General features: G+C 71.5%; 51 protein-coding genes (2 of these 51 cut by a window edge). 23 read left to right on the top strand and 28 right to left on the bottom strand.

Going from position 1 to position 54,773, the window contains the following annotated elements; all coding sequences use genetic code 11:
- A protein-coding gene (locus tag WFI16_RS19135) for an amidase (RefSeq protein ID WP_419899452.1) crosses the window boundary here: on the bottom strand, nt 1-439 show its beginning. It extends 1,037 nt beyond the left edge of the window; only the first 439 of its 1,476 coding nucleotides appear in the window; its start codon is at nt 437-439; the stop codon falls past the left edge of the window.
- Nucleotides 440-571: 132 nt separating this feature from the next.
- Between WFI16_RS19135 and WFI16_RS19130 the strand changes: the two genes are divergently transcribed.
- Entirely contained in the window at nt 572-1,297 is a 726-nt protein-coding gene (locus tag WFI16_RS19130; RefSeq protein ID WP_419899451.1) for a hypothetical protein, read from the top strand.
- 32 nt (nt 1,298-1,329) lie between these two features.
- On the opposite strand, the gene WFI16_RS19125 is transcribed toward WFI16_RS19130, so the two are convergent.
- Genes WFI16_RS19125 through WFI16_RS19095 form a run of 7 tightly spaced genes read right to left on the bottom strand, consistent with a single transcriptional unit; the run spans nt 1,330 to nt 7,275 of the window.
- Nucleotides 1,330-2,061, bottom strand: a complete 732-nt coding sequence (locus tag WFI16_RS19125; protein ID WP_419899450.1) for a maleate cis-trans isomerase family protein — start codon at nt 2,059-2,061, stop codon at nt 1,330-1,332.
- Nucleotides 2,054-2,971, bottom strand: a complete 918-nt coding sequence (locus WFI16_RS19120; protein WP_419899449.1) for an allantoinase PuuE — start codon at nt 2,969-2,971, stop codon at nt 2,054-2,056. The genes WFI16_RS19125 and WFI16_RS19120 overlap by 8 nt, the downstream gene beginning before the upstream one ends.
- Nucleotides 2,972-2,986: 15 nt before the next feature.
- Entirely contained in the window at nt 2,987-3,478 is a 492-nt protein-coding gene (locus WFI16_RS19115; protein ID WP_419899448.1) for an ureidoglycolate lyase, read from the bottom strand.
- The gene (locus tag WFI16_RS19110) at nt 3,475-4,296 is read right to left on the bottom strand and encodes an ABC transporter permease (protein ID WP_419899447.1); all 822 of its coding nucleotides are present in this window, start codon (nt 4,294-4,296) and stop codon (nt 3,475-3,477) included. The genes WFI16_RS19115 and WFI16_RS19110 overlap by 4 nt, the downstream gene beginning before the upstream one ends.
- Nucleotides 4,293-5,117, bottom strand: a complete 825-nt coding sequence (locus WFI16_RS19105; protein WP_419899446.1) for an ABC transporter permease — start codon at nt 5,115-5,117, stop codon at nt 4,293-4,295. The genes WFI16_RS19110 and WFI16_RS19105 overlap by 4 nt, the downstream gene beginning before the upstream one ends.
- Nucleotides 5,118-5,119: 2 nt before the next feature.
- The gene (locus tag WFI16_RS19100; RefSeq protein WP_419899445.1) at nt 5,120-6,148 is read right to left on the bottom strand and encodes an extracellular solute-binding protein; all 1,029 of its coding nucleotides are present in this window, start codon (nt 6,146-6,148) and stop codon (nt 5,120-5,122) included.
- A complete protein-coding gene (locus tag WFI16_RS19095) occupies nt 6,145-7,275 on the bottom strand; it encodes an ABC transporter ATP-binding protein (protein WP_419899444.1) in 1,131 nt (376 codons plus the stop codon). Before WFI16_RS19095 ends, WFI16_RS19100 begins: the two co-directional genes overlap by 4 nt.
- Before the next feature lie 178 nt (nt 7,276-7,453).
- On the opposite strand from WFI16_RS19095, the gene WFI16_RS19090 reads away from it, so the two are divergent.
- Nucleotides 7,454-8,344 (top strand): polysaccharide deacetylase family protein, encoded by an 891-nt coding sequence (locus WFI16_RS19090; RefSeq protein WP_419899443.1) that lies wholly within the window; start codon nt 7,454-7,456, stop codon nt 8,342-8,344.
- A 347-nt stretch (nt 8,345-8,691) separates the two neighbouring features.
- On the opposite strand, the gene WFI16_RS19085 is transcribed toward WFI16_RS19090, so the two are convergent.
- Nucleotides 8,692-9,438, bottom strand: coding sequence for a FadR/GntR family transcriptional regulator (locus WFI16_RS19085; RefSeq protein ID WP_419899442.1), 747 nt, complete (start codon nt 9,436-9,438; stop codon nt 8,692-8,694).
- A 482-nt stretch (nt 9,439-9,920) separates the two neighbouring features.
- On the opposite strand from WFI16_RS19085, the gene WFI16_RS19080 reads away from it, so the two are divergent.
- The 7 genes from WFI16_RS19080 (at nt 9,921) to WFI16_RS19050 (ending at nt 15,348) form a co-directional block, all read left to right on the top strand.
- A complete protein-coding gene (locus WFI16_RS19080; RefSeq protein WP_419899441.1) occupies nt 9,921-10,289 on the top strand; it encodes a hypothetical protein in 369 nt (122 codons plus the stop codon).
- 304 nt (nt 10,290-10,593) lie between these two features.
- Complete coding sequence (locus WFI16_RS19075; RefSeq protein ID WP_419899440.1) at nt 10,594-11,637, top strand: YncE family protein; 1,044 nt, start codon at nt 10,594-10,596, stop codon at nt 11,635-11,637.
- A gap of 7 nt (nt 11,638-11,644) precedes the next feature.
- Nucleotides 11,645-12,424 carry a polysaccharide deacetylase family protein gene (locus WFI16_RS19070; RefSeq protein WP_419899439.1) on the top strand — a complete coding sequence of 260 codons (780 nt, stop codon included), beginning with the start codon at nt 11,645-11,647 and terminating at the stop codon, nt 12,422-12,424.
- 17 nt (nt 12,425-12,441) lie between these two features.
- Nucleotides 12,442-13,389, top strand: coding sequence for a sterol desaturase family protein (locus WFI16_RS19065; RefSeq protein WP_419899438.1), 948 nt, complete (start codon nt 12,442-12,444; stop codon nt 13,387-13,389).
- Between the two features lie 2 nt (nt 13,390-13,391).
- A complete protein-coding gene (locus WFI16_RS19060; RefSeq protein WP_419899437.1) occupies nt 13,392-13,994 on the top strand; it encodes a DUF938 domain-containing protein in 603 nt (200 codons plus the stop codon).
- Nucleotides 13,995-14,083: 89 nt separating this feature from the next.
- Nucleotides 14,084-14,560 (top strand): hypothetical protein, encoded by a 477-nt coding sequence (locus tag WFI16_RS19055; protein ID WP_419899436.1) that lies wholly within the window; start codon nt 14,084-14,086, stop codon nt 14,558-14,560.
- Between the two features lie 119 nt (nt 14,561-14,679).
- Nucleotides 14,680-15,348, top strand: a complete 669-nt coding sequence (locus tag WFI16_RS19050; RefSeq protein ID WP_419899435.1) for a hypothetical protein — start codon at nt 14,680-14,682, stop codon at nt 15,346-15,348.
- 146 nt (nt 15,349-15,494) lie between these two features.
- Here WFI16_RS19050 and WFI16_RS19045 read toward each other — a convergent pair whose 3' ends face one another.
- The 5 genes from WFI16_RS19045 to WFI16_RS19025 form a co-directional block, all read right to left on the bottom strand.
- Entirely contained in the window at nt 15,495-15,620 is a 126-nt protein-coding gene (locus WFI16_RS19045; RefSeq protein ID WP_419899434.1) for a hypothetical protein, read from the bottom strand.
- 130 nt (nt 15,621-15,750) lie between these two features.
- Nucleotides 15,751-15,963: a hypothetical protein gene (locus WFI16_RS19040; protein WP_419899433.1), complete on the bottom strand. Its 213-nt coding sequence runs from the start codon at nt 15,961-15,963 to the stop codon at nt 15,751-15,753.
- 141 nt (nt 15,964-16,104) lie between these two features.
- Nucleotides 16,105-17,007 (bottom strand): polysaccharide deacetylase family protein, encoded by a 903-nt coding sequence (locus WFI16_RS19035; RefSeq protein WP_419899432.1) that lies wholly within the window; start codon nt 17,005-17,007, stop codon nt 16,105-16,107.
- Complete coding sequence (locus WFI16_RS19030) at nt 17,004-17,795, bottom strand: SDR family NAD(P)-dependent oxidoreductase (RefSeq protein ID WP_419899431.1); 792 nt, start codon at nt 17,793-17,795, stop codon at nt 17,004-17,006. Before WFI16_RS19030 ends, WFI16_RS19035 begins: the two co-directional genes overlap by 4 nt.
- A 126-nt stretch (nt 17,796-17,921) precedes the next feature.
- Nucleotides 17,922-21,050, bottom strand: a complete 3,129-nt coding sequence (locus tag WFI16_RS19025) for a PAS domain-containing protein (protein WP_419899430.1) — start codon at nt 21,048-21,050, stop codon at nt 17,922-17,924.
- Between the two features lie 335 nt (nt 21,051-21,385).
- Here WFI16_RS19025 and WFI16_RS19020 point away from each other — a divergent pair, with 335 nt between their 5' ends.
- On the top strand, nt 21,386-22,339 hold the full coding sequence (locus WFI16_RS19020) for an extracellular catalytic domain type 1 short-chain-length polyhydroxyalkanoate depolymerase (protein WP_419899583.1): 954 nt from the start codon (nt 21,386-21,388) through the stop codon (nt 22,337-22,339).
- 114 nt (nt 22,340-22,453) lie between these two features.
- On the opposite strand, the gene WFI16_RS19015 is transcribed toward WFI16_RS19020, so the two are convergent.
- On the bottom strand, nt 22,454-23,611 hold the full coding sequence (locus WFI16_RS19015) for a M20 aminoacylase family protein (protein WP_419899429.1): 1,158 nt from the start codon (nt 23,609-23,611) through the stop codon (nt 22,454-22,456).
- 67 nt (nt 23,612-23,678) lie between these two features.
- Nucleotides 23,679-25,262, bottom strand: a complete 1,584-nt coding sequence (locus WFI16_RS19010; RefSeq protein ID WP_419899428.1) for an ABC transporter substrate-binding protein — start codon at nt 25,260-25,262, stop codon at nt 23,679-23,681.
- Between the two features lie 185 nt (nt 25,263-25,447).
- On the opposite strand from WFI16_RS19010, the gene WFI16_RS19005 reads away from it, so the two are divergent.
- The 4 genes from WFI16_RS19005 to WFI16_RS18990 all read left to right on the top strand — a co-directional run bounded on the left by WFI16_RS19005 (nt 25,448) and on the right by WFI16_RS18990 (nt 30,103).
- Nucleotides 25,448-26,635 carry a hypothetical protein gene (locus tag WFI16_RS19005; protein WP_419899427.1) on the top strand — a complete coding sequence of 396 codons (1,188 nt, stop codon included), beginning with the start codon at nt 25,448-25,450 and terminating at the stop codon, nt 26,633-26,635.
- Between the two features lie 171 nt (nt 26,636-26,806).
- Complete coding sequence (locus tag WFI16_RS19000; RefSeq protein ID WP_419899426.1) at nt 26,807-27,466, top strand: SGNH/GDSL hydrolase family protein; 660 nt, start codon at nt 26,807-26,809, stop codon at nt 27,464-27,466.
- A gap of 38 nt (nt 27,467-27,504) precedes the next feature.
- On the top strand, nt 27,505-28,923 hold the full coding sequence (locus tag WFI16_RS18995; protein WP_419899425.1) for an MBOAT family O-acyltransferase: 1,419 nt from the start codon (nt 27,505-27,507) through the stop codon (nt 28,921-28,923).
- 7 nt (nt 28,924-28,930) lie between these two features.
- Nucleotides 28,931-30,103, top strand: coding sequence for an alginate O-acetyltransferase AlgX-related protein (locus WFI16_RS18990; protein ID WP_419899424.1), 1,173 nt, complete (start codon nt 28,931-28,933; stop codon nt 30,101-30,103).
- A gap of 99 nt (nt 30,104-30,202) precedes the next feature.
- Here the strand turns inward: WFI16_RS18990 and WFI16_RS18985 are convergent, their stop codons facing one another.
- Nucleotides 30,203-31,852, bottom strand: coding sequence for an alpha-amylase family glycosyl hydrolase (locus WFI16_RS18985; RefSeq protein ID WP_419899423.1), 1,650 nt, complete (start codon nt 31,850-31,852; stop codon nt 30,203-30,205).
- A gap of 273 nt (nt 31,853-32,125) precedes the next feature.
- Here WFI16_RS18985 and WFI16_RS18980 point away from each other — a divergent pair, with 273 nt between their 5' ends.
- Nucleotides 32,126-34,309 (top strand): amylo-alpha-1,6-glucosidase, encoded by a 2,184-nt coding sequence (locus WFI16_RS18980; RefSeq protein WP_419899422.1) that lies wholly within the window; start codon nt 32,126-32,128, stop codon nt 34,307-34,309.
- A gap of 230 nt (nt 34,310-34,539) precedes the next feature.
- On the opposite strand, the gene WFI16_RS18975 is transcribed toward WFI16_RS18980, so the two are convergent.
- Together WFI16_RS18975 and WFI16_RS18970 are read right to left on the bottom strand one after the other, a co-directional pair.
- Nucleotides 34,540-35,412 (bottom strand): isocitrate lyase/PEP mutase family protein, encoded by an 873-nt coding sequence (locus tag WFI16_RS18975; protein ID WP_419899421.1) that lies wholly within the window; start codon nt 35,410-35,412, stop codon nt 34,540-34,542.
- 22 nt (nt 35,413-35,434) lie between these two features.
- On the bottom strand, nt 35,435-36,178 hold the full coding sequence (locus WFI16_RS18970; RefSeq protein WP_419899420.1) for an SDR family NAD(P)-dependent oxidoreductase: 744 nt from the start codon (nt 36,176-36,178) through the stop codon (nt 35,435-35,437).
- A gap of 205 nt (nt 36,179-36,383) precedes the next feature.
- Between WFI16_RS18970 and WFI16_RS18965 the strand changes: the two genes are divergently transcribed.
- Both WFI16_RS18965 and WFI16_RS18960 read left to right on the top strand, forming a co-directional pair.
- On the top strand, nt 36,384-37,691 hold the full coding sequence (locus WFI16_RS18965; RefSeq protein WP_419899419.1) for an MFS transporter: 1,308 nt from the start codon (nt 36,384-36,386) through the stop codon (nt 37,689-37,691).
- Between the two features lie 35 nt (nt 37,692-37,726).
- Entirely contained in the window at nt 37,727-38,449 is a 723-nt protein-coding gene (locus WFI16_RS18960; protein ID WP_419899418.1) for a GntR family transcriptional regulator, read from the top strand.
- 35 nt (nt 38,450-38,484) lie between these two features.
- On the opposite strand, the gene WFI16_RS18955 is transcribed toward WFI16_RS18960, so the two are convergent.
- The 4 genes from WFI16_RS18955 to WFI16_RS18940 all read right to left on the bottom strand — a co-directional run bounded on the left by WFI16_RS18955 (nt 38,485) and on the right by WFI16_RS18940 (nt 43,051).
- Nucleotides 38,485-39,516: an amino acid ABC transporter substrate-binding protein gene (locus WFI16_RS18955; RefSeq protein ID WP_419899417.1), complete on the bottom strand. Its 1,032-nt coding sequence runs from the start codon at nt 39,514-39,516 to the stop codon at nt 38,485-38,487.
- Between the two features lie 132 nt (nt 39,517-39,648).
- Nucleotides 39,649-41,430, bottom strand: a complete 1,782-nt coding sequence (locus WFI16_RS18950) for a putative bifunctional diguanylate cyclase/phosphodiesterase (protein WP_419899416.1) — start codon at nt 41,428-41,430, stop codon at nt 39,649-39,651.
- A 101-nt stretch (nt 41,431-41,531) separates the two neighbouring features.
- A complete protein-coding gene (locus WFI16_RS18945) occupies nt 41,532-42,473 on the bottom strand; it encodes a 1-phosphofructokinase family hexose kinase (RefSeq protein ID WP_419899415.1) in 942 nt (313 codons plus the stop codon).
- A 74-nt stretch (nt 42,474-42,547) separates the two neighbouring features.
- Nucleotides 42,548-43,051 (bottom strand): cupin domain-containing protein, encoded by a 504-nt coding sequence (locus WFI16_RS18940; protein ID WP_419899414.1) that lies wholly within the window; start codon nt 43,049-43,051, stop codon nt 42,548-42,550.
- A 216-nt stretch (nt 43,052-43,267) separates the two neighbouring features.
- Between WFI16_RS18940 and pehA the strand changes: the two genes are divergently transcribed.
- The 6 genes from pehA to WFI16_RS18910 are packed head-to-tail and all read left to right on the top strand — an operon-like array spanning nt 43,268 to nt 50,245.
- A complete protein-coding gene (gene pehA, locus WFI16_RS18935; protein ID WP_419899413.1) occupies nt 43,268-44,797 on the top strand; it encodes a phosphoric/sulfuric ester hydrolase PehA in 1,530 nt (509 codons plus the stop codon).
- On the top strand, nt 44,797-46,443 hold the full coding sequence (locus tag WFI16_RS18930; RefSeq protein ID WP_419899412.1) for an ABC transporter substrate-binding protein: 1,647 nt from the start codon (nt 44,797-44,799) through the stop codon (nt 46,441-46,443). Before pehA ends, WFI16_RS18930 begins: the two co-directional genes overlap by 1 nt.
- 2 nt (nt 46,444-46,445) lie before the next feature.
- Nucleotides 46,446-47,438 carry an ABC transporter ATP-binding protein gene (locus tag WFI16_RS18925; RefSeq protein WP_419899411.1) on the top strand — a complete coding sequence of 331 codons (993 nt, stop codon included), beginning with the start codon at nt 46,446-46,448 and terminating at the stop codon, nt 47,436-47,438.
- The gene (locus tag WFI16_RS18920) at nt 47,435-48,430 is read left to right on the top strand and encodes an ABC transporter ATP-binding protein (RefSeq protein ID WP_419899410.1); all 996 of its coding nucleotides are present in this window, start codon (nt 47,435-47,437) and stop codon (nt 48,428-48,430) included. The genes WFI16_RS18925 and WFI16_RS18920 overlap by 4 nt, the downstream gene beginning before the upstream one ends.
- Before the next feature lies 1 nt (nt 48,431).
- Nucleotides 48,432-49,364 (top strand): ABC transporter permease, encoded by a 933-nt coding sequence (locus WFI16_RS18915; protein ID WP_419899409.1) that lies wholly within the window; start codon nt 48,432-48,434, stop codon nt 49,362-49,364.
- 2 nt (nt 49,365-49,366) lie between these two features.
- Nucleotides 49,367-50,245, top strand: a complete 879-nt coding sequence (locus WFI16_RS18910; protein ID WP_419899408.1) for an ABC transporter permease — start codon at nt 49,367-49,369, stop codon at nt 50,243-50,245.
- A 45-nt stretch (nt 50,246-50,290) separates the two neighbouring features.
- On the opposite strand, the gene WFI16_RS18905 is transcribed toward WFI16_RS18910, so the two are convergent.
- The 5 genes in view from WFI16_RS18905 to WFI16_RS18885 are tightly spaced (at most 13 nt apart) and all read right to left on the bottom strand, a layout consistent with a single transcriptional unit that may run on beyond the window.
- A complete protein-coding gene (locus WFI16_RS18905; RefSeq protein WP_419899407.1) occupies nt 50,291-51,238 on the bottom strand; it encodes an ABC transporter substrate-binding protein in 948 nt (315 codons plus the stop codon).
- On the bottom strand, nt 51,235-52,344 hold the full coding sequence (locus WFI16_RS18900) for an LLM class flavin-dependent oxidoreductase (RefSeq protein WP_419899406.1): 1,110 nt from the start codon (nt 52,342-52,344) through the stop codon (nt 51,235-51,237). The genes WFI16_RS18905 and WFI16_RS18900 overlap by 4 nt, the downstream gene beginning before the upstream one ends.
- A gap of 13 nt (nt 52,345-52,357) precedes the next feature.
- Complete coding sequence (locus WFI16_RS18895) at nt 52,358-53,500, bottom strand: acyl-CoA dehydrogenase family protein (RefSeq protein ID WP_419899405.1); 1,143 nt, start codon at nt 53,498-53,500, stop codon at nt 52,358-52,360.
- Nucleotides 53,500-54,213 carry an ABC transporter ATP-binding protein gene (locus tag WFI16_RS18890; RefSeq protein WP_419899404.1) on the bottom strand — a complete coding sequence of 238 codons (714 nt, stop codon included), beginning with the start codon at nt 54,211-54,213 and terminating at the stop codon, nt 53,500-53,502. Before WFI16_RS18890 ends, WFI16_RS18895 begins: the two co-directional genes overlap by 1 nt.
- 5 nt (nt 54,214-54,218) lie before the next feature.
- Nucleotides 54,219-54,773, bottom strand: partial view of an ABC transporter permease gene (locus WFI16_RS18885; protein ID WP_419899403.1) — the 3' portion only. The gene runs 285 nt beyond the window's last position; the window shows 555 of its 840 coding nt (coding positions 286-840); its start codon lies beyond the right edge, outside the window — the gene reads right to left on this strand; its stop codon occupies nt 54,219-54,221.

Genomic DNA, 54,773 nt, shown 5'->3' with positions numbered 1-54,773 from the left:
ACGGGTTGCGGGTGACATACATCGCCGGGTTCTCGGCCGAGCTGCAGACGCCGAATTCCGGCGTGGTGCTGCGGCCGATGATGTTCAGCCCCGCCTTGCGCAGCTGCGAGGTGAGGAAGCTGTCGGCGGCGGCGCGATTGCCGCGCATCAGGAAGGAGCCCATCTCCTGCAGCCGGCCCTTCAGGGTCGGGCCGAGATCCTTCATGAGGTAGGGCACGCCGGCGAAGACGCCGTCCGGATTCATGCCGTCCTTCAGCGGATCGGCGACGACATCGTCGAAGACCTCGACGACGGCGGAGAGGGCGGGATTGATCTTGGCGATGCCGGCGGCGGCCTGGGCCGCCAGCTCGGCCGGCGTCACCTGGCCGGCGCGCACCAGCCCGGCCAGCGCCGTCGCGTCGTGGCTCGCCCATTCTTCCCAGCTCATCGCCAACGTCATCACGGCAATCCCTTGCGTCTCGCGGAAGCCGGCGAGCCTAGTCGCGCGCCGCACCCGGTCAAGGGAGCGGCCCCTCGATCGTGAAGCGCGGCCGTCTGGCGCCCGCAGCCCGGCCGCGCTTAGGTCGCGGCGATGCCGACCGAGACCGAGCCCGCGCCGCCCGAGAACCCTGCCGGGTTCAACCCGCTCTGGCTGGTGCTCGGCCTGGCGCTGCTGGTGCTGCTGCCCTTCGGTCCCCTGCTGCTGCTGGCCGCCGGGCTGGCGGGGATGTTCCTGGCCGATCAGCTGGCGCAGATCCCCGGCCTGCTGGCGGTGCTGCTGCTGTTCCTGCTGGCCGGGCCCGAGCCGATCGGGCCGCGCCTGTGGCTGGCCTTCCGCTGGGGCGCGGGCACGGCGCTGGTGGCGATGCTGCCGCTCGGCGCCGCCATGCTGCTGGCCGATGGCTGGCTGGACGCGCAGGGCGGCGCCCTGCTGCAGGCGGCGCTGTGGATCGACGCGGCGTGGCTGCTGCCGGCGGCGCTGCTGGCCTGGGGGCGCCCCGCCGGGGAGGTCTGGCCGAAGGTCCTGCTGCTGGGCTGTGTCGCCACGTCCCGCCTGATGATGGTGCCACTCTTCCTCTCCGCCCTCGTCACCAGCGCCGGGCAGGAGGGGATGCAGATCGTCGTGCTGCCGCTCTTCGTCGCCGGGATCTGCCTGGGAATGCTGATGCTGCTGGCGCTCTGCGGCCTGGCCGCCCGGGCGCTGCAGGCGGCGGGCGGCGGCCGCGTGGCACCGCGGCGGCTGCTGGCGGCGCTGGCTCTCCTGGCCCTGGCGGCGCAGCTGGCGCGCCTGGCCAGCGGCCTGCAGGCCGGCGGCTGATGCAGGATACCGGCTGCAGCCTATAGCCTATATCAGCCGGGCCGGCCGATCCGCCCCCAGCGGCCAAGCGCGGCCGGGTCGGCCCCGGCCACTGCCAGGCTCTTCCAGACCACGGTGGCGATGGTGTCATAGACCGGCAGGCCGAGCTTCGCCTCCCAGCCGGCGACCAATGGCGCGGCGCGCAGATTGGTGCAGACCACGGCGACGGCCTCGACGCCCTCCGCCGCCACCGCTTCCACCATTCCGGTCAGTGCCGGCGCCTCGACCTCGCTGAAGGAAAAATTCTCCTGCAAGCCGAGATGGCGTTCGCGGCCGGCATCGATGCCGAGGGTGGCGTAGTTGGCGACGATCCGCGCCTGGACATCGGCGCGGTAGGGCGTGACCAGGCCGAGCCGCTTCACGCCGGTCGCCGCCAGGATCTCGTTCAGCGCCAGCATCGAAGTGGTGGCGGGAATGCCGGTCGCCGCGGTGATCCGCGCGCACAGCCGATGGTCGGCCTCGAAGCCCAGCCAGCCGGCGGAGGTGCCGTTCCAGCCGATGACATCGACGCGGGCATCGGCCAGCAGCTCGGCGGCGCGCAGGATGGCGCTGTCGTCGAACTGCGCCAGCGCGCTGTCGGACAGCGCGATCTCGGTGACGCGGAAGCGGGAGAAATGCGCCGAGGCGCCGGGGACGCTGGCCACCATCGCCTGCGTCACCGGCTCCAGCACCGTGTTGGAGGAGGGCGTCAGCATCCCCAGCCGGATGCGGCGCGCCTCACTCATTGAGGCCGCGCCCCGGATAGGGATGCGTGGCCATCCAGTGCTGCGCGATGTCGATGCGCCGGGTGATCCAGACATCGTCGAACTGCCGGATATAATCGAGCAGCTTGGCCAACCCCCGCGCCCGCGCCGGATGGCCGATGAGGCGCATATGCAGCCCGATCGACATCATCTTCGGCGTCCTGGCCTCTTCCTCGCGCAGCATGTCGAAGCCGTCGCGGACGAAGCTGAACCAGTCGTCGCCGGTGCCGACATGGCCGTTGAATTTCCCATCATTGTGGGTCAGCGAATAGGGCACGACGAGATGCGGCCTGCCCTCCACCGTCAGCCACCAGGGCAGCTCGTCCGCATAGCTGTCGCTATCGTACAGGAAGCCGCCTTCCTCGGCGACCAGGCGGCGGGTGTTGACGCTGGGCCCATAGCGGCAATACCAGCCGAGCGGGCGGTTCCCCACCGTCTTCTGCAGGGAGTCGACGGCGCGGCGGATATGCTCGCGCTCCTCCGCCTCCGACAGCTCCCAGTGCTTCACCCAGCGCCAGCCATGGCAGCAGACATCGAAGCCGCTGTCGCGGATCGCCGCCGCCGCCTCCGGATTGCGCTCGAGGGCGAGGGCGCAGCCGAAGACCGTCATCGGCAGGCCGCGTTCCTGGAACAGCCGCATCAGCCGCCAGAAGCCGACGCGGCTGCCATATTCGAACATGCCCTCGGCGGCGAGGTCGCGGCCCCTGCCCTGCTGCCCGCCGGATTCGGTCAGGCCCCACTCGCTGTGGTCCTCGCCATCCTGGATCGAGGGTTCCGAGCCTTCCTCGTAATTCATCACGAAGTTGACGGCGAGCTTCGCGCCCTTCGGCCAGCGCGGATCGGGCGGGTTGGCGCCATAGCCGCGGAAGTCGCGACGCACCTCGTAAGCCATGCGCGGATATCCCCCTCAGGGCAGGTCGAGATCGAGGTCGAAGGGCGCGACGGGGACGAATTCCTCGTCGCCGACCGTGCCGTCGCGCCACATCACCACGGCGAAGCGGGCCGGCACCTCCAGCACGGTCAGCGGATGGTGCCAGACATCGGCGGCATAGGTCACCCCCTGGCCGCGGCCGGCCAGGAAGGCCTCGGCGCGCGCCATGTCGGGCCCGCCGCCGGCGGCATGCGGCGCCACCAGCACCACCCAGCGCGAGGGGCCGAGCGGGATGAAGCTCTGCGAGGAGAACTGGTGCCGCTCCATGGTGCTGACGCGCAGCAGGCCACCGGGATGCGGGTCGCGCCAGGAGAAGGCCAGGCTGGGCCAGGCGCCGGGCCGGGCGCTGCCGAGGGCGCGCTCGAAATAGACGCGGCCGGGCTGGCCAGGGGGTTCCAGCACCTCGCCATAGGCGGCGAAGGCCTCGGCGGTCAGCCGCTTCAGGGTCAGGCTTCCGGTCACGCTCATCCGGCCATCCTCCGCACCAGGCCCACCGCCCGGTCCATCAGCATGAGAAGCAGGAAGGCCACCGCCACCAGCACCCCCGAGGCGGCGGCGACCCGCACATCCAGCGCGCTTTCCATCATCCCCCAGAGCCGGATCGGCAGCATGTCGGTCTGCGCCGAGGAGAGGAAGAGCGAGACGGGCACATTGTCGAGAGAGGAGACGAAGGCCAGGAAGCCGCCGGCCGCCACCCCGGGCAGGATCAGCGGCAGGATGACGCGCCGGAAGGTGCGCAGGGGCGAGGCGCCAAGGCTGGCGCTGCTCTCCAGCAGCGCCAGGTCGAGCCCCGCCGCGCTGGCGCCGACGGTGCGCAGCGCGAAAGGGGTGGCGATCATCGCATGGCCGGCAACCAGCAGCAGAAACGACGGTGGCAGGCGCAACCACGAAAAAAACATCAGCGTCGCCAGGCCATAGGCGATGCCGGGCAGCACCAGCGGGGCCAGGAAGGCGCCCTCGGCGAAGCGGGCCCAGCCGGCGCGCGAGCGCGACAGGGCCAGGGCGGCCGCCGTCGCCAAGGCCGTCGAGATCGCCGCCGTGCAGGCCGCGACCGCCAGCGAGTTCAGCGCCGCCCGGTGGATCTGCGCCGAGCGCAGCGGGTCGAACAGCTCGACATACCAGCGCAGCGTCAGCCCCGGCGGCGGGAAGCGCAGCGCCTGCGAAGTGGTGAAGGAGGTCAGCAGCACGATCAGCACCGGGCCCGCCAGCACCATCAGGCCGATCAGCGCCAGCGCCAGGATCAGCAGGGCGAGCGGCCGGTCGCGCGGGGCCAGGCGGCCGATCATGCCTGCGCCCCGCGCGCCAGGGCCGAGAGCGCGGCGGCGACCGCCAGCACGCTGCCCATCAGGGTCAGCGCCATGGCGGCGGCCAGCGGCCAGTTGAACACCACCATGGCCTGCTGCCAGACGAGCGCCGGCAGATAGGCCAGCCGGCCGCCGCCGATCACCGATTGCGAGATGAAGGCGGTGGCCGCCGAGGCGAAGACCAGGGTGGCGCCGGCCAGCAGCCCGGGCAGCGCCAGCGGCAGCACCACTTTTCTCAACGTCCGGAACAGCGAGGCGCCGAGCGCCGACGACGCATCGAGCAATGCCGGATCGATGCGGGCCAGGGCCGCGATCAGCGGCAGCAGCATCAGCGGCATCTCGATCTGGGTCAGCGCCAGGATCAGGCCCGGCTCGGTCTGCAGCAGCGGCACCGGGCTGCTGACCAGGCCGGTGGAGAGCAGCGCCGTGTTGATGACGCCCTCCCGCCCCAGGATGACGATCCAGGCGAAGGTGCGCACCACCACCGAGGTCAGCAGCGGCAGCACCGCCGCCAGCAGGATGACTTTTTTCAATCCCGGCCCGGCGACCAAATGCAGCAGGGCGAGCGGCACCGCCAGCAGCGCCGTCGCCAGCACCGCCAGCGCGCCCAGCCGCAGCGTGTTCAGCACCGCGCCGAGATGGAAGGCATCCCCCAGCACCTCGAACCAGGCCTGCAGGCTGAAGCGGGAAAAATTCTCATCCGTCGCGAAGGAGGTGGCCGTGAGGAGCAGCAGCGGCGCCAGGAAGAAGGCAAGCTGCGCCAGGCCGAGCGGCAGCGCGAGCTTCCAGGCGCCCTCGCCCATGGCTACTTCGCCATCTCGCGGTTGAAGCGGTCGATCCAGCGGGCGCGCAGCGGGTTGATCTTCGACCAGTCGTGGCTGACGAAGCCCTTCAGCTCGTCGAGCGACTTCACCGGGACGTCCGGGCCCGGCGTCACGCCGGTGTTGACGGGGACGAAGAAATACGGCGCCTGGCTCAGCCCCGCCTGCACCGGGGTCGAGATCATGGTGTCGATATACTGGTAGGCGGCCTCGATGTTCCGCGAGCCCTTGGCGATGTGCATGGTGGTGCCGAAGGCCGCGGCGCCGGTCTCGGGCACGGCGAAATCGATGTCGACGCCGCGCGACTTCAGCAGCGTCACCGTGTAGGTGTTGGTGTACATCACGTCGATCTGGCCCTGCTGGAACAGGCCCGGCATGGCCGCCGGCTGCGCCACCGCCGCCACCTGCGGCAGGATTTTTCTCAGCTCGGCGAACAGGGGTTCCACATCCGTCTCGGAGCCACCGAAGACCTTGGCCATCTCGATCAGCGAGATGGTGCCGAAGGTGGTGCCGAAGCCGGTCAGGCCGAGGCGCGAGGCGTATTCGGGCTTGAACAGGTCGCGCCAGCCGGCGGGCTTGGCCAGCTTCTTCGGGTTGTAGGCGATGCCCACCACCTGGGCGGCGACGCCGGCGCCATGCGCATCGGCATAGCCCGCCGGCAGCTTGTCGCGGTTGGTCAGGCGGGCCGGGTCGAAGGGCTCGAACAGGCCGAGGTCGATGCCGCTGACCCGCGGCCCGGGATCGAGCACGAAGACGTCGAAGGGCGCCGCGCCGCGCGCCGCCCGCGCCTTGGCGATCTGGTCGACGGCGAAGAGCGGCTCGAAGGCGACGTCGACGCCATGCGCCTGCTTCAGCGCCGGCGCCAGCACGGCGCGCAGCGCCTCGTCCCAGCCGCCGGGATAGACGGCGGCGGTCATGCTGCCGGCGGCGCGGGCGGCGCGGCCCGGCAGCAGGCCAGCGGCCCCCAGGCCAAGGCTGGCCCCGAACAGGCTGCGGCGGCTGAGATCGGTCATGCGGCATCTCCGGCGGCGAAAAGGGCGGGACGGGCGTCGGGCAGCAGCGCGACGCGCACCGGGCCGGGCGCGGGCGGCGCGCCCTGGCGCGGCTGGTGCAGCTTGAGCTCGGTGGCGCCAGCCTCGACATCGTGCATCAGCGCCGGGCCCAGCGGCAGCGACTGGCGCAGCCGCGCCGGGAAGGCGGCAGGGTCGGGATCGCCGGCGTCGCGCAGCGCCAGCTGCTCCGGCCGCGCGGTCAGCAGCACCCGCTCGCCGACCGCGAAGCCGCGCGGGCTCTCCGCCAGCAGGCTGGCCCCGAGGTCGAGGCGGATGCGGTAGGCGGCGCCTTCCCGCGCCTCGACGCGGCCATGCAGACGGTTGCTGGTGCCGACGAAGCCGGCGACGAAGGGGGTGGCCGGGTTGTCATAGACCTCGGCCGGGGCGGCGACCTGCTCGACCCGGCCGCCGCGCATCACCGCCATGCGGTCGGCCATGCTCATCGCTTCGTCCTGGTCATGGGTGACGAGGACGGCGGTGACGCCGAAGCGGCGCTGGATGCGCTTGATCTCCAGCTGCAGGTCGAGCCGGAGCGCCCGGTCGAGCGCGGCGAAGGGCTCGTCGAGCAGCAGGATGGCGGGCTCGATGGCCAGGGCGCGCGCCAGCGCCACGCGCTGCTGCTGGCCGCCGGACAGCGCGCGCGGCCTGCGCCCGGCGAAGCCCTCCATGCGCACCGCGGCCAGCGCCGCCTCCACCTTCGCGCGGATCTCCTGCTGCGGCCGGCCGCGCGCCTCCAGCCCATAGGCGACGTTCTGCGCCGCGGTCATGTGCGGGAAGAGGGCATAGGACTGGAAGACGATGCCGACGCCGCGGCCGCCGGGGGAGAGATGGTCGATCGCCCGGCCATCGACCAGCACGCGCCCGGCCTCGGGGCGGATGAAGCCGGCGACGGCGCGCAGCAGCGTCGTCTTGCCGCAGCCCGAGGGGCCGAGCAGCGCCAGGATCTCGCCGGGCGGCACCGAGAGGGTGACGCCATCGACCGCGACGGCCTGGCCATAGCGGATCCGGATGCCGTCCATGTCCAGGCGGTGGCCTGCCGGGGCTCCGGCGGCGGCGGCGGGGACGGCGGGGGCTGTCTGCTCGAGCATTCCGCCAGGCTTGCAGCAAGGCGCATGCCAGCCGCCGGCTTGCCGGTTTTGCAGGCGCCATGGCGCGCCGCCACTCACCGCCGCGCCCAAACCGCGCGCCATTGCCCGTTCCTCAGGCAGCCCGGCCCTGGCCCGGCCGTTGCATCGCGCCCCGCCGCATCGCGCGGAAGGGCATGGCATGACACGGGACCTGATCGGCTATGGCGGGCGCTGGCCGGATCTGCGCTGGCCGAACGGCGCGCGGCTGGCGGTCTCGCTGGCGGTGAACCTGGAGGAAGGCGCCGAGCAGCAGGTGGGCGATGGCGATCCCGTCTCGGAACGCCTGGGCGAGGTGCTCAGCGTCGTTGCCCCCGGCCGCCGCGACCGCGGCCAGGAGCAGATTTTTTCATACGGCACCCGCGCGGGCATCTGGCGGTTCCTCGACGCGCTGGAGCGCCACCGGATGCCGGCGACCTTCCTGATGTGCGGCCGCGCCGTCGAACGCGCCCCGGCCCTGGCCGCCGCGGCGGTGCAGGCGGGGCATGAGGCGGCATTGCATGGCTGGCTCTGGCGGCCGCATGCCGATTATGCCGAGGCCGGCGCCGAGGCCGCCGATATCGACCGCGCGGTGGTGGCGATCCGCGCCGCCACCGGCACCACCCCGCGCGGCTTCTTCTGCCGCGGCGCCGAGAGCGGCTGGACCCGCGCCCTCCTGGCCGAGCGCGGCTTCCTCTACACCTCCAACGCCTTCGACGACGACCTGCCCTATCGCGACCCCGGGCATCCGGGGCTGCTGGTGCTGCCCTATGCGCTGGACAGCAACGACATGAAGTTCTTCCACCCCAACGGCTTCGTCCGTGCCGCCGAGATGGTCGAGTATGTCGGCGACGCGCTGGCGGTGCTGCTGACCGAGGCCGAGCGGGGCCGGCCGCGGCTGCTCAATATCGGCTACCACCTGCGCATCGCCGGCCGGCCCGGCCGGTTCCGCGCCTTTGAGGGCGTGCTGGCCCTCCTGCAGGCCTGCGGCGACCGCGTCTGGGTGGCGCGGCGCGACGCCATCGCCGAGGCCTTCCTGGCGGCCGGGGGCTGAGGTCGGGCGCCTCCCCGGCCGCCATGCGAAGAAACGAAGGCCAGCCGGCGATGGCGTCGCTGGTCGGGATCAGGCGGCAGCCAGCGCCACGGCATGAAGGGCGCGCGGCATCACGCGCTCCCCCTGCTTCGGCCGCTTGCGGAAGGCGTCACCGGCCCTGGCGTTCTGACCCGGACCGCCGAGCAGCCCGGCGGAGAGTCGAAATCGCGCCGGTGGCAGCCCCGGGCGATCGTCCACGGCCGCGCCGCCTGGCAGGCGGCCTGCCCCGCGCATGGCAAAAGGGCCGGCCCGGAAATCCGGCCGGCCCCTCGCCTGGCGTGAAGAGAAGAAGAGAAGGAAAGGGAGAACTACTCGGCGGCGTCGGCGTCGCGCGTCACGGCCCGCAGCGGTTCGGGCCGCAGCAGGGTGGTGCCCGGCCCCCAGGCCTGGCCGGCGCGCAGCGCGTCGCGGATCAGGCTGGCCACCGATTGCAGATGGTCCCACATCGCCGCATGCGCGGCGGCCGGATCACGCGCGGCGATGGCCTCGGCCAGCCGGCGATGCTCGGCGGCCCCCCGGCGGCGGGCGGTCTCGTCGACCAGGGCCGCGCGCATCATCGACCATTCGCTGCGGATGCGGCAGCCTTCCAGCTGCTCGAACAGCGTCAGCAGCAGCGGGTTCTGCGCCGCCTGGGCGACCGCCCGGTGCAGCAGGGTGTCCCAGCGCCCCCAGCTGTCGAGATCAGCGGTGTCACTGCCCCGGCGCGCTGCCTGCTCGATGGCGGCCAGCTGCTCGGCATTGGCCTTGGCCGCGGCCAGACCCGCCAGCTGCGGCTCCAGCGCCAGGCGGGCCTCCATGATGTCGAGCGGCTGGCCGGGCGGCATGACCCGCATGGGCTCGCTGGCCGGGCGTGGACCCAGGAAGGTCCCCTGCCCGACACCGCGCCACAGCTGACCTTCCAGCTCCAGCCTCGCCAGCCCTTCGCGAAGGGCACGGCGGCTCAATCCCAGCTTTGCGGCCAGGTCGCGCTCGGGCGCAAGACGCGCCCCTTCGGGCAAACTCAGCCCCGCCAAGTGGGCCCGCAATGCTTGCAGGGCCTCGTCGCCTTTCCTCATGTGACCATGATACGAAGGTTTCGCAGGCGTGAAAGCTTCATTTTGCATGCGTTAGACAAGAATCGGCAAATATTTCCAAATGTTGAATAGCACCAATTCTTGATTGGTCTCAATCAAGGCCGGGACCAACCCACGTTTATAACGCATGTTAACTTTCGACCGCGCAACAGTGTGGCAGGGCGTGCGGCGAGAAGCTGCCCTGCCACGAGCGAGGATTGCCGCGCATCTGCCCCTGGACGCCCGGAACCCTGTGGCCAGGCGCGACACAGGGCCCTGGGACTGGATTGTAACGCTGCGTAGCGGCTGATGCGCGCCTGCGCGACGCCTGGGCTGGTCAGCTTTCCGCGAGGATGGCGACCCCCGCCGATCCTGGCGGCCCCGGCCGGGATCGCGGCGCGCCGCGCCAGGCCATGGATCAGGAAACTTTGTCTCCTGCAGCCTGCGGCGCTATTGCAGTCGGAGCAAACCCGGAGAGCGCCATCATGGCCGGATATGCCCCCCCGCGGGACTATGACGACGACGTGGAGCCGGCCCCCTCGCTGCTGTGGCGGGGGCTGCGGCTGACGGTCTGGGCGGTGGTCAGCTTCGCGCTCACCTTCGTCGAGCTGGTGGCCGAATGGGTGGCGCCGCTGGTGCTGATGGCCGGGCTCGCCTGGTGGGGCGTGCTGCAGGTCGTCGGCACCATCCGGGTGGAGCCGGAGATCCAGCAGTTCCTGACCTATGTGCCGCGCCAGCTGCTGGTCGGCGGCACCGTCTGGACACCGGGCATGCTGATCACCCAGGGACTGACCCTGCTCGCCGTGGTCGCCGCCTGCCGCACCCTGAACCGGCTGATCTCGCGCGAGGTCTGAACCGGCCGCGAAGGGGCGCGCCTCCCGCCCCGCCGTATTCCGGTGGCCTTCCTTCGGGCAGCGGCCCGGGCAGCCTCCGGCGGCCGGCCCGACTCCGGGCGCCAGCCGGGCCATTCCGCGCCTGGCCCTGCCGCGGGAAACCGGCCGCCCCTCTAAACAGCGGGTTATCCGGCGTGCCGGCAGGGCCAGCCATGCGGCGGGGGCGCAGACGGAAGCTGGCAGGCAGGGGGGGCCGGCTGCTAGGATGGCCCTCCTCTTCGCGCGGCCGACCAGGGCCCCGCGCCGCCACGAAAGCCTCGCTGCCATGCGGTTGTCCCGTGCCCAGCTCCTGCGCCTCCTGCCCGGCCTCGCGATGGCGTCGGCGGCGCCTGCCCATGCCCAGGCCCAGGGCGCCCAGGTGCCGGGCGGCAGCACCGCCAACAGCCCGAATCCCGGCGGCGGCAATGGCGACCTCGTCTATGTGCTGAACTCCGGCGAGGCCAATATCCTGGTGCTCGACGCCGCGACGCGGGAGGAGCGCAAGCGCATCCCGGTGCTGCGCGAGGTGCACCACCTGGCGCTGACCCCCGATGGCAGCACGCTGATGGTGGGCGATTCCGGCGCCAACGAGATGCTCTTCATCGACCCCGCGACCGGCGATCTGCGCAAGCGCGAGGTGCTGTCCAACCCCTACCACCTGGGCTTCAGCCCGGATGGCAAGCGGCTGGTGATCACCAGCCTGCGCCGCGACCAGGTCGACATCTATGGCTGGGACGGCACCGCGCTGACGCTGCAGAAGCGGCTCAGCCTGCCCGACATGCCGAGCCACCTGGCCTACCGCCCCGACAATGCCGTGGTCTATGTCACGCTGCAGGGCAACGGCCTGCTGGCCGCCATCAGCCTGGAGACGCTGGAGCCGCTCTGGTCGATGGAGGTCGGGCCGGAGCCCGCCGGCATCATCTGGCACAATGACCGGCTGCTGGTCGGCATCATGGGCAGCGACCATGTCGCCGTCGTCGATCCCGCCACCCAGACGATCGAGCGCACCATCGTCGTCGGCCGCGGCGCCCATGCGCTGTTCCCGGCGCCGAAGGGCGGCCCGATCTTCGTCACCAGCCGCGTCGACAGCCGCATCTCGCTGCTCGATCCGGCGACGCTGACGGTGAGCCGGACGCTGCGCGTCCCCGGCGGGCCGGACTGCATCAGCATCGACCCGCAGGGGCGGCTCTGGGTGACGCTGCGCTGGCAGGGCCGCATCGCCGTCATCGATCCGGAGACCGGCAAGATGGAGGTGCAGCGCGCCGGCCGCTCGCCGCACGGCATCCTCTATGCCGCGAATGCCGCGTCGCGCGCCGCCGTCACCAACTGACCCCGCCATGGCGCGCGCGACCTTCGACCGCCGGCGGCTGCTGGGGGGCGCGGCCGGCCTGGCCGCCGCCGTCGCGGCACCGGGCTTGGCGACCCCTGGCCTGGCGCAATGCCGGGCCGGCACCCTCTATCTGACCATCGACACCGGCTGGGGCCGCGAGGCGGAAATGATCGCCGCCGCCCTGGCGCGGCACGGCGTGAAGGCGACGCTGTTCCTGGCGAACGAGCCGGATTTCCGCGGCGGCACCACGCTCGGCCCCGGCTGGGCGGCGTTCTGGCGCGCCCGCGCCGCCGAGGGCCATGCCTTCGCCAGCCACACCTGGCGCCACTGGTATTTTGCCGGCGATCCGGCGCCGGACCGGGTGCGCTATGCCTCGCGCCGCGGCGAGGGGGCGGAGACGCTGGACCAGGCGGGGCTCTGCGCCGAGCTCGCCCGCCCGATCGAGGCGCTGCGCCAGGTCGCGCCGGAGGCCAGGGTCCTGCCGCTGTGGCGCGCCCCGGGCGGGCGGGTCACCGCCAATGCCCGCGCCATGGCCGCCGCCTGCGGCCTGCGCCACCAGGGCTGGTCGGCCAATGGCTTCCTGGGCGATGAGCTGGACAGCACCGCCTCTCCCAATGCCCGGCTGCTGGCCCAGGGCCTGTCCCGCATCCGCGACGGCGAGGTGCTGCTGATGCATTGGGGCGTGCGCAGCCGGAAGGAACCCTTCGGCCAGGTCTTCGAGGCCCTGCTGGAAGGCCTGCTGCAGAAAGGCTTCTGCTTCGCCACCCTGCCCGAACGCGGCATCTGAGAGAGGGATCGGCCCGCATGTTCGAAACGCTGCGCGACGGCTGGGACCAGATGAATGGCTGGCTGTTCGAGACGCTGGTGCAGCCCCTGCTCTATGCCGCCGGCATGATGGAATGGGCGGAAGACGCCTTCGAGTGGATGGACTTTGCCCTGTTTGGCCTGCTGCAGGTGCTGATCATCTATGCCATCTGCCGGCCGCTCGAGGCCTGGATGCCGGTCGAGCCGCGCAGCGACCGGCGCAGCATCCGCACCGATGTCATCTACACCCTGCTGACCCGGCTGGGCCTGCTGCCGCTGATCGCCTTCGTCGCCTTCGCCTCGATGGAGGCGCGGCTCTCCGGCATGGTGGCCGAGAGCGGCTGGGTGCCGCCGACGCTGGAGACGCTGTTCCCGGTGCTGCGCGACTGGCCGCTGCTGGCGCTCTGCGTCTACATCATCGTGCTGGATTTCGGCGAATACTGGCGCCACCGCTTCCAGCACATGTTCCCCTGGTGGTGGGCGCTGCACTCGATCCACCATGCGCAGCGCCAGATGACCTTCTGGACCGACGACCGCAACCACATCGTCGACGACCTGATCGGCGCCGTCTGGTTCGGCGGCCTCGCCCTGCTGATCGGCGTGCCGCCCGGCCAGTTCCCCATCGTCGTCGTCATCCTGCGGCTGGCCGAGGCGCTGAGCCACGCCAATGTCCGCCTCAATTTCGGCGCGCTGGGCGAGCGGCTCTTCGTCTCGCCGCGCTTCCACCGGCTGCATCACGGCGTGCTCGGCTCCGGCGAGAGCGGCAAGAACTTCGCCGTCCTCCTGCCGGTCTGGGACATCCTGTTCCGCACCGGCGATTTCGAGCGGCACCGCTATCCCGAGACCGGCGACCCGGAGCTGCCCGAGGCGCTGGCCACCGGCGGCTGGCTGCACCAGCAATGGGCCGGGCTGCGGCGGATGGGCGCGGCCCTGATCGGGCGCGGCTGAGCATGCCCGCCCGCTATTCGGCGCCCGCGGCGCTGCGCAACCGCGACCCGATCCTGGCGGTGCTGCGCCAGTTCCTGCCACCGGCCGGCCTGCTGCTCGAGATCGCCAGCGGCAGCGGCGAGCATGCCGTCCACTGGGCCCGCCACCTGCCGGACTGGACGATCCAGCCGAGCGATGCCGAGGCGCGGGCGCGCGACAGCATCGCCGCCCATGCCGCCGAGGCCGGGCTGCCGAACCTGCTGGCCCCGCTGGCGCTCGACGCGGCGGCGGCGCCCTGGCCGGTCGACCGCGCCGACGCGGTGCTCTGCATCAACATGATCCATATCGCGCCCTGGGCGGCGACGCTCGGCCTGCTGGCCGGGGCGGCGCGCTGCCTGGCGCCCGGCGCGCCCCTGCTGCTCTACGGCCCCTATCGCCGCGACGGCCTGCCCACCGCCCCGAGCAACGAGGCCTTCGACGCCGATCTGCGCCGCCGCAACCCGGCCTGGGGCCTGCGCCGGCTGGAGGATGTCGCCGCCGCGGCCGCCGCCGCCGGCTTCCAGCCGGTGCCGGCGGTGACCGAGATGCCGGCCAACAATCTCACCCTGGTCTTCCGCCGCGGCTGAGCCGGCCAGGATCGCCGCTGGCCTTCACCGGCCGTTCAGCCCCGCGGGTGCAGCATGCCGGCACCAGGTCAGGGATCTCGGGGGCGGGCATGCGCAGGCTTCTCCGGCTCGGCTTTCTGCACGCGGCGCTGGCGGTCGCGACCGCTGGGCTGGCCGTGGCGCAGCCCGCCACCGCACCGCAGCCCCTGCCGCTGCGCGGCGATGATGCCGAGGCACGGGCGGTGGTGCAGGCCGCCCGCTCCTGGCAGGTCGCCCGGGCGCGCGAGCTCGGCGTCGAGCCGCAGATCGCCACCGCCCGGATCGACCTCGATGGCGACGGCCAGGCCGAGATCATCGCCACCCTGCAGAGCCCCGAGAAATGCGCCGCCATGGGATTGCGCGACTGCCCGCTGATCGTGCTGAAGGCCAAGGGCGCCCGCTTCATCGAGGTCGGCAGCTTCTTCGGCGATGCGGTGCAGGTCCTGGACCGCCGCACCCAGGGCTGGCTCGATCTCGAAAGCCGTTTCGCGCGCGGCCCCTGGCGCCGGACGCTGTGGGACGGGACCATGTACCGAATGGTTCGGTAAGTGCAAAAAATTTGAACGGGCTGTCCTGAAGGGCTAGATGCGAGGCTCCCACCGCGAGGGTGCCGATGCCCGACCCGCAGCCCCGTCCTGCTCAACCGCCTCGCCCCGCCCCGGGTCAGGTGCCGATCGCGGCCGAGCAGGAACGGATCCGCCGCGCCATCGCCAGGACGGCCGCCCAGCAGAGCGCCCTGCAGCGCCAGGCTGGCGGCCCGGAGGATGCCTACCACCGCAAGGTCCGCCAGGAGCGGCAGGAGGCGGAGGACCGGCTGTTCCGTCTCTGGCGCGGGCCTGCGCCCAAGAAGGCGGCCGCCGCGCCGCCGGCCAAATCCGGCAATGCGCCGCTGCTCTACGGCCTGGCCGGCGCGGCCGGTGCGGCGCTGCTGATCATCGTCGTCCCCTGGCTGATCTCGCTGGCCCCGGGCCGCTTCTTGCCGCAGGCCGCGTCCCTGCCGGCGGCGGCCAGCCTGCTCGGCTATTCCTCCGCCGCGGCCTTCCAGTCCGACCAGCGCGCGGCGCGCGACGCGCTGAAGACGGCGATGGCGGCCGGGCCGGGGACACAGGAGAAATGGACCAACCCGGAGACCGGCAATCTCGGCCTGCTCTGGGTCGAGGGCCAGGTCGGCGGCATGGACGGCGACTGCCGCAAGGTCACGCAGCGGATGAATGTGCAGCGCAGCCTGTGGGAGACGTCCTTCACCAGTTGCCGCCAGGGCGGCAGCTGGTCATCCGATCTGGGCTGGGAGAACGCCGGCCGGCCCAGCCTGCGGCCGCCCCGCTCGCAGCGCTAGCCGGCGACGTTGCGGCGCTTCTGTCCAACAGGCTGACGCCTTCCGCACGCTGTCAGCCCGGCACTTGAGGCCGGGCCGCCACACCGCTGCCGGCTGCCCCGCCTGGTCGCGGCAGGGCGGCCGTGTCGCCGGTTACGCCGCTGGCTTTACTGGTAGCCGCCGGTCTTTTCGCGCTCCTTGGCCGCATCGGCCTGCGCCTTCTCGTCGACCGGCTTGGTCTTCCCGGCGCTGTCGTTCTGGGGCGCGGGAGTCTTCTTCTCGTCGTCGCTCATGCGCGTGGTCCTTTCTGGGGATGCCGGAACAACCCCTGCAGGCCGCACAAGTTCCGCCGCGCCGACCCGGGGCCGCAGCAGCGATCATCGCGACGAGACCCGGCCGCACGGCGGGGTCGGGCCGGGAGGATCAGTCCGCCGGGATATCGGCCTGCCGCCGGACAGCGGCCACCACCTCGGCCAGGGCGGTCTGCGGGTCGGGACAGGGCGGCGACACGGTCTCGATGGTCCTGCCGGTGGCCGTGATCGTCAGCACCGCGCTGCGGACCCAGCGATGGTCATCGGTCGCAGAAGCGGCCGTCACCCGGATCGTATGGTCGCTGCGAATGATGAGCTGCGGCATGGTTCAAGGCCTAGCCGAAGCCTTACCTTCCAACCTCTAACATGGGTTAAAGGTCAAGCGAATGGCATCGCTTGCGTCGCCGGCCGGCCGGGGCGTTGTCGCCCCGGCCTGCCTTCTGGTTCACGCCCCGCGGCACCGGCCTCAGCCGGGGCGGAACCGCCGCGGCTCGATAGCGGGCGGCAGGCTGGCGGCCACCGCATGCCGCCCGGCATTCTCCGAGCCGGCGTGGAAGGCAGCGACCTCGCCGATCGTGGCGATCCAGCAGCCCGGCTCGGCGGTGACGCGCTGCAGCAGCTTTTCCAGCACCGCCAGCCGCTGCGCCCGGCCGGAGATCCAGTCATGCACGGTCAGCACCATCAGCTGGCCCAGCCGGTGCAACAGGGAAAACTCCTCCAGCCAGCTCTCCAGCACCGGGCCCGAGGCCTGCGGCGACCAGCGATCGGTGCCGCCGCCGGAGAACTTGAAGAAGATGGCGTCGTCGACCGCCCATTGCACCGGCACCTCGACCACGTCGGCGATCTCGTAGGGGTGGTCGAAGCCCATCAGCGAGCTGTCCGACAGCCCCTGCCGCGCCAGCTCCGCCAGCATGCCCGGCGTCATCTCCCAGGCGGGCGAGCGGAACATGGCCGGCCGCGTCCCGGTCTGCTGCCGGAACAGGGCCAGGGAGGCATCGAGCGCGGCCATGAATTCCTCGTCGCTGCTCTCGGCGACGATCTCGTGGAAATAGCCGTGCAGCCCGATCTCGTGGCCGCGTGCCAGCAGCGCCGGCAGCAGCTCGGGATTGGCCTCGGCCACGGCGCCGGGGACGAAGAAGCTGCCCTTCACCCCGAAGCGGTCCAGCAGGTCGAGGATGCGCGGCAGGCCCTGGCGCAGGCCGAAATGCCGCTGCTCCAGCTGGCCGAGCGTGCGGCGGGCGTCCTCGGCGCGGTTCACCCAGAGATAGGGCGCGTCGCAGTCGACATCGACGCTGAAGCAGAAGGCGCTGTTCTTTCCGTCCGGCCAGCGATAGGCCGGGCGCGGCGCGAAGCAGGGAGCCCCGCTCACAGCGCCGACTTCTTGTCCTGGTAGACCGCCATGGTGCCGATCGAATTGCCGCCATCGACCGAGAGCGTGCTGCCGGTGACATAGGCGCCGGCGCTGCTGACCAGGTAGAACAGCGCATTGCCGATATCCTCGGCCGAGGTGCCGCGGCCGAGCGGGATGGCGGCGGTGGTGTTGGCGACATGCGCCTCGGTCAGCGGGCTCGCCGTGCTGCCGGGGGCGAAGCCGGGCTCCAACGCGTTCACCCGGATGCCGTATTCGGCGAGCTCCAGGGCGAAGCCCTTGGTCAGCCGGTCGAGCGCCGTCTTCGACACGCAATAGGGCACCACCGAGCGCCGCATCTTGCGCGAGGCGCCGGAGGAGATGTTGACGATGCTGCCCTTCACCCCTTCGGCCACCATCTGCTTGGCCACCGCCCGCGTCAGCAGGAAGGGCGCGCGCAGGTTGATGTCGAAGATCCGGTCCCATTCGGCGGCGTCGAGATCGAGCAGGAAGCCGGACGGATAGACGCCGGCATTGTTCACCAGGATCTCGGCCGCGCCCCAGCGGCGGCCGATCTCGGCGGCCAGGGCCTCGATGCCGGCCGCGTCGCGCAGGTCGGCGGCGAAGGCGAAGCCGCCCTCGCCCAGCGCGACCTCGGCGGCCAGCTTGTCCAGCGCCGCCGCATTCCCATCCGTCGCGCAGACCACCGCGCCGACGGAAAGAAAACTGTCGACGATCCAGCGGCCGATGACGCCGCAGGCGCCGGTCACCACCACGCGCTTGCCGCGCAGATCCTGGGCGAAATCCATCGGACGGGTCCTCTCTCCTCAGCCGGCCCCTGCGCTATCCGACGCGCGGCCTCCTGCCAAGGGCGGATCGGCGCGGCACCGGGGCCAGGGCGGGTCGGGAGGGCGGCCGGCCCTCCCGCCGCCGCCTCAGGAGACGTCCTCGGCCGGCGCGGGCAGGGCCTCGGGCTCGTGCCGCCCCTGGTCGAGGGCCGAGCGGACGGCGGCGGTCAGGCCGGCCGCGTCATAGGGCTTGGTCAGCACCACGCTGCCGGCCAGCTCGCCGCGCAGCAGCGGCGCGGCGTCGCCGCTGGCGAAGACCACGCCGATGCGCGGATCGGCGGCGCGCGCATACGCCACCAGCTCCGCCCCCGAGGCGCGCGGCAGGTTGATGTCGGTCACCACCACGTCGATCGGCTGCGCCTGCAACGCCGCGGCGGCCTCCTCGGCGCTGACCGCCTCGATCACGGTATAGCCCGCCTCAGCCAGCATCTCGGCCGAATTGGCGCGGATCAGCCCGTCATCCTCGACCAGCAGCACCGTGGCCAGGGTGGCCTTGCGCGGCGGCCGGGCCAGGCTGGCCCGCCCCGGCACCGGCCCGGCCGCCGCCTGCCGGCGCTGCTGCTGGTTGGCCAGCACGTGGCGCAGCTTGCGGGCCAGCGCCTCGCGCGGATAGGGCTTCGAGAGCAGCTCGACCCCGGCATCCAGCCGCCCGCCATGGACGATGGAATTCTCGGTATAGCCGGAGGTGAACAGCACGGCGATCTCGGGCAGCCGCTGCCGCGCCTTGCGCGCCAGCTCGGGGCTCTTCAGGGGCCCCGGCATCACCACGTCGGTGAACAGCAGGTCGATCGGGATGCCGCTCTCGATGACATGCAGCGCGCTGGTCGCATCCACCGCCTTGAGCACGCGGTAGCCCAGCTCCGACAGCATGGCGACGACGACATCGCGCACCTCGGCATCATCCTCGACCACCAGGACGGTCTCGGTGCCGCCGACCACCGGGCCGGTATCGACCTGCACCGCCACATCCTCCGCCTGCATGGCGCGCGGCAGATAGAGCCGGATGGTGGTGCCCTGGCCGGGCTCGGAATAGATCTTGATGTGGCCGCCGGACTGCTTGACGAAGCCATAGACCATCGAGAGGCCGAGGCCGGAGCCCTTGCCTTCCTCCTTGGTCGAGAAGAAGGGCTCGAAGACGCGGGCGATGATCTCGGGCGTCATGCCGCAGCCGGTGTCGGAGACCGCGAGCATCACGTATTGCCCCGGCGCCACCTCGTCATGGGTGCGCGCATAGGCGTCGTCCAGATGCGCATTGGCCAGCTCGATGGTCAGCTTGCCGGCGCCGCCCATCGCGTCGCGCGCATTGATCGCCAGGTTGAGCAGGGCGTTCTCGATCTGGGTCGGGTCGATGAAGGTGTTCCACAGCCCGCCGGTCAGGATGGTCTCGACCTCGATCGCCTCGCCCAGGGCGCGGCGCAGCAGCTCGTCCATGCCGTGCACGAAGCGGGAGACGTTCACCACCTTGGGCTCCAGCGCCTGGCGGCGGCCGAAGGCGAGCAGATGCGCGGCGAGCTTAGAGCCGCGGCTGACGCCCGACATGGCATTGGCCACGTGCCGCTCTGCCCGCTCGTTGCCGGCGATGTCGCGGGCCAGCAGCTGCAGGCTGCCGGAGATGACCTGCAGCAGGTTGTTGAAGTCGTGCGCCACGCCGCCGGTCAGCTTGCCGACCGTCTCCAGCTTCTGCGCCTGGGCCAGCTTGGCCTCGGCCTGCCGGCGCTCGTCGATCTCGGCGATGACGCGCGCCTCGAGGGTTTCGTTCAGCGCGCGCAGCTGCTCCTCGGCGCGCTGGCGGTGCCGCACCTGCGAGGCCAGCAGGTCGGCCTGCCGGCGCAAGGATTCCTCGGCGGCGCGCTGCTCGGTGATGTCGCTGTGCACGCCGACCCATTCGACGATCTCGCCGCGGGCGTCGAGGATCGGCAGGCTGCGGATGGCAAAGGTCCGCCAGGCGCCGCTGTGGTGGCGCACGCGATGCTCGAAGACGAACATCGACTTGCTCTCGACGGCCTGCCGCCAGGCGGTGACGCTGGCCTCGGCATCGTCCGGATGCACGGCGCTGGCCCAGCCATAGCCCTGGTACTCGTCGCGGGACTGGCCGGTGAGGGCGGCCCAGCCCGGCTGCTCGCCCAGCATCCGCCCGTCGGCGCTGTTGGTCCAGAGCACGCCGTGCACCGCGTCCATGGCGGTGCGGAAGCGGCGGTTGCTGGCGTCGGCGGCCTGCTGCTCGCGGGCCCGGCGGTCGACATCGACGCCGAGGATCTGCACGCCGTCGATCCTGCCGTCGGCGCCGCGGGTGGGCAGATAGGTGATCTCGCAGTGCCGCGCCGTGCCGTCGCGGCGCGGGATGGCGGCCTCGATGGTGATGCGCTCGCCGGCCAGGGCCCGCTCGATCACCGGGCGGCGGGCCTCGTAGAAGGCATCGCCCGTCACCGCCCGCATCGGCCGGCCGATGACCTCGGTCAGCGGGATGCCGAACCATTCCTCGTAATGGCGGTTGGCGAAGCGGTAGACGTGGTCGAGGTCCAGCTTGGAGACCAGCATCGGCAGCGCATCGGCGAGACGGCGCAGCTCGGCCTCGCGCTCGGCCAGGGCCTGTTCGGCGGCATGGCGGCCGGTATTGTCCAGCACGGTGCACATCACGCCGCCGACCCGGCCTTCCGCCTCGTGGATCGGCGTGTAGAACAGGTCGAAGACGACCTCCTCGTCCACCCCGTGGCGGCGCAGCGTCATCGGCTGCTCGCGATAGGACACCACCTCGCCGCGCAGGCCGCGCTGCAGGATGGCGCGGTTCCAGTCCCAGATCTCCGGCCAGACCTCGGACACGGTGCCGCCCAGGGCGCGCGGATGGTTGCCGCCGGCGATCGCGCGATAGCCGTCATTGTAGATCATGACGTGGTCATGACCCCACATCAGCACCTTGGGCACCGGCGAGTTGACGATGTTGGAGACCGTCGTGCGCAGCGCCGGCGACCAGCCCGAGACCGGCCCCAGCGAGGTGCCGGCCCAGTCCCGCTCTCGCACCAGCGCGCCGCATTCGCCACCGCCCGGCGGCCAGGCCGAGGGCTGCGCCACCGCAGCCGCGTCCTGACCCCGCAATCCGCGGAGGGCAGCGCCCACCATGTCCTCGGCCGTGCCGTACCGGCCCGCAGCCAGGCTGTCGCGGACGAACTGCTCGAGATCGGGCGGCAGGGAGACGTTTCGGAACTGGCTGGAGGACATAACCCGCCCATGCCGTGGCAGCTGACCCGCTGTCAACATCATGCATTATGACTTACCGGCTCTTCAGGAGAGGCTTTCCGGAGACTGAAACTTCAGCGGCGCTATTGGCGCGGGCGGCGCCGGGGGCCGCCCTCCCCGGGGCCTGCGCGGCGGCTCGCGCCATCCCGCGCCGGGGCGGCCACGCTCAAGGTTGCACGGCAGAGGGCCGGCAGGCGGGCCATGGGCAAATTTTCACGGTGACCTTCGGCGGCCTGCACCGTTACATTGCTGCAGCGCAGCATGGGCCGCCCCTGGCCCGGCCGCGCGAAACTGGAGGTATCCTCACCGTGACCGACATGAATCCCGGGCTGGCAGAGCTGGTGCGCCTGCGCCGGCACTGGACCCGGCTGATGACCGGCCACCCCGCCTCCGTCGCCCCCACGCCCGCCCCCGCGCTCGACGAGGATGCTGGCTTCCTGGACGAGACGCCGGGCAATCCGGGCCAGCTGCGCCTGAAGGCCTGCCTGCCGGAGGCGCTGCCGCCGCGCGCCCCGCTGGTGGTGGCGCTGCATGGCTGCGGCCAGGATGCCGCCGGCTTCGACCAGGCCTGCGGCTGGTCGCAGCTCGCGGCCCGCCGCGGCTTCGCCCTGCTGCTGCCCGAGCAGCGGCGCGAGAACAACGGCAATGGCTGCTTCAACTGGTTCGAGCCCGGCGACACGGCGCGCGGCGAGGGCGAGGTCGCCTCGATCGCCGCGATGGTCGAGCGCCTGGTCCGCCGCCACCGCCTGGACCCGGGCCGCGTCTTCGTCACCGGCCTGTCGGCGGGGGGGGCCATGACCGCCTCGCTGCTGGCCTGCTACCCGGAGCGCTTCGCCGGCGGCGCCATCCTCGCCGGCCTGCCGCATGCCGCGGCGCGCGGCGTCAGCCAGGCGCTGGAGGCCATGTTCCACCCCGCCTCCCGCCCGGCCGAGGAACGCGCGGCCGCGGTGCGCGCCGCCTCGGCCCATGCCGGCCCCTGGCCGCGCCTGTCGATCTGGCAGGGCGAGGCCGACGAGACCGTCCGCCCGGCCAATGCCGAGGAGCTGCTGAAGCAGTGGCTGCCGCTGCACGGGCTCGATCCCGCCCGCCCCTCGCGCGAGGAAGCCGGCCACCGCGCCTGGAAGGGCGCCGTGGAATGCATCACGCTGCCCGGCATCGGCCATGAGGTGCCGGCCGGCGCGCCGGAAGCCATCCTCGACTTCTGGGGGATCGCGGAAGAAAAAATCTTCCTGGTGGGGCCGGAGGGCGACGCCCGCGGGGAAGCCCGCTAGGCCCGGGCGGCCACGGGAGAGGCCGGCCGCGTCTCCCGGGCCAATCGTCCGCCCGAGATCAGGCCAGGAGACGCCACTCCCCTGGCCTGCCGCCGCCTTCCGCGACGCGAAACCCTACTGGCTGAGCGCCTTCTTCGCGACCTCGACATAGAGCGCCGATCCATAGGGGATCGCCTCGTCGTTGAAGTTGTAGTGCGGGTTGTGCGCCGAGGCGCCGGGGCCGTTGCCGACATGGATATAGGCGCCGGCGACCTTCTCCAGCATGAAGGAGAAGTCCTCCGACCCCATCACCGGCTCGCGGTCGCGCTTGACCAGATCCTCGCCCACCAGCCCGGCGGCGGCATCGGCGATGGTGGTGGTGCAGGCCGGATCGTTGATGGTGGGGGCGAAGATCAGGCGGAAATCGACCTCGGCCTTCGCGCCGAAGCCGGCGGCGACGCCCTCGGCCACGCGCTTCAGGCCGCTCTCGATCTGCTCGGCCACCGCCTTGCTGAAGAAGCGGGCGGTGCCGGAGAGCGTCGCGGTCTGCGGGATGACGTTGTAGGCGTCGCCGCCGCCGACCTTGGTGACGCTGATCACCGCGGTCTCGCGCGGCGAGATATTGCGCGAGACGATGGACTGCAGCGCGGTGGCGATGTGGCAGGCGGTCAGCACCGGGTCGATGCTGGCCTCCGGCCGCGCGCCATGCGAGCCCTGGCCGGTCACCGTGATGTCGAAGAAGGCGCCGCCGGCCATGAAGGGCCCGGCGCCGATGGCATACTTGCCGACATCGAGGCCGGTGGCGTTGTGCATGCCGTAGAGCGCGTCGCAGGGGAAGCGCTCGAGCAGCCCGTCCTCCAGCATGGCCAGCGCGCCGCCGCAGCCTTCCTCGCCAGGCTGGAAGATGAGGTTGATGGTGCCGTCGAAGTCGCGCGTCTCGGCGAGGTAGCGCGCGGCGCCGAGCAGCATGGTGGTATGGCCGTCATGGCCGCAGGCGTGCATCTTGCCCGGCGTGCGGCTGGCATAGCCGAGGCCGGTCAGCTCCTCCATCGGCAGCGCGTCCATGTCGGCGCGCAGGCCGACGGCACGGTTGCCCGGCCGGCCGCGGATGACGCCGACCACGCCGGTCTTGCCGACGCCGCGATGCACCTCGACGCCGTAGGATTCGAGCAGGCCGGCGACGATCTCGGCGGTGCGGTGCTCCTCCATGCCGAGCTCGGGATGCGCGTGCAGGTCCTGGCGCAGCGCGGTGAGCTCGGGGTGGTAGCGGCGGATATGGTCGAGGCTGGACATCGGGGACGGCTCCGGAAGGCAGGCAGGGGCCAGGCGGCGGACCGCCCGGGCCGGGTGGACAGGGTGTCTAGCGGGGGCGGATGCCCCAGAAGACGAACAGGCCGTTGGGCACATCGGCCAGGTGGCGGCGATAGGCGGTCTTGTAGAGATACTGGCCGGTCGGCACGAAGGTCGCCTCGCGCAGCACCGCCGCCTGGATCTCGCCGGCAATGCGTTTCTGCGCCGCCACGTCCGGCGCGTCCAGCCAGGCCTCGCGCAGCGCCTCGATGGCGGGGACGTCGGGCCAGCCGAAATAGGCGCGCGCGCCATTGGCGCGCACCACCTGGGAGACCACCGGGTTGATCATGTCGAGCCCGGCCCAGGTGGTGTTGAACATCGACCAGCCGCCCTGCTCCGGCGGCGCCTTGCTGGCGCGGCGCTGCACCAGCGTGCCCCAGTCGGACATCGCCGGCTCGACATTCATGCCGAGCCGCTTGAGGGTGTCGAGGCAGACCTCGCCGATCGCCGCCAGCACCGGCTGGTCGGTCGGGATCATCAGCACGACTTTCTCCCCCTTGTAGCCGGCGGCGGCGAGAGCCTGCTTCGCGGCCTCGAGGTCGCGCGGCGCGGTCACCGCCTCGATGCCGGCCTCGCTGGCCATCGGCGTGCCCGGGGTGAAGACGCCGATGCCGGTGCGGCGCAGCGCCGGATCGGTGCCGGCGGCGGCGATCATGCAATCCTCCTGCGACATCGCCTGCAGCACCACGCGGCGGATGGCGGGGTTGTCGAAGGGCGGGTGCAGGTGGTTGAAGATGCCGGTGCCCATGGTGCCGAGCGGCGTCGCCAGCTGCGTCGCCACGTTGCGGTTACGCTCCAGCAGCGGCAGCAGGTCGTTGGTCGGGTTCTCCCACCACTCGACCTCGCCATTGATCAGCGCGGCGCTGGCGGTGCCGGGGTCGGGCATGACATGCCACTCGACCCGGTCGAGGTTGACCCGCTTGGGCCCGGCGGCCCAGGAGACGGCGCCGTCCTCGCGCGGCTTGTAGCCGGCGAATTTCTCGTAGACGACGCGGGCGCCGACCACGCGCTCATCCGGCTTCCAGCGGAACGGGCCGGAGCCGATCATCTCGGTGATGGCGGTGGTGGGGGCGGTCTGCGCCAGGCGCTCCGGCATGATGAACAGCGCCGAGGGGCCGACCTTGGCCAGGGTCTCCAGCATGGCGCCATAGGGGCGCTTCAGGCGGATGACGAAGCGGCGGTCGTCGGGGGCGCTGATCTCGTCGAGCCGGGCGAGCAGCGCCTGGCCGAGCGAATCCCGCTGCGCCCAGCGGCGGATCGAGGCGACGCAGTCGCGGCCGCGCACCGGCTCGCCGTCATGGAAGACCAGGCCGGGGCGGAGCGTGAAGGTCCAGCGGCGGCCGTCCTCCTCCACCGTATGGCCCTCGACCATCTGCGGCTGCGGCCGCAACTCGGCATCCAGCCCGTAGAGCTGGTCCCAGATCATCAGCCCATGGGTGCGGGTGATATAGGCCGTGGTCATCACCGGATCGGTGACGGTCAGGTCGCTTTGCGGGACGTAGCGGAGCACCCGCGACCCGGCCGCCTGCGCCAGCGAGGGGCGCGGCAGGAGGGCGGCGGCGGTGCCGGCGAGGAGGAGGCTGCGGCGATGCATGAACGACCCTGTCTCGGAATGGCGGAACAGGACTGGCGTCGGGCGTCTGGCGCACCCCTGGCCGCCAGCAAACACCGCGCCGGGCCGGGGGGCAAGCGGCGGCTCCATCCGGCGCCCGCTTGCCCCGTGCCCGCTTGTCCGGTGCCCGCTTGTCCAGTGTGGGGCGGCCCCGCATGCTGCCGGCCATGCCCAGCGACGCCGCGACCGACGATCTCCCTGCCCAACGACCTGGCCTGCCCCGGGTCGCCGTGGTCGGCACCTCGAACAGCGTCGCCGCCGGCGGCTGGGCGCGGGTGGTGCAGCAGGCGACCGGCCTGGTGGCGGCGCAAAATTTTTCCCTGGGCTTCTGCAGCAGCGACCTCTTCGCCTTCCGCCGCGACGCGATGGACCCGGCCGAATTCGACCTCTGCCTGGTCGATTTCGCCTGCAATGACGGCACGCTGCTGGCCTCGGGCGCGCATGACGCGGCGCGGATCGAGGCGGCGCTGCGCCATGTCGTCTCGGCCACCACCACCGCCGGCTGCCTGCCGGTGCTGATGATCCTGCCGGTGCAGAGCCTGCGCCCGGAGGGGCGGAAGATCGGCCCGCTCTACCGGGCGGCGGCGGCGCGCTTCGCCCTGCCCTTCTTCGACGGCTATGCCTGGCTGGACCGGCTGGAGGCCGACCCCGCCATGGCGGGCGTGCCGCTGTTCAAGGACAACATGCACCTGGACCACCCGGTCTCGGTGCAGCTGGGCCACATGATCGCCGAGCGGCTGCCGGCGCTGGCCGCGGCGCGCTATCCCGGCGGCCGGCCGGGCGCCGCGCCGGGCTTCGAGCTGCGCTACTTCCCCGCCGGCCCCGCCATCCGCCGCGGCCTGCCGCGGGTGACGCGCGGCACCGCGCTGCTGCAGCTGGAGCTGGTCGAGGTCGCCGCCGAGACCGGCTTCGACTTCCAGCTGCCCGCCGGCTTCGAGGCCACCGGCCTGGTCGCCGATTTCGGCCACAGCCAGGCGGTGGTGACGCTGAGCGGCCGGCGCAGCACGCGGCTCTACGTCGCCTCCAAGCATGCGACCGGGCCGGAGGCGAAGATGGTGATGGGCATCTGGCCCTTGCCGACCCCGGTGCCGGAGCTCGGGGGCACGCTGCGGGTGACGGTGGGGCGCGGCCGGCACTGGGACGTCACCACCGATCACGGGGTGAAGCCGCTGGGGCCCGACGAGACGCCCCGGCTGGCGCTGGCCGGGCTGGTGGCGCGCCGGCGGGAGCCGGCCCTGCCGCTGCGGCGGCTGCTGGCCGGCGCGCGCGACCTGGTGGCGGAAATCCCCGAGGCGCGGATGCAGGCGGCTCGGGCGGCACTACAGAAACCGGTACCGGCCAGGCCGGCCGGCTGAGTTTCTCGTATCCCTGATGAAATGACCAAGAAGTGCAATTTTGAGACAAATTGCGCAGGTTTTGTTAACAGCGCGCATGGATTACCCGCTTTTGGCACGCCTGGGATACGTCTAAAGTAAGCGCGCGGTTACTGCCGCACCTCGTCCTCCTCCGTCCCGGATAGGTTCCCGATGCAGTCTGCGCTCGCCGGTCTTTCCATGCTGATCCTCGGGGACAGCCATTTCGGGGCCCAGGGCTACCTGATCACCACGCTGCAGGACCAGCTGATCCAGCAGGGCGCCAAGGTCTCGACCTATTCCGCCTGCGGCTCGCCGGCCAGCGTCTTCCTGACCAGCCGCGTCGCCTCCTGCGGCACGGCGCAGCGCATCCAGAACGGCCCGATCCAGCAGAAGCGCGGCAATGACGCGCGCACCACGCCGCTGGCGCAGATGGTGCAGCAGGCCAAGCCGAATGTCGTGGTCATCGCCATGGGCGACACCATGGCCGGCTATGTCCGCCGCGAGCTGCCGGTCGACAGCGTCAAGGAGGAGGTCGCCGCGCTGACCGACCAGCTGCGCGCCATGAACCTGCCCTGCGTCTGGATCGGCCCGAGCTGGGGCACCGAGGGTGGGCCCTTCATGAAGACCTTCGCCCGCGTGCAGCAGATGTCGCAGCTGCTCTCCACCGTGGTCGCGCCCTGCACCTATGTCGATTCGACGCGGCTGTCGCAGCCCGGCCAGTGGCCGACCTTCGACGGCCAGCACTACACGCTCGACGGCTACAAGGCCTATGGCGCGCAGCTGGCCCAGGCGCTGGCCGCGCTGCCGCAGCTGCGCGACATCCGCCGCTAAGCCCGACCCCGTCCCGGCCGAAGTGAGGTGAGGCAGGCATGATCTTCGCCTCCTTCGAATTCCTGTGCCTGTTCCTGCCGCTGTTCTTCGCGGCCTATTTCCTGACGCCGCAGCGCTGGCGCAACTTGCCCGTCCTGCTGCTGAGCTGGGGCTTCTACGCCTGGTGGCGGCTCGACTTCCTGGCGCTGCTGCTGGGCGTCACGCTGTTCACCTTCCTGGTCGCCCGCGCCATGGAGAAGGCCGGCGCCCAGGGCCCCCTGGCCAAGCGCTGGATGCAGTTCGGCCTGGTCGGCAACCTGGCGACGCTGGGCTATTTCAAATACGCCAATTTCGGCGTCGACAGCTTCAACATGCTGCTCGACGGGCTGGGCCTCGGGCGGATGGGCTGGACCGAGATCGCGCTGCCGATCGGCCTGTCCTTCTACGTGCTGCAATCGGTCAGCTACCTGGTCGACATCCGCCGCGGCACCGTCCCGGTCAGCCACAGCTTCCTGGGCTATGCCACCTACAAGGCGATCTTCTCGCAGCTGATCGCCGGCCCCATCGTCCGCTATGCCGAGATCAAGAACGAGCTGGTGGTCCGGCAGTATTCCTGGGCGCAGTTCGGCATGGGCGCGCGGCGCTTCATGATCGGCTTCGCCATGAAGGTGGTGCTGGCCGACACGATCAGCCCGATGGTGGATTCGGTCTTCCACCTGGCGGCGCCGACCCTGGTCGACGCCTGGGCCGGCGCGCTGGCCTATACGCTGCAGCTGTTCTTCGACTTCGCCGGCTATTCGGCCATGGCCATCGGCCTGGCGCTGATGATCGGCTTCCGCTTCCCGGAGAATTTCGACAACCCCTATCTGGCGGGCTCGATCCAGGCCTTCTGGCAGCGCTGGCACATGACGCTGGGCCGCTTCCTGCGCGACTATCTCTACATCCCGCTGGGCGGCAGCCGGCAGGGGCAGACGCGCACCTCGGTCAACCTGTTCCTGACCATGCTGATCGGCGGCTTCTGGCACGGCGCCAACTGGACCTTCATCGCCTGGGGCGCCTGGCAGGGGGCGCTGCTGGTGGCGCACCGGCACTGGCGGATGGGGCATGCGGCGATGCCCTGGATCCTCGGCCATGCCATCACCTTCCTCGCCGTGCTGCTGGGCTGGGTGGTCTTCCGCGCGCCCGACCTGCCCAGCGCCGGGCGGATGTATGGCGGTATGATCGGGCTGCACGGCACCGGCCTGTCGGACGAGCTGGCCTGGCAGGTGACGCCGGACCAGTGGATCTGCATCCTGGTCGGCCTGAGCTTCGTCTATCTGCCGCTGCTGCGCGGGCGCCTGCCCTTCCTGAAGCCGGCCGCCGAGCTCGGCCCCTTCTGGCGGCTGCCCTGGACGGTGGCGCCGCTGCTGGCCTTCCTGCTCGGCATCGTGCTGCTCTACAGCCGCGCCGCCGTGCCCTTCCTCTATTTCCAGTTCTGAGGCCGCCATGACCGAGGCCGAGACCGGACCGCCCAAGATCGCGCAGCCCTGGATGCGGCGCGCCGGTGCCATCCAGGGGGTGGCGGCCGCGCTGCTGCTGGCGCTCGGGGCCTGGCAGGGGCTGGCGGCGCTGTCGACCACCAGCGCGCAGAACCGGCTGCGCCCGGTGCTGACGCTGCCAGCCCTGCTGGAAGGCCGCACCACCGCCGCGGTGAACCACGTGCTGGCGCATCTGCTGCCGGCGGATGGGGCGCTGCGCGCCGCCGGCGGGGTGCTGCGCTGGGGGGTGTTCGGCTCCGGCGGGCCGCAGCTCAGGGTCGGCTGCGACGACTGGCTCTACCTGACCGAGGAGCTGCGCCCCTGGCCGGAGGCCGCGGCCCATATGGAAGCGCGCGCCGCCGCCATCGGCCGCATCGCCGGCCGGCTGGCGCAGCGCGACATCGCGCTGCTGGTCGCCGTGGTGCCGGACAAGGCGCGGCGGCATCCGGAGCATCTCTGCGGCGCGCCGCGCGCGGCGCAGGCGGAGGCGCGCTACGACGCCTTCCTGGCAGCGCTGCGGCCGCAGCCGGTGACGCTGGTGCCGCTGCTGGCGCCGCTGCGCGGCCCGGACCCGGCCTTCTGGCGCACCGACACCCACTGGAACCAGCCGGGTGCCGCGGCGGCGGCAGAGGCGATCGCCATCGCGGTCGGCGGGATGGCCCCTGCCCCGCTGCTGACCCGCGGCGAGCATTTCGCCACCACCTCGGCCGATACCGAGAGCAACGGCCCGGGCGACCTGCTGCGGCTGATGAGCCTGGACCAGCTGCCGGGCTGGATGGCCGCCTGGGCCCGGCCGCAGCCGGACCGGCAGATGGTGGAGAGCACCGCGGCGGTGGGCGGCGGCGCGGATTCGGGTGGCGGCGGGCTGCTCGACGAGACGCCGGCGCCGGAGATCGTGCTGCTGGGCTCGTCCTTCTCGCTGAACGCCAATTTCCATGGCCGGCTGCAGCAGGCGCTGGAGAGCACGGTGGTGAATTACGGCCAGGCAGGCGGCGCCTTCTCGGGCGCGGCGGCGGCCTATTTCGCCAGCGAGGCGTTCCGCGACACGCCGCCGAAGCTGATCATCTGGGAGATGCCGGAGCGGGCTGTCGTGCAGCCCCTGTCCGACACCGACCGCCAGCTGTTCTCGCTGTTCGAGTGAAGTGTCCCACGCCCGGATAGGGCGCGCGGCAGCACAGACAGAAGAAAGATAGGCGCAAACGTATACGTTTGCGCGGGGGAATTCCTTCCCCCGGCCTTTTCAGACTTTCTCGGCCTTCCTGACGATGGCGTCCGCCGTTTCCAGCGTGGCGAAGAGCGCGCCATAGGGCGGCAGCTGGGCCTGGCCCTGGTCGATGCTGCCCCCGAAATCCGGCCCGAGGACCGTCCCGGCGTCCAGGGCGCAGCGCTGCGGCGCGTCCGAGAGGTTGAACAGCGCGACGATCCGCTGCCCGGCATAGTCGCGCACCAGGCCGAGCAGTGGCGCCGGCAGGTCGAGCCGCTGCTGGCCGCCGCGCACCAGGGCGGGATGCGCCCGGCGGAAGGCCAGCGCTTGGCGCCAGAGGCCGAGCAGGCTGCCCGCGTCGCCCGCCTGCCGGTCGACGGCCAGCGCGCGGTGCGAGGCGGGCACCGGCAGCCAGGGGGTGCCGGTGGTGAAGCCGGCCTCGGGCGCCCCGGCCTGCCAGGGCATCGGCGTGCGGCTGCCGTCGCGGCCGCGGAATTCCGGCCAGTAGGTCAGGCCGAAGGGGTCGCGGATCTGCTCATAGGTGAGCTCCGCCTCCGGCAGGCCGAGCTCCTCGCCCTGGTAGAGGCAGAGGCTGCCGCGCATCGACAGCAGCAGGGCCACCAGCAGGCGGGCGAAGCGCGGATCGGGCGCAGCGTCGCGGCCAGCGGGGTTCCAGCGGGTGACGGCGCGCTCGACATCGTGGTTGGAGAAGGACCAGCAGGGCCAGCCTTCGCCCTCGGCATGGCCATCGGCCTCGGCGATCAGGGCGGCGGCGATGGCGTGGTCGAAGCCGCCGCGCAGCGGGCGCAGGGTATAGGCCATGTGCAGGTGGCGGTCGCCGCTGCTGTAGCGGCGGACGCGGTCGAAGGCGCCGTCCTGGCTCGACACTTCGCCCAGGGTGGTGGTGCCGGGGTAGCGGTCGGTGAGCTGGCGGATGCGGGCCAGGACATGGTCGATGCCCGGGTGCAGCATGTCGTGCTGATGGGTCTGCAGGCCGAACAGCTTGGCCGGCGTCGGGCCGGCGAAGGGGCGGGCCGGGTTGGACGCCAGCGCCGGGTCATGCGCCAGGAAGTCCACCGCATCGAGGCGGAAGCCGTCGACGCCGCGCTTCAGCCAGAACTCGCCGACCGCCAGCAGGGCGTCGAGCGCCGCCGGGTTGTGCAGGTTCAGGCTGGGCTGGGTCGAGAGGAAATGGTGCAGGTAGTACTGGCGCCGCCGCGGCTCCCAGGTCCAGGCGCTGCCGCCGAAGACGCTCAGCCAGTTGTTCGGGGGCGTGCCGTCCGGCGCGGGATCGGCCCAGACATACCAGTCGGCCTCGGGCGCCGCGGTCCCGGTGCGGCTGCGGCGGAACCAGGGATGCTGGTCGGAGGTATGGCCGCCCACCAGGTCGACCAGCAGCTTCAGCCCGCGCGCATGCGCCGCGGCGAGCAGCCGGTCGAAATCCTCCAGCGTGCCGAATTGCGGATCGACCGCCAGGTGGTCGGCGACGTCATAGCCGAAGTCGCGGCCGGGCGAGGCGTAGAAGGGGCAGACCCAGATGGCATCGACGCCGAGGGCGGCGATGTGGTCCAGATGCCGCTCGATGCCCGGCAGGTCGCCGATCCCGTCGCCATTGCTGTCCGCGAAGCTGCGCGGATAGACCTGATACAGCACCGCGCCGCGCCACCAGTCCGCTCCCGCCACCATGTGCTCGGTCTCCCCGCTTCCGGTCCTTGGGACCTTGTTTCCCGCGGACGGCCGGGGGCTCCCCGGCTCCTCGCGTTTTCGTGATAGCAGTAGAGAAGTTAAAATTGGCCGGAATTTGTCGGTTCCGGGGCCTCGGCGCGACAGAGGGTGACGATGTGTCACCCGGATGCATCAGCGAGAGCTTCAGCATGAATTTCCGTGATGCCGCATGGGCTTGACCCGGCGGTGACGCATCCCGAGGGATAAGGGGGACGACGACGCAGGAGACGCGGCATGGACCTGACCCCCGCCGAAGGGCCCCCCCTGGACGAGCCCGGCTTCCCGGTCGCCGCCACCGCCTCGCTGCAGGAGGGGCGGACCACCACGCTGAAATTCGGCGACAGCTTCGCGCTGGCCGACCATGCGGGGGAGCTGCCGGGCGGCGCCGCCGGGCTGTATCACGGCGACACCCGCCACCTGTCGCGCTTCGCGCTGCGGCTGAACGGCACCCGGCCGATGCTGCTGAGCGCCGCGCTGCTGGAGAACAACGCGGCGCTCGGCTGCGACCTGACCAATCCGAGCCTGCCGCCGGCCGAGCCCGGCGCCGCCCCGGTGCCGGACGACCGGCTGCACCTGCGCCGCAGCCGCTTCCTGTTCCAGGGCGCCTGGTTCGAGCGGCTGGCGATCCGCAATTTCGACCGGGTCGCCCATCGCGTCCGGCTCGACCTGTCCTTCGCCGCCGATTTCGCCGACCTGTTCGAGGCGCGCGGTGCCCGTCGCCCGGCGCGCGGCCAGATGCACCCGCCGCTGCTGGAGCGCGACGCGGTCACCCTGGCCTATACCGGCCTCGACGGGCAGCGCCGGGAGACCAGGCTGCGCTTCGACCCGGCGCCGGACCGGCTGGCCGGCAACCAGGCCAGCTACCTGGTGGACATCCCGGCCGGCGGCCGGCGGGCGCTGTTCATCGAGATCCGCTGCGCGGGAAGCGCCGCGCCCTGCAGCCCGCGCATCGCCTTCGGCCAGGCGCTGCGCGATGGCCGCCGCTGGCTGCGCCGCCATGTCGCGCGCCATGCCCGGATCGAGAGCAGCAACGACATCTTCAACGAGGCGATGAAGCGCGCCGGCGCCGACCTGACCATGCTGACCACCGAGACGCCGCAGGGCCCCTACCCCTATGCCGGCATCCCCTGGTACAGCACCGCCTTCGGCCGCGACGCGCTGATCGCCGCCCTGCACACCCTCTGGTACGACCCGTCGCTGGCGCGCGGCGTGCTGGGCTTCCTGGCCGCCAACCAGGCCACCACGCTCGACCCGGCAACCGAGGCCGAGCCGGGCAAGATCCTGCACGAGACGCGGCAGGGCGAGATGGCGATCCTCGGCGAGGTGCCGTTCCGCCGCTACTATGGCAGCGCCGATGCGACGCTGCTCTTCGTCATGCTGGCCGGCGCCTATCTGGACCGCAGCGGCGATGTCGCCACGCTGAAGGCGCTGTGGCCGAACATCGAGGCGGCGCTGGCCTGGATCGACCAGTATGGCGACAGCGACGGCGACGGCTTCCAGGAATACAGCCGCAAGCGCGCCGACGGGCTGCTGAACCAGGGCTGGAAGGACAGCCACGACGCCATCTCGCATGCCGATGGCCGCATGGCCGAGGGCCCAATCGCGCTGGTCGAGCTGCAGGCCTATGCCTATGCCGCCTGGCGCGCCGCCGCCCGCATCCTGATCCGCTTCGGCGAGGGCGAGCGCGCCGCCGCCCTGGAAGCCCGCGCCGAGGAACTCCGCCGGAAGTTCGACGCCGCCTTCTGGGACGAGCAGCTCGGCACCTATGTGCTGGCGCTGGATGGCCAGAAGCAGCCCTGCCGGGTGCGCGCCTCGAATGCCGGGCACGCGCTCTTTGCCGGCATCGCCCTGCCGGAACGCGCGCCCCGCCTGGCGCAGACGCTGCTCGACCCGTCGCATTTCTCCGGCTGGGGCATCCGCACGCTGGCCTCGGGCGAGGTGCGCTACAATCCGATGAGCTACCACAATGGCTCGGTCTGGCCGCACGACAATGCGCTGATCGCCGAGGGCTTCGCGCGCTACGGGCTGCATGCCGAGGCCGCGCGGGTCTTCACCGCGATCTTCGACGCCGCCTCCGCCGCCGAGCAGCGCCGGCTGCCCGAGCTGTTCTGCGGCTTCCCGCGCCGCGCCGGCGAAGGCCCGACGCTCTATCCGGTGGCCTGCGCGCCGCAGGCCTGGGCGGCGACCACGCCGTTCGCGCTGCTGCGCGCCTGCCTCGGCCTCGGCTTCGATCCCGCCGGCAGCACGGTGGATTTCGACAAGCCGGTGCTGCCGCGCTTCCTGCAGAGCCTGACGCTGCGCAATGTGACGCTGAACCATGGGCATCTCGACATCGCCCTGCAGCGGGTGGATGGCGAGGTGGCGATGCATGTGGTGGGGCGCGCGGGCGGGCTGCAGGCGGTGGTGCGCAGCAGATAGGGGCAGGCCAGGGGAATGAATTCCCCTGGACCCCTTCTTCTTTCTGTCAGATTGCCATGTCCACGTGGAGACAGTACGCGCCACGGCCCCGCGTCAGCGCAACCTCTGAAGATGCGCTATTTCATGATGATGCGTCCCGCCGCGATGCGACTGTGCTCTCAACCGCCGACAGAACAGAAAGAAGAAGGGGGCTCGGGGGAATTCATTCCCCCGACCTTCAACCTGCCTGTCTATCCTCCAAACTTATCCGCCCACTGCTGATGAACCGGCAGATCGACGATCTCGCAGAATTCCCCGTAGGAGATCATCGCCCCGGCCCGGTCTTTCGGCGTCCCGGCGGCTTTCAGCACGGACAAAGTCTCGCTGATCGCCTTCGCCGCCGAGAACAGCGTGCTGACGGCGTAGAGCACGACGGAGAAGCCCATCGCCTGCAAATCGTCAGCGGAGAGCGCGACCGTCTCGGTGCCGTCAACGATCGAGACCACCTTCGGACCAGGGATGGCTTTCGCCACGGCCTCGATCTCGGCGATCTTCTTGATGCCGTCGACAAAGACCAGGTCGACGCCGGTCTCCTGGTAGAGTCGCGCCCGGCGCAGCGCCTCCTCCATGCCGGCGGCGCCCAGCGCGTCGGTGCGGCCGATGATCATCATGTCGGCGGTGCCGCGGGCCTCGACGGCGCAGCGCAGGCGGGCGGCGCTTTCATCCGCGTCGACCAGGCGGATGCCGGCGAGCTGGCCGCAGCGCTTCGGCGCCACCTGGTCCTCCAGGTGGATGGCGGCGACGCCGGCCTGGATGTATTCGCGCACCGTGCGGTGGATGTTGGACGGGCCGCCATAGCCGGTATCGGCATCGGCGATCACCGGGATCCCGACGCAGCGCGTCATGTTGCGGGCGTGCTCGGTCATCTCGGTCTGGCTGAGCAGCCCGATATCCGGCGTGCCGAGGCGGCTGGCGGTGGCGCCGAGCCCGGTCATGTAGATCGCCGGGAAGCCGGCGCGCTGCACCAGGCGGGCGGTCAGCGAATCCGGCGCGCCGGGCGCCTGGACGATGCGACCGGTGGCGATGGCAGCGCGCAGGCGGGCGCCTTGCGTGGTCTCGGTCATGCGGGATCCTCCCCTTCTTGCTTCAGCGGCCGCCGGCGACGTCGAGGATGGTGGCGGTGACATAGGCGGAGGCGCCGGACAGCAGCCAGAGCGCAGCCTGCGCCACTTCCTCGGGCCCGCCCACCCGCTGCAGCGGGATCATCGGGGCGATCTCGGCCAGCTTCGCGCGGTCGCCGAGGCTGTCCTGCTGGATCGGCGTGTCGATAATGCCAGGGGCCAGGGCGTTGACGCGGATCGCCGGGGCCAGCTCCTTGGCGCTGGCGCGGGTCAGGGCGGCGATGGCGCCCTTGGTCGTGGCGTAGAGCGCATTGCCCGGCATGCCGCCGGTGCGCGCCGCGATCGAGGAGAGGTTGACGATCGAGGCATGCGGATGCGGCGCGCGGGCCTGGAGATAGGCGCGGGTGCAGTAGAGCACGCTCTTCAGGTTGATCGACAGGACGCGGTCGATCTCGTCGGCCTCGAGCTCGGCCAGTGGCACGCGCTTGCCGATGATGCCGGCATTGTTCACGAGGTGGGTCGGGCGGAAGGCCGCCGGCAGGGCTTTCGTCGCGGCGGCGACGGCGCCGGCATCGCTGACATCGACCTGGTCGGCATGGACGCCGTCGCGGCGTTCCGCCGGGGCGCGCAGGTCCCAGACCACGGCCCTGCCGCCATGGGCCAGGACCGCATCGACGATGGCGCCGCCGATGCCGGAGGCGCCGCCGGTGACCAGGACGACGGCGTCGCGCAGGGCATCGGGCGACAGGCTGGGGGCGGGCGGGGTCATGGCGGCTTCCTCCGGTTCTGCTTTCAACTAGGATACATGTTGTTGTGTTCCAGAAGCAAGGCAGCTAGCTTTCGCGCCAAGGCGGCCCGGGACAGGGTGGCGCGCATGAGGACATCCAAGGAACCGCGGCCGGCACCGCCTGGCGGCCCGGCCACGCCGCTGCCCTCGCGCGTACCCGACCGTGGCGGCCGCGAGGAGGAAACCAATGTCCAGTGCCGTGTCCATGACGGAGGTCCCGCCGGACCTCCGTGCCAGCGCCATGAAGAAGCTCAGCACGCGGATCGTGCTGTATTGCTTCGCGCTGTTCATCATCAACTACCTCGACCGTGTGAATGTCGGCTTCGCGGCGCTGCAGATGAACGAGGAGCTGGGGCTGACGCCGCGCATCTTCGGCATCGGCGCGGGCGTCTTCTTCCTCGGCTACATGGCCTTCGAGGTGCCGAGCAACCTGATCCTGCACAAGGTCGGGCCGCGCATCTGGATCGCCCGGATCATGGTGACCTGGGGCATCGTCTCCTGCGCCATGGCCTTCACCGCCGGGCCCTGGAGCTTCTACATCCTGCGCTTCCTGCTCGGCCTGGCCGAGGCCGGCTTCGCGCCCGGCATTCTTCTCTATCTGACCTACTGGTTCCCGGCGAAGGAGCGCGGCCGGGCGGTGGCCGGCTTCATGACGGCCACCGTGCTGTCCTCGGTGATCGGCGCGCCGCTGTCGGGCTGGCTGATCAGCAGCACGCACGACTTCGCCGGCTTCTCCGGCTGGCAGTGGATGTTCCTGCTGGAGGGCGCGCCGGCCATCCTGCTCGGCATCGTCACCTTCTTCTACCTGGTCGACCGGCCGGAGCAGGACCGCCACTGGCTGACCCCGGCCGAGCGCGACTGGCTGATGGCCGAGCTGCGCCAGGAACAGAGCGCCGTCGCCGGCCACGGCATGGCGGATGTCCGCGCCATCTTCCGCGACCGCCGGGTCTGGCTGCTCACCCTGGTCTATATGTGCAACGGCATCGCCATCTATGGCGTGGTGCTGTGGCTGCCGCAGATCGTCAAAAGCATCGGCGATCTCTCCAACCTGCAGACCGGGCTGGTCTCGGCCATCCCCTTCATCTTCGCCGCCATCGGGCTGATCGTCATCGCCCGCAACTCCGACCGCACCGGCGAGCGCAAGTGGCACACGGCACTGAGCGGTCTGTTCGGCGGGCTGTTCCTGGCCGCCAGCGCCTTCGCGCCGACGCCGCTCGCCGGCCTTGCCCTGCTCTGCTGCGCCGCCTTCGTGCTCTGGGCGACGCTCGGCGTGTTCTGGACGCTGCCGACGCAGTTCCTGACCGGCGCCGCGGCGGCGGGGGGGCTCGCCGCCATCAACGGCTTCGCCCAGCTCGGCGGCTTCTTCGGCCCGACCCTGGTGGGCTGGGTGCGCGAGAGCACCGGCAGCTTCACCTATGCGCTGCTGGCGCTGGCGGTCTTCCCGGTGATCGGCTGCCTGATCTGCCTCTCGCTCCCGGCACGGCGCGACGCTTAAATAGGCGGCGGGGCATGGCAGCGGGGGAGTGGCGCATGGCGGACCAGACGAAGCGGGCGCCCTCGCTCGGCGCCAGCCTGGCCGAGCGGATCCGCGGCGCCATCATCTCCGCCGATGTCGACCTGGGCGAGGCGCTGTCGGAGGACGCCCTCGCCGCCGCCTTCGGGGTCAGCCGCACGCCGGTGCGCGAGGCGCTGCGGCTGCTGCAGACCCAGGGGCTGGTCAGCGTGGTGCCGAAATCCGGCACCTTCGTCTTCAGCCCGGGCGAGGCGGATATCGTCGAGCTCTGCGAATACCGCTCGATGCTGGAGGTGAAGGCGGCCTGCCTGGCCTTCGAACGGGCCCGGGCCGAGACCCAGGCGGCGCTCGCCGCCGCGCTGGGCGAGATGCAGGCGGCCGCGGCGGCCGACGACATGAAGCGCTATGGCCGGGCCGACATGGCCTTCCACCTGGCCTTCTTCGCGCAATGCGGCAACCGCTACCTGACCCAGGCCTATGACATGTGCCTGGGCCGGGTCTCGGCGCTGCGCACCCATCTGGCGGTGCTGAGCCCGGGCGAGCCGGCGCGCTCGCTGGCCGACCATGCGCGGATGGTCGCCCTCTTCGGCGGCCATGACGCCGAGGACCTGGCGGAGATCCTCGACCGGCATATCCGGCGGACGCGGGAGAATTATATCGAGGCGCTGCAGGGCCGGCTGCGCGCCGCGGCGGCGGCCGACCCCAGGGCCCGGCTACGCCGCAAGCTGGGCGTCGGCTGAACCGACGCCCAGGTCTCAGATCAGCGCATCGCCAATCAGCGCATCGGCGGGGCGTATTGCAGGCCGCCCTTGTTCCACAGGTTGTTCATGCCGCGCGGGATGCCGATCGGGCCCAGGTTGCGCTCCCAGATCTCGCCGTAATTGCCGACGGCCTTGATCACCCGCACCGCCCAGTCCGGCTCGAGGCCCAGCATCTTGCCGAGGTCGCCGCTGCGGCCGATGAAGCGCTGCACGTCCGGATTGGTGCTGGCCGCCTGCTGGTCGACATTGGCGGCGGTGAGGCCGAGCTCCTCCGCGGTCAACAGAGCAAAGTGCGTCCAGCGGGCAATATCGGAAAAGCGCCAGTCGCCCTTGCGGATGGCGACGCTCAGCGGCTCCTTCGAGATCAGCTCGGGCAGCACCACGAACTGGTCGGCATTGGCGCCCTGGTTGTAGCGCAGCGCCGCCAGCGTGGTGGAATCGGTGCTGTAGGCGTCGCAGCGGCCGGAGAAGAAGGCCTTGCGGACCTCGTCGATATCCTCGATCAGCAGCGGCGTCATGGTCAGCCCCTGGGCGCGGAACCAGTCGGCCGCGTTCAGCTCGGTGGTCGAGCCGGGCTGCATGCAGATGGTGGCGCCGTTCAGCTCCTTGGCCGAGCTGATGCCGAGCGACTTCTTCACCATGAAGCCCTGGCCGTCGAAGACATTGGTGCCGACGAAGACCAGGCCCAGCGCCGCCTCGCGGCCCAGCGTCCAGGTGGTGACGCGCGACAGGACATCGATGTCGCCCGACTGCAGCTGGGTGAAGCGCTGCTGCGTCGTGGTCGGCACGATGCGCACCTTCTCCACGTCGCCCAGCACGGCGGTCGCGATGGCGCGGCAGTAATCGGCGTCGATGCCGCGGAAGCGGCCATCGGTGCCCGGCGTCGCGAAGCCGACGGTGGAAGGCGTCACGCCGCAGACCAGCGCGCCGCGCGCGCGGATCGCGGCCACCGCATCGGCGGAGGGCTGCTGCGCGGCGGCAGGGGTGACGACGGACAGAAAGGCGGCAGCGAGGCCGCCGAGGCCGGTGAGAGCCAGCGGGCGCATGATGGGTTTTTCCTCCCCTTGCCGGCCATGCCGAAGGGGCGGGGCCGGGGCGCCGGATTAAGGCTTCGGCACTGCTCACGTGCAAGGGAGCGGCCGAAAGAAACCGGTGGAAAAGCCGGCGCGGCGCGGGGCTCAGCCGGCGGCCAGGCCGGGGGGGAGGGCCGGCTCGGGCTGCGGCCAGGGCTGCGGCCGCAGCGCCGCCGCCTCCACCGCCTCGGCCAGGCCAGGGCCCTGCAGCTCGGTGCAGCCGGCGGCCAGCAGGGCGTCGAGCTGCGCCTTGCTCTCCACCCCCACCGCGCTGACGCCGAGGCCGAGCCGCCGGCCCAGCAGGGCGATGGCGGCGACCAGGCTGGCCGCCGGCTCGCGCTCGACATCGCGCACCAGCATCGGCGCCAGGCGCAGCCGGTCGAAGTGGAAACGCTGGACGGTGGCCAGGGCGGTCGGGCCCTCGCCGAAGCGGTCGAGCGCCAGGCCGACGCCGGCGGCGCGCAGCTTGCGCAGCGAACGCGGCACCTCGGCGGGGGCCGGGCCCAGCACCGTCTCGCCGACGGCGATCTCCAGCCGGCCGGGCGGCAGGCCGCTCTCCGCCAGCCGCTGGGTGACCATCTCCACGAAGCCCGGATCGCGCAGCTGCACCGGCGTGACGGGGACCGTCAGCCGCCAGGCCGCCGGCCAGGACAGCGCCGACTGGCAGCCCCGCCGCAGCAGCATCTCGCCGAGCGGCAGCACCAGCCCGGTGCGGTCGGCCAGGGCCAGGAAGGTGTCGGGCGGGATGTCGCCCTGCAGCGGATGGCGCCAGCGCGGCACCACGCAGCAGCCGGCCATGCGGCGCGTCCCGGCGGCGAAGACCGGCTGGTAGAGCGGATCGATCTCGCCCTCCGCCAGGGCCCGCCGCAGCGCCGCCTCCATGCCGTCATTCGCCCGCTGCCGCGCCTCGAGCCCGGCATCGTAGAGGCAGACATCGCCGCGCCCCTCCTCCTTGGCGCGGTAGAGGGCGAGGTCGGCGCAGCGCAGCAGCGCCTCGGCGCCGCCGGCGTGACGCGGCGCCAGCGCCAGGCCGAGGCTGACGCCGATCACCGCCTGGCGCCCCTCCAGCTGGTAAGGTTCGCAGAGCGCGGTGCCGAGCCGGGTGGCGGCGGCCATCGCCTCGGCCTCGCCGATGCCTTCCTTCAGGATGGCGAATTCGTCGCCGCCCAGCCGGGCGCAGAGGCTGCCCGGCGCAAGGGTCTCGCGCATCCGCTCGGCCACCCGGCGCAGCAGGGCGTCGCCGCCGGCATGGCCGAGCTGGTCGTTCACCTCCTTGAAGAAGTCGAGGTCGAGCAGCAGCAGCGCGACCGGGCGGCCGGCGGCCAGCAGGCCTTCCAGCCGCGTCATGAATTCCGGCCGGTTGGCCAGGCCGGTCAGCGAATCATGACGGGCGAGATAGGCGATGCGCCCGGCCCTCTCCTCCCGCTCGGTCACGTCGCGGTCGATGCCGCGATAGCCGAGCAGCGTGCCATCGGCCGCCAGCAGCGGGATACCGCTGGTCTCCAGCACGACCTCGCGCCCATCGGCGCGGCGGTTGCGGTTGAGCAGCCCCGAGAAGGGGGCGCGGCGGGCGAGGATATCGGCGAACAGGGCGCCGACGCGCTCCGCCTCCGCGGGCGGCATGAAGTCGAAGGGGGTGCGGCCGAGGATCTGCTCCGGCCGGAAGCCGAGCAGGCCTTCCGCATGGGCCGAGACGAAGACGTAGCGCCCCGCCGCATCCACCTCCCAGATCCAGTCGGAATTGACGTCCAGCAGCGCCTGCAGCCGGTCACGCTCCCGCGCCAGCGCCAGCTCGGCCTCGGGAACCTGCCGGCACGGCGTCGGAACCGCCGCTCCGCCGCGCGGGCCGGGCCAGGCCCGCCGGAACAGGAGCTTCAGGAGGCGCAAGCGGCAGCCCTATCGTCGGGGAAATGGGGGAGGCCCGGCGGTACCGGGCCAAGGGGCGCTCCGATAGCACGATTTCGTGCACGATGCGACGGCGATCAGATTCAGGCCCGCGCGGGCAGCTGGACTTTCCGTCTCAATTTTTCGACCTCGGCCCGGGTCGGATGCGCGGTGCCGGCATTCGAGACCGCCGCGGCCCCGGCGGCCATGCCCCAGGCGAAGGCGTCGGGCGGCGCCGCGCCGCGCGCCAGCGCCAGGGTCATAGCGGCGACGAAGCTGTCGCCGGCGCCGACCGCGCCGCGCACGGTGACCGGCAGGGCGGGCAGGCGCAGCACCCCCTCGGGGGAGGCCAGCAGCGCGCCCTCATGCCCGAGCGTCACGGCGATCAGCCGGGCCGCCCCCTGCCGGATGGCTTCGGCGGCGGCGTTCTCCAGGGCGCCCGGCTCGCGCAGCTTGCGGCCGACCAGCGACTCGAACTCGCCCTGGCTCGGCTTGATCAGCGCGACGCCCTGGCCGATGCCGGCGCGCAACGCCGGACCCGAGCTGTCCAGCACCAGATGCAGCCCCCGGGCCCGGGCGATCGCTGCGACGCGGGCGTAAAAATCCTCCGGCACGCCGCGCGGCAGGCTGCCGCTGGCGACCAGCCAGTCGCCTTCCGGCAGGTGCTCCAGCGCCGCCAGCGCCGCCTGCCACTCGCTCTCGCCGACCTCGGGGCCTTCGGGGACGAAGCGGAATTCCTCGCCCAGGCTGCGGTCCAGCACGGTCTGGCTGATGCGGGTGCGGCCGGCGATCGGGATGGCGCGGTGCGGCAGGCCGATCTCGCCCAGCAGCTCGACCAGGAAATGGCCGGTGACGCCGCCGGCCAGGATCACCGCCTCCGTCTCGCCGCCGAGCTCCTGCACCACGCGGGCGACGTTCACACCGCCGCCGCCGGGGTCCTGGCGTTCATCCGTGGTGCGGATCTTGCGGACGGGCTGCACCTTCTCGGCCTGGCAGGCCAGGTCGATGGTGGGGTTCAGGGTCAGGGTGGTGATGCGCGGCGCCATACCGGCAGATGTGTGGCGCGCGCGCCGCTGCTGCAACCTCGGCCAGGCGTAACCCGTGACCGCTCGACCTTTATTTACGAAGCCTTATGGATGGGGTCGATCCAGGCCACGTTCTCCGGCTTCTCCACCGGCTCGATATCCAGGTTGACCACCACCGCCTCGTTGTCGCTGCGGACGAGCACGCATTCCAGCGTCTCCTCCTCCGAGGCGTTGATCTCCTGGTGCGGCACATAGGGCGGCACGTAGATGAAGTCGCCGGGGCCCGCCTCGGCGACGAATTCCAGCTTCTCGCCCCAGCGCATGCGGGCGCGGCCGCGGATCACATAGATCACGCTTTCCAGCGCGCCATGGTGGTGCGCGCCGGTCTTGGCATTGGCATGGATGTGAACCGTGCCAGCCCAGATCTTCTGCGCGCCGACGCGGGCCGCGTTGATCGCCGCCGCCCGGTTCATGCCGGGGGTGGAGGCGGTGTTGGTGTCCAGGCTGTCGGCCGGGATGACGCGGACACCGGAATGCTTCCAGCCGTCGGCCGGCGGCTCGACATGCAGATCGGAGTGGTCAAGACCGTCATGCGGCATGGGGCAATCCTCCCGCTTGGGCGCGTGCTATCGGCCATTGTGTCGTGGAGCAGCGTGTATCCGTCAAGGCCGGTGCTGCCCCTCCGGTGCTGCCCATCGCTGGCGCGACGGCATCCTCCTGCAGGTGTCACGATCCTGCAACCGGCCTGTCATCCCGCTGTCAGCCCAGGGGTCTAACGCTCCGCCCATCGCAGAACCGGTGGGACAAGGTTGGATATGGCGCGCCGCAAGAATGTGTTGCTGATCGTGGTGGACCAATGGCGGGCGGACTTCATGCCCGTGCTGGGCGCCGATTTCCTGCGCACCCCCAATCTGGACCGGCTGTGCCGCGAGGGCGTGACCTTCCGCAACCACGTCACCACCACCGTGCCCTGCGGTCCGGCGCGGGCCAGCCTGCTGACCGGGCTCTATCTGATGAACCACCGGGCGGTGCAGAACACCATCCCGCTGGATGCCCGCCACCTGAACCTGGCCAAGGCGCTGCGGCAGATCGGCTATGACCCGGCGCTGATCGGCTACACCACGACGACGCCGGACCCGCGCGCCAATCCGGGCAAGGACCCGCGCTTCTCCATCCTGGGCGACCTGATGGAAGGCTTCCGGGCGGTCGGCGCCTTCGAGCCGAGCATGGACGGCTATTTCGGCTGGCTCGCCCAGAAGGGTTTTTCTCTCCCCGAGAACCGCGAGGACATCTGGCTGCCGGAGGGCGAGGATTCAGTGCCCGGCGCGACCGATCGCCCCTCGCGCATTCCGTCGGAGCTTTCCGACACGGCTTATTTCACGGAGCGGGCCCTCACCTACCTCAAGGGGAAAGGTGAGAAACCCTGGTTCCTGCATCTGGGCTACTGGCGGCCGCATCCGCCCTTCATCGCCTCCGAGCCCTACAACAGAATGTACAGCCCGGCCGAGATGCCGGCGCCGGTGCGCAAGCCCGACTGGCAGGAGGAGGCCGGCCAGCATCCGCTGCTCGACTTCTACCTGCGCGGCATCAGCCAGGGGTCCTTCTTCCATGGCGCCGGCGGCGCGGCGACGGAGCTGTCGGAAGCCAGCATCCGGCAGATGCGCGCCACCTATGCCGGGCTGATGACCGAGATCGACGACGCGCTCGGGAAGGTCTTCGAGTATCTCGAGCAGACCGGGCAGTGGGATGACACCATGATCATCTTCACCTCGGATCATGGCGAGCAGCTCGGCGATCACTACCTGCTGGGCAAGATCGGCTATCACGACGAAAGCTTCCGCATCCCGCTGGTGATCAAGGACCCCGAGGCGCCGCATTCGGCCGGCCGCATCGAATCTGCTTTCACCGAAAGCGTCGACGTGCTGCCGACCATCCTGGAATGGCTCGGCGGCCGCACGCCGCGCGCCTGCGACGGCCGCGCGCTGCTGCCGCTGGTGCAGCAGGGCAGGCCGGCCGACTGGCGCGACCATCTGTTCTACGAATACGACTTCCGCGACATCCATTATTCGCAGCCGGAGACGGCGCTCGGCCTCGACAAGGACGACTGCTCGCTCTGCGTCGTGCAGGACGAGGACTGGAAATATGTCCATTTCTCCGGCCTGCCGCCGCTGCTCTTCGACCTGAAGGCCGATCCGGACCAGTACACCAACCTGGCCGCCGATCCGGCGCATGCCGCGACCGTCGCGACCTATGCGCAGAAGGCGCTGTCGCACCGCATGCGCCATGCCGAACGCACCCTGACCCATTTCCGGTCCACGCCCCGTGGCCTCGAGGAGCGCAGCTGATGCTGTCCCATCGTCGTTCCCTGCTGCTCGGTGCCGGCGCGCTCGGCGCCAGCGCCGCCCTGCCCCGCTTCGCCATCGCGCAGAATGCCGGCGCCGACCGCCGCCCCAGCATCGCCATCGCGGTGCAGAAGATCAGCAACTCCAACACCCTCGAAGTGCTGCGCGAGCAGTCCAATGTGGGCGAGCGCGTGCTGTTCTCCTCGCTCTGGGAAGGGCTGATCGGCCGCGACTGGCTGGGCGGCCTGAAGGCGGTGCCGGAGCTGGCCACCGAATGGACGCGCCTCTCCGACAAGGTCATCGAGCTGAAGCTCCGCCAGGGCGTGAAGTTCCACAATGGCGACGAGATGACGGCCGAGGACGTGGCCTTCACCTTCGGCCCGGAGCGGATGTTCGGCGACACCCTGCCGGTGGCCGATGGCCGCACCATCCAGATCAGCGGCGACCGCATTCCGACGCGGGCCGGCCGCGACCTGCCGGCGGAAGTGCCGGCCGTGGCGCGCCGCTCCTTCCCGGCGCTGCAGCGCGTCGAGGTGGTCGACAAGTACACGGTGCGCTTCCACAACGCGACGCCGGACGTGACGCTGGAAGGCCGGCTGTCGCGCTATGGCGCGCAGATCGTCAGCAAGCGCGCCTATATCGAATGCGAGACCTGGTTCGACTGGGCGCGCAAGCCGGTCCTGACCGGCCCCTACAAGGTCGCCGAGTTCCGCGCCGATCAATCTCTCCGTTTGGTCGCGCATGACGAATACTGGGGCGGCCGGCCGCCGCTGAAGGAAATCCGCTTCATCGAGGTGCCCGAGGTCTCGGCGCGCATCAACATGCTGCGCTCCGGCGAGGTGCAGTTCGCCTGCGACATCCCGCCCGACCAGATCGAGGGCATCGAGGGCGACCGCCGCTTCGAGGTGCAGGGCGGCACCATCCTCAACCACCGCCTGACCTGCTTCGACAAGAACCACCCGCAGCTGGTCGATCCGCGCGTCCGCCGCGCCTTCACCCATGCGATCGACCGCCAGGCCATCGTCGACAGCCTCTGGGCCGGCCGCACCGTGGTGCCGCGCGGCCTGCAATGGGACTATTACGGCGACATGTACGTCGCCGACTGGGAAGTGCCGAAATACGACCCGGCGGAGGCCCAGCGCCTGCTGAAGGAGGCGAACTACAAGGGCGACCCGATCCCCTATCGCCTGCTGAACAACTACTACACCAACCAGACGCCGACGGCGCAGATCCTGGTCGAGATGTGGAAGCAGGTCGGCCTGAACGTGCAGATCGAGATGAAGGAGAACTGGTCGCAGATCCTGGAGCGCAGCAACACCCGCGCCGTCCGCGACTGGTCGAACAGCGCCCCCTTCAACGATCCCGTCTCCTCGATCGTCAACCAGCACGGGCCGAACGGCCAGCAGCAGCAGGTCGGCGAGTGGCGCAACGACGAGATGACGACGCTCTCCGTCGAGCTGGAAACCTCCACCGACCGCGCCCGCCGCAAGCAGGTCTTCCGCCGCATGCTGGAGATCTGCGAGCGCGAGGACCCCGCCTATACCGTGCTGCACCAGAACGCGACCTTCACCGCCAAGCGGCGCGACATCGGCTGGAAGGCCGCGCCGGCCTTCGCGATGGACTTCCGCGCCGGCAACTGGAAGGTCTGAGCATGGCCGAGGCTCTCGTCGAGATCCGCAGCCTGACCGTCAGCTTCGAGGGCCAGCCGGCGCTGCGCGGCGTCGACCTGTCCATCGGCCGGGGCGAGGCCGTGGCGCTGGTCGGCGAGAGCGGCTGCGGCAAGTCGGTCACCTGGCTGGCCGCCCTCGGCCTGCTGCCCGCCAGGGCCCGGGTCGGCGGCAGCGTCAGGCTGGACGGCGCCGAGCTGGTGGGCGCCGCGCCCGCCACGCTCGACCGCATCCGCGGCCGCCGCGTCGCCATGATCTTCCAGGACCCGGCCAGCAGCCTGAACCCGGTGCACCGCATCGGCCGGCAGATCGCCGAAGGGCTGCGGCTGCATCGCGGCCTGGACGGCGCCTCGGCGCGCGCCGAGGCCAGGCGCCTGCTGGAGCGCGTCGGCATGCCCGACCCGGCGCGGCGGCTGGAGGCCTATCCGCATGAGCTCTCCGGCGGGCAGAACCAGCGCGTGATGATCGCCATGGCCCTGGCCGGCGAGCCCGAGCTGCTGGTGGCCGACGAGCCGACCACCGCGCTCGACGTCACCATCCAGGCGCAGATCCTCGAGCTGCTGCAGGAGATCCGCCGCGACACCGGCATGGCCCTCGTCCTGGTCAGCCACGATCTCGGCGTCGTCGCCGAGACCTGCGAGCGGGTCTGCGTCATGTATGCCGGCCGCATCGTCGAAGAGAACCTTGCCAGCCGGCTGTTCGCGGCGCCCTCGCATCCCTATGCGGAAGGCCTGCTGGCCGCCCTGCCGCCGATGGACGGGCCGCGCCGGCCGCTGCTGGCCATCCCCGGCACGGTGCCGGAGCCCTGGGCCATGCCGCCCGGCTGCGCCTTCGCGCCGCGCTGCCCGCGCGCCACGGCGTCCTGCAGCGCCGCGATGCCCTGCCTGGAGGCGCTGGCACCGCAGCACCGCGCCGCCTGCTTCCACCCGGCGGTGCATGCCACCACCACCCCCTCCCCTGCCCTGGCCCCCGCATGAACGCCCCTCTTCTCGAAGCCCAGGGCCTCACCCGCCGCTACTGGCAGCGCCAGGGCTTCTTCGGCCGTCCCGTCGAGGTCCGCGCCCTGGATGGCGTCTCGCTGACGCTGGAACGCGGCAGGACCCTCGGCCTGGTCGGCGAATCCGGCTGCGGCAAGTCGACCACCGGCCGGCTGGTGCTGGGCCTGGAAACCCCGGACCAGGGCAGCGTCCGCTTCGAGGGCGCCGCCCTCCCCGCCCCCGGCAGCAGCGCCTGGCGGGCGCAGCGGGCCAGGATGCAGATGGTTTTCCAGGACCCGCTGGGCGCGCTCGACCGCCGCCTCTCCATCGGCACCCAGGTCGAGGAGCCGCTGACAATCCACGGCCTGCCCGGCGGCCCCGAGCGCGTCGCCACCCTGCTGCAGGCGGTCGGCCTGCGCCCCGACCAGGGCGCGCGCTACCCGCATGAGCTCTCCGGCGGCCAGCGCCAGCGCGCGGTCCTCGCCCGCGCCATGGCGACCGATCCCGCGCTGCTGGTCTGCGACGAGCCGATCAGCGCGCTCGACGTCTCGATCCAGGCGCAGGTGATGAACCTGCTCTCGGAGATCCAGGCCGAGCGCGGCGTCTCCATCCTGTTCATCAGCCACGACCTGCGCGCCGTGCGGCAGATGAGCCACCGCGTGGCCGTCATGTATCTCGGCCGCATCGTCGAGGAAGGCGAGCCCGACGCCGTGCTGCACGACCCGGCCCACCCCTATGCCCAGGCCCTGGTCTCGGCCATCCCGCATCCCGGCCGGCGTGGTCAGCGCATCGTGCTGCAGGGCGACCCTCCCAACCCGGCGGCGCGCCCCTCCGGCTGCGCCTTCCACCCGCGCTGCCCGATGGCCGGCAGCCGCTGCGTCACCGACAACCCGGCGTTGAAGCCGCGCGCCGATGGCCGCCTGGTCGCCTGCCATGTCGCGCAGGGCGAAATGCCGGCCGGCCACGGCCTCATCGTGAAAAAGGCGGCCTGACATGCTGCGCTTCCTCGGCCTGCGCCTGGCCCGCGCCTTCCTGACCCTGGTGCTGGTGGTCAGCTTCGCCTTCATCGTGCTGCGCCTGTCCGGCGACCCGGCGCTGCTGATCATGTCGGCCGATGCGCCGCCGGAGGCCGTCGCTGCCTTCCGCCGCGCCTGGGGTCTGGATGACCCGCTCTGGGTCCAGTACTTCCGCTACTTCGCCGCCATCTTCCAGGGCGACCTGGGCAATTCGATGCGTGACGGCCGCAGCGCCATCAGCCTGGTGGCCGAGCGCATCCCGGCCACCCTGGCCCTGACCCTGCCCGCGCTCGCGATCAAGCTGGGCCTTGGAATTCCAGCGGGCATCTACGCCGCATTGCACAGAAACTCCTTCGCCGACCGCGCGGTGATGCTGCTGGCGGTGGCCGGCTTCACCGTGCCCTCCTTCGTGCTCGGCCTGCTGCTGGTGCTGCTGTTCGCCGTGCAGCTCGGCTGGCTGCCCTCCGGCGGCCAGGACAGCTGGCGCCATGCCATCCTGCCGGTGATCACGCTGGGCCTCGGCGGCGCCGCCGTGCTGGCAAGGTTCACACGCTCGGCGATGCTCGAGGTGCTGGGCCAGCCCTATATGCGCACGGCGCTGGCCAAGGGCGTGCCCTGGCAGATGGCCGTCCGCCGCCATGCCCTGCCCAATGCCGCCATCCCGACGGTGACCATCGTCGGCTTCATGATCGGCAGCCTGCTGGCCGGCGCCGTCGTCGTCGAGAGTGTCTTCTCCTGGCCCGGCGTCGGGCGGCTGCTCGTCGTGGCCGTCGCCAACCGCGACCTGGCCGTCGTGCAATGCATTTTGCTGCTGGTCGCCGCCACCATGATCATGGCCAACCTGGCGGTGGACCTGCTCTACGGCGCCCTCGACCCGCGCCTGCGCGTTGCCACGCGCGGAGAGGCCTGACCATGTCCGCGACCACCCCCGCCGTCCTGCCGCTGCCCGTGGCGCCGCCGAAACCGCGCCGGAAGATCCCGCCGATGGTGGCGATCGCCCTGGTCTGGATCGTCGCCGTCCTGGCCATCGCCTTCCTCGCCGAGCAGATCCGGCCCTATTCCATCACCGCCCTCGACCTGCGCGCCCGCCTCTCGCCGCCGGTCTTCATGGGCGGCAGCTGGGCGCATCCGCTCGGCACCGACGAGCTCGGCCGCGACGTGCTCTCGCGCCTGATCGTCTCCATCCGCATGTCGCTGCTGATCGCCTTCGGCGCCGCCATCATCGCGGCGACGCTCGGCGTACTGCTCGGCTTCCTCGCCGCGCATTTCCGCGGCTGGGTGGAGCAGGCGGTGATGGCCCTGGTCGATTTCCAGGCCGCCATGCCCTTCATGATCCTGGCCCTCTCGGTGCTGGCCTTCTTCGGCAATTCCCTGCCGCTCTTCATCGGCCTGCTCGGCCTGCATGGCTGGGAACGCTACGCCCGCATCGCCCGCGGCCTCGCCATCAGCGCCGGGGCGCAGGGCTATGCGGCAGCCGTCCGCCAGCTCGGCGCCACGCCCTGGCGCGTCTATGCCCATCACGTGCTGCCCAATATCGCGGCGACGCTGATCGTCTCCATGACGCTCGCCTTTCCGGAAATCATCCTGCTGGAAAGCGGGCTGTCCTTCCTCGGCCTCGGCGTGCAGCCGCCGATGACCTCGCTGGGGAACATGGTGGGGTATGGGCGGGAATACCTGACGCGGGCGCCCTGGATCCTGCTGTCGCCCTCGGCTGTCATCGTGCTGACGACGCTGTCGGTCAGCCTCGTGGGCGACTGGCTGCGGGATCGGCTGGATCCGACGCTCAGATAAGCAAAGCAAGCACCGGGGGCATTGAATGCCCCCGGACCCCCACATTCAGGCAGACTGGATCACGGCCGAAAAACTGCGGTCCAGGATGTCATCGGCCACAATGCGCCGCCGCACCAAGCCGGCCCGCGTGTACAGGTCGATATTGCCCTGCTCGTCCCGCGCCACACTGTCGTCGATCGGCACCACCCGCGTGCGGGCGCGCGTGAACCACTGCACGGCCACCGGCTCGGGTACATTCATCAGGCCGGACCACGTCTTGGCGTACGAAGAAATGTTGTCGTTCGCCCAGCGACGCGCGACCGTCAGGCGACGCACGAAGTCTTCCAGGTCAGGCCGGCGCGACGCGATGGCATCGTCCCGCGCCGCCTGGAAGCTCAAGCCCGGCGTGATGCGGTTGCCATCGACGATGCGGCGCGATCCGACCAGCACCTCTTCCTGCGACACATAGGGTTCCCAGGTCGACCAGGCCTCCACCGCGCCGCTGCCATAGGCCGCCTTGGCATCCGCCGGCAGCAGGAAGACCAGCTTCACTGCATCCGCCGGCAGCTTCGCATCCTCCAGCGCCGCCAGCACCAGCTGGTGCCCGATCGAGCCGCGCCCTGTCGCGATGCTCTTGCCGCGCAGATCGGCGAAGCTGCGGATCGGGCTGTCCTTCGGCACCAGGATCGCCAACCCATCCTGCCCCTGCCGCGTCGCCGCGATCGCCTTGGCCGGCACCCCTGCGGCGGCGCCGAAGGTGAAGGGCGCATCCCCCACCAGCCCGGTATCGATGGCGCCGGCATTCAGCGCTTCGACCAGCGGCGCGGCGGCGGGGAACTCGCTCCAGGCGAAGCGCCCCTCGACGCCCTTCAGCACGCCGGCCGCCTCCATCACGGCGCGCGCATTGCCGCGCTGGTCGCCGACCCGCAGCGGCGCCTGCGCCCGCAGCACCCGCGGCGCCGCCAGCACGGCGGCCCCGGTCAGCAGAATTCGACGTGTGGGCAGGAAAGTCATGCGGCGATGTCCTGATGCGCCAGCTTCTCGGCCAGCAGTCGGCGGGTGGCGGGCAGCAGCGAGCGGCCGTATTCGACCGCGTCTTCCAGCGGATCGAAGCCGCGGATCAGGAAGGTGGTGACCCCCAGCGCGTGGTAGTCGAGGAAGGCCTCGGCCACCTGCTCCGGCGTGCCGACCAGCGCGGTGGTATTGCCGCGCGCCCCGGTCTCGCGGGCGATGGCGGTGTAGAGCCGCCCCTCCGGCCGGTCGCCCAGCGCCGCGGCGTCGAGCAGCCGCTGCGACCCGGCATTCTGCGGCGCGCGGCTCTTGGCATCTGCGCCGGTCGCCAGGATCGCCTGGCCCTTCACCCGGCGGATCTCGCCCAGGATCGTCTCGGCCTTGGCCCAGGCGGCTTCCTCGGTCTCGGCCAGGATCGGGCGGAAGGACAGGCTGAACTTCACCTGCCGCCCGTGCTTCGCGGCCTCGGCGCGGACGCGGGCGACGATGTCGCGCACCTGCGCCTGGGTCTCGCCCCAGAGCGCATAGGTGTCGGCATGCCTGCCCGCCACCCGCAGCGCCGCTTCCGAGGCGCCGCCGAAATAGATCGGGATGCGCGGCGCCTGCACCGTCTTCACCTCGGGCGAGGCGCCCTTGATGCGGTAGTAGGCCCCCTCATGGTCGACCGGCCCCTCGCCGCTCCAGACCGCCTTCAGCACGTCCAGGTATTCGTCGGTGCGGGCATAGCGGTCATCCTTGCCCAGCCAGTCGCCGTCGCGCGCCTGGTCGGTGTCGTCGCCGCCGGAGATGACATGGATCGCCGCCCTGCCGCCGCTGAGCTGGTCCAGGCTGGCGAAGGCCCGCGCCGCCGTGGTCGGCGCCTGGAAGCCCGGCCGGTGGGCGACCAGGAAGCTGACCTTCCTCGTGTGCGCGGCGGCATCGGCGGCCAGCAGCAGCCCGTCCGGCCCGTTGCTGTACCAGCCGATCAGGATGCGGTCGAAGCCGGCCTCGTCATGCGCCTGCGCCGAGGCACGGAAATAGCCGAGGTCGATCGCCGGGCCGGAGGCCGGATGGATCTCCGACTGCTGGCGCGGCTGGACCATGCCGATGAATTCGAGCTTGTCGGACATTGCTGTCTCCTCCTCAGCCCAGGCCGAGCGCCAGGCGCCCGGCGAGGGTGAAAGCGGCATCGGGTTGCGGGGTATGGATGCGGGCGCAGAGCACATCGCGCAGATGCCGCTCCAGCGGGTTCTTCCTGGCCAGGCCATGATTGCCGGTCAGCGCCAGGGCCTGCTGCACCACCTCGATGGCATTGTCGGCGGCCAGCGTCTTGATCAGCGACGTCTCGGTCGCCGTCGCCCCGTCGCCGGCATCCTGGTCGGCTGCGGCCGCGGCCACCATCCGCGCATTGGCCAGCAACAGCGCCTCGATCCGGCCGACCGCCTCCTGCATCCGCGGCAGCGTCGCCAGCGGCGCGCCGAGGGCAGACGGCACGCGGCTGCGCAGGAAGCCGAGCAGCCAGTCGCGCGCCGCCCGCGCGACGCCCGTGTAGAGCGCCGCGATCAGCAGCGTGTTCCAGGCCGCCTGCGCCGCATCCGGCCGTGCCCAGTCGGCCGGCAGCCGCAGGTCGGGCGCCTGATGCCCGGCGATGGCGACGCCGTCGAAGACCACGGCATGGCTGCCCGAGGCGCGCAGCCCGGCCTGGTCCCAGCTCTCCTCGATGGCGACGCCCGCGGCGCCGGCCGGCACCAGCACCAGCCCGGTGCGCGGCGCGTCTTCATCCGTGCGCGCCCAGACCAGCATCCAGGTCAGGGCCGGCGCGCCGGTCGAGAAAATCTTCCGCCCCGACAGCCGCCAGCCTTCGCCGTCGCGGCGCAGGATGGTCGCCGGCAGCCCGCCGCGCGCCGGGGTGCCGAGCTCCGGCTCGACGCGCAGCGCATTGACCAGCTCGCCGCGCTCGACGGCGCCGCGCGCCAGCCTTTCCTTCAGCGCCTCCGGCCAGGCGGGCTCGGCGCAGAGCTGGCGCAGCTGGATGAACTGCATGGCCAGCACCAGGGCGGTGGCCGGGCAGCCTTCCGCCACCTGGCCGACGATCTCCGCCGCCCGCGCCAGGCCGATCTGCGCGCCGCCGAACCGCTCCGGCGCGGTCAGGCCGAGCAGCCCGGCTTCCTGCAGCGCCGCGAAATTCTCATGCGGAAAGGAAGCGTCGCGATCATGCTGCGCCGCGCTTTCGGCGAAGCGACGCTTCAGCGCGGGCAGCGGGTCGAGACGAACGAAGCTGTCCATCAGGCCGCCTCCTCCAGTTCGACGCCGAGCGCGCCCAGCAACTGGCGGCGCAGCGCCGAGAAGACCGGATCGGCATGGCGGCGCGGCCGCGGCAGGTCGACCGCCACATCGGCGGCGATGCGGCCGCCGTCGAGCACCAGCACGCGGTCGGCGAGAAGCACGGCCTCGTCCACGTCATGCGTCACGATCAGCGTGGTCGGGCGGTGGTGCCGCCACAGCTCCAGCACCAGGGCATGCATGCGGATGCGGGTCAGCGCGTCGAGGGCCGCGAAAGGCTCGTCCAGCAGCAGCAGCTTCGGCTGGCGCACCAGGGCGCGGGCCAAAGCGGTGCGCTGCGCCTCGCCGCCGGACAGCGTCGCCGGCCAGGCGTCGAGGTGACGGCCGAGCCCGACCTCCTGCAGCGCCGCCTCGGCGCGGTCGCGCAAGGCGCGGCCGTCCAGGCCGATGACGACATTCTGCCAGACCTTCTTCCAGGGCAGCAGCCGCGGCTCCTGGAAGGCGACGGCGACCGGCCGCGGCAGGTCGAGCTGCGCCTCGGCCGGCGCCGGGTCCAGCCCGGCCAGCGTGCGCAGCAGCGTCGACTTGCCGGAGCCGCTGCGGCCGAGCAGCGCGGTGAAGCTGCCGGGCGCCAGCTCCAGCGAAAGATTGTCCAGCACGGTGTTCGTGCCGAAGCGGCGGGTCAGGTGGCGGACGCGCAGGCTGCGGTCGGTCATGGCGCTCACCCCTTCACCAGGCTGGGGCGCCAGGCCAGCGCCCGGCGCTCGACCAGACGCACCAGCGCATCGGCGCCGAGGCCGAGCAGCGCATAGACCAGCAGGCCGACGACGATGATGTCGGTGCGCAGGAATTCCCGCGCGTCGTTGATCAGGAAGCCGATGCCGGAACTGGCATTGATCTGCTCGGCGATGACCAGGCTCAGCCAGGCGCTGCCCAGCGCATAGCGCAGCCCGACCAGCGCCGAAGGCAGGGCGGCCGGCAGCACCACATGCCGCACCAGCCCGCGGCGGTCGAGGCCGAAGACCTGCCCCGCCTCGACCAGCTTTGGCTCGACGCCGCGGATGCCGGAGAACAGGGTCAGATAGACCGGGAAGGTGGCGCCCAGGGCGACGAGGGCGATCTTCGGCGTCTCGCCGATGCCGAACCACAGGATGAACAGCGGCACCAGCGCCAGGAAGGGCAGGGTGCGCAGCATCTGCATCGGCGCGTCCACCACCTCCTCGCCGCGGCGCGACAGGCCGGCGACCAGCGCCAGGGCGACGCCGGCGGAGAGGCC

Origin of the sequence: Roseomonas sp. USHLN139, assembly GCF_037145735.1 — a bacterium.
GTDB lineage: Bacteria > Pseudomonadota > Alphaproteobacteria > Acetobacterales > Acetobacteraceae > Pseudoroseomonas.
This window is presented reverse-complemented; position numbering and strand designations above follow the sequence as displayed.

What these genes read in the sequence shown, in the direction of transcription:
- WFI16_RS19070 (WP_419899439.1), top strand. Translation starts at nt 11,645, where the DNA reads ATGGCGCGCGCGACCTTCGACCGCCGGCGGCTGCTGGGGGGCGCGGCC.
- WFI16_RS19115 (WP_419899448.1), bottom strand. Translation starts at nt 3,478, where the DNA reads ATGAGCGTGACCGGAAGCCTGACCCTGAAGCGGCTGACCGCCGAGGCC.
- WFI16_RS18930 (WP_419899412.1), top strand. Translation starts at nt 44,797, where the DNA reads ATGCTGTCCCATCGTCGTTCCCTGCTGCTCGGTGCCGGCGCGCTCGGC.
- WFI16_RS18920 (WP_419899410.1), top strand. Translation starts at nt 47,435, where the DNA reads ATGAACGCCCCTCTTCTCGAAGCCCAGGGCCTCACCCGCCGCTACTGG.
- WFI16_RS19095 (WP_419899444.1), bottom strand. Translation starts at nt 7,275, where the DNA reads ATGCTCGAGCAGACAGCCCCCGCCGTCCCCGCCGCCGCCGCCGGAGCC.
- WFI16_RS18995 (WP_419899425.1), top strand. Translation starts at nt 27,505, where the DNA reads ATGATCTTCGCCTCCTTCGAATTCCTGTGCCTGTTCCTGCCGCTGTTC.
- WFI16_RS18960 (WP_419899418.1), top strand. Translation starts at nt 37,727, where the DNA reads ATGGCGGACCAGACGAAGCGGGCGCCCTCGCTCGGCGCCAGCCTGGCC.
- WFI16_RS19130 (WP_419899451.1), top strand. Translation starts at nt 572, where the DNA reads ATGCCGACCGAGACCGAGCCCGCGCCGCCCGAGAACCCTGCCGGGTTC.
- WFI16_RS18970 (WP_419899420.1), bottom strand. Translation starts at nt 36,178, where the DNA reads ATGACCCCGCCCGCCCCCAGCCTGTCGCCCGATGCCCTGCGCGACGCC.
- WFI16_RS18910 (WP_419899408.1), top strand. Translation starts at nt 49,367, where the DNA reads ATGTCCGCGACCACCCCCGCCGTCCTGCCGCTGCCCGTGGCGCCGCCG.
- WFI16_RS19000 (WP_419899426.1), top strand. Translation starts at nt 26,807, where the DNA reads ATGCAGTCTGCGCTCGCCGGTCTTTCCATGCTGATCCTCGGGGACAGC.
- WFI16_RS19110 (WP_419899447.1), bottom strand. Translation starts at nt 4,296, where the DNA reads ATGATCGGCCGCCTGGCCCCGCGCGACCGGCCGCTCGCCCTGCTGATC.
- WFI16_RS19025 (WP_419899430.1), bottom strand. Translation starts at nt 21,050, where the DNA reads ATGTCCTCCAGCCAGTTCCGAAACGTCTCCCTGCCGCCCGATCTCGAG.
- WFI16_RS19020 (WP_419899583.1), top strand. Translation starts at nt 21,386, where the DNA reads ATGAATCCCGGGCTGGCAGAGCTGGTGCGCCTGCGCCGGCACTGGACC.
- WFI16_RS19040 (WP_419899433.1), bottom strand. Translation starts at nt 15,963, where the DNA reads ATGCCGCAGCTCATCATTCGCAGCGACCATACGATCCGGGTGACGGCC.
- WFI16_RS19100 (WP_419899445.1), bottom strand. Translation starts at nt 6,148, where the DNA reads ATGACCGATCTCAGCCGCCGCAGCCTGTTCGGGGCCAGCCTTGGCCTG.
- WFI16_RS18955 (WP_419899417.1), bottom strand. Translation starts at nt 39,516, where the DNA reads ATGCGCCCGCTGGCTCTCACCGGCCTCGGCGGCCTCGCTGCCGCCTTT.
- WFI16_RS18940 (WP_419899414.1), bottom strand. Translation starts at nt 43,051, where the DNA reads ATGCCGCATGACGGTCTTGACCACTCCGATCTGCATGTCGAGCCGCCG.
- WFI16_RS19045 (WP_419899434.1), bottom strand. Translation starts at nt 15,620, where the DNA reads ATGAGCGACGACGAGAAGAAGACTCCCGCGCCCCAGAACGACAGCGCC.
- WFI16_RS18990 (WP_419899424.1), top strand. Translation starts at nt 28,931, where the DNA reads ATGACCGAGGCCGAGACCGGACCGCCCAAGATCGCGCAGCCCTGGATG.
- WFI16_RS18890 (WP_419899404.1), bottom strand. Translation starts at nt 54,213, where the DNA reads ATGACCGACCGCAGCCTGCGCGTCCGCCACCTGACCCGCCGCTTCGGC.
- WFI16_RS19005 (WP_419899427.1), top strand. Translation starts at nt 25,448, where the DNA reads ATGCCCAGCGACGCCGCGACCGACGATCTCCCTGCCCAACGACCTGGC.
- WFI16_RS19090 (WP_419899443.1), top strand. Translation starts at nt 7,454, where the DNA reads ATGACACGGGACCTGATCGGCTATGGCGGGCGCTGGCCGGATCTGCGC.
- WFI16_RS18965 (WP_419899419.1), top strand. Translation starts at nt 36,384, where the DNA reads ATGTCCAGTGCCGTGTCCATGACGGAGGTCCCGCCGGACCTCCGTGCC.
- WFI16_RS18980 (WP_419899422.1), top strand. Translation starts at nt 32,126, where the DNA reads ATGGACCTGACCCCCGCCGAAGGGCCCCCCCTGGACGAGCCCGGCTTC.
- WFI16_RS18905 (WP_419899407.1), bottom strand. Translation starts at nt 51,238, where the DNA reads ATGACTTTCCTGCCCACACGTCGAATTCTGCTGACCGGGGCCGCCGTG.
- WFI16_RS19065 (WP_419899438.1), top strand. Translation starts at nt 12,442, where the DNA reads ATGTTCGAAACGCTGCGCGACGGCTGGGACCAGATGAATGGCTGGCTG.
- WFI16_RS18925 (WP_419899411.1), top strand. Translation starts at nt 46,446, where the DNA reads ATGGCCGAGGCTCTCGTCGAGATCCGCAGCCTGACCGTCAGCTTCGAG.
- WFI16_RS18945 (WP_419899415.1), bottom strand. Translation starts at nt 42,473, where the DNA reads ATGGCGCCGCGCATCACCACCCTGACCCTGAACCCCACCATCGACCTG.
- WFI16_RS19060 (WP_419899437.1), top strand. Translation starts at nt 13,392, where the DNA reads ATGCCCGCCCGCTATTCGGCGCCCGCGGCGCTGCGCAACCGCGACCCG.
- WFI16_RS19010 (WP_419899428.1), bottom strand. Translation starts at nt 25,262, where the DNA reads ATGCATCGCCGCAGCCTCCTCCTCGCCGGCACCGCCGCCGCCCTCCTG.
- WFI16_RS19125 (WP_419899450.1), bottom strand. Translation starts at nt 2,061, where the DNA reads ATGAGTGAGGCGCGCCGCATCCGGCTGGGGATGCTGACGCCCTCCTCC.
- WFI16_RS19075 (WP_419899440.1), top strand. Translation starts at nt 10,594, where the DNA reads ATGCGGTTGTCCCGTGCCCAGCTCCTGCGCCTCCTGCCCGGCCTCGCG.
- WFI16_RS19120 (WP_419899449.1), bottom strand. Translation starts at nt 2,971, where the DNA reads ATGGCTTACGAGGTGCGTCGCGACTTCCGCGGCTATGGCGCCAACCCG.
- WFI16_RS18895 (WP_419899405.1), bottom strand. Translation starts at nt 53,500, where the DNA reads ATGGACAGCTTCGTTCGTCTCGACCCGCTGCCCGCGCTGAAGCGTCGC.
- WFI16_RS19105 (WP_419899446.1), bottom strand. Translation starts at nt 5,117, where the DNA reads ATGGGCGAGGGCGCCTGGAAGCTCGCGCTGCCGCTCGGCCTGGCGCAG.
- WFI16_RS18985 (WP_419899423.1), bottom strand. Translation starts at nt 31,852, where the DNA reads ATGGTGGCGGGAGCGGACTGGTGGCGCGGCGCGGTGCTGTATCAGGTC.
- WFI16_RS18900 (WP_419899406.1), bottom strand. Translation starts at nt 52,344, where the DNA reads ATGTCCGACAAGCTCGAATTCATCGGCATGGTCCAGCCGCGCCAGCAG.
- WFI16_RS19015 (WP_419899429.1), bottom strand. Translation starts at nt 23,611, where the DNA reads ATGTCCAGCCTCGACCATATCCGCCGCTACCACCCCGAGCTCACCGCG.
- WFI16_RS19080 (WP_419899441.1), top strand. Translation starts at nt 9,921, where the DNA reads ATGGCCGGATATGCCCCCCCGCGGGACTATGACGACGACGTGGAGCCG.
- pehA (WP_419899413.1), top strand. Translation starts at nt 43,268, where the DNA reads ATGGCGCGCCGCAAGAATGTGTTGCTGATCGTGGTGGACCAATGGCGG.
- WFI16_RS19055 (WP_419899436.1), top strand. Translation starts at nt 14,084, where the DNA reads ATGCGCAGGCTTCTCCGGCTCGGCTTTCTGCACGCGGCGCTGGCGGTC.
- WFI16_RS18975 (WP_419899421.1), bottom strand. Translation starts at nt 35,412, where the DNA reads ATGACCGAGACCACGCAAGGCGCCCGCCTGCGCGCTGCCATCGCCACC.
- WFI16_RS19085 (WP_419899442.1), bottom strand. Translation starts at nt 9,438, where the DNA reads ATGAGGAAAGGCGACGAGGCCCTGCAAGCATTGCGGGCCCACTTGGCG.
- WFI16_RS19030 (WP_419899431.1), bottom strand. Translation starts at nt 17,795, where the DNA reads ATGGATTTCGCCCAGGATCTGCGCGGCAAGCGCGTGGTGGTGACCGGC.
- WFI16_RS18915 (WP_419899409.1), top strand. Translation starts at nt 48,432, where the DNA reads ATGCTGCGCTTCCTCGGCCTGCGCCTGGCCCGCGCCTTCCTGACCCTG.